The organism is Brochothrix campestris FSL F6-1037 (genome assembly GCF_000525915.1).
Classification (GTDB): domain Bacteria; phylum Bacillota; class Bacilli; order Lactobacillales; family Listeriaceae; genus Brochothrix; species Brochothrix campestris.
Genome location: NZ_AODH01000049.1, coordinates 1 through 45,476, shown reverse-complemented (window position 1 = coordinate 45,476; position 45,476 = coordinate 1). Strand labels below are relative to the sequence as shown.

Genomic DNA, 45,476 nt, shown 5'->3' with positions numbered 1-45,476 from the left:
CACCACGAACACTGTACTCACCTTGTAACGAAACTTTATCAACCATCGTATAACCGGTTTCAATCATCTTTTGATGAAAGACGCTAACTCCATTTCGCCACCAACTTCAAATGTTTGCTGACTGGAGCGCCACTGTTGTACCGGTGTCATCCGTTTCCGTATCGCCGAAATCGGCACGACCACAATTCCAGGTTGATCCGTCTGCATAAAAGCCAACGTCTCAAGGCGTTGGGCTTTTAACTCTGGGCTAGCAATACTCATATCCGTTGCGACAAAATCATCGGCGGGATACAATTTCACCTGTTGCTCAGGTAAAAAGGCGCGCAGCGATTCATGCACTTGTTGTGCTTGAAAGAGATTATGAGCGACATAAATGATTTGACGTTCAAGCGTTTCTGCTAACACACTAGCAAACAACGAACGGACAGAACCCGTTAGACCTGTCACTAATTGTGCCCGTTGATCGGTTAACAGCATTGACATGACTTGTTCCATTTCGGGCTGCTGTTTGAATTGTTGTTTAAGTTGCTTCAACATAATGTGAGATGCTCCTTTAAATTGAGGTTTGATTGTATTGATTCATCGCTTTAATAAAGTCAGTCGCTAACCAACTTTGCGAGGCATCGGCAGCTGTCTTAATCGCTACATCTACCTCTGTTTGCTCAGCCTTACTAAAACGTCCCAAGACCCAATTAACAATGTTGCCGTCGATTGGACGTGTAATCCCGACTTTAATGCGTTTGAAATTTTGGGTGCCAAGATGTTGAATCGTTGACTTAATCCCGTTATGACCACCTGCACTACCTTTTTGTCGTAGGCGCAGTTGTCCGATTGGCAAATCTAAATCATCATAAATGACCACGATGTCTTCAAGCGCAATTTCGTAATAATCAGCCAGTTGACGAATACAAAGACCCGATTCATTCATAAAAGTGGTCGGTTTAACGAGCATTACTTTCACACCCTTAAACAGCACCGTACTAACAGATCCATTATACTTAGTTAATTTAAAGGTACCTCCTAACCGTTGATTGAGTTCATCAACGACCATGAAACCAATATTATGTCGTGTACCCTCATATTTTTTTCCAACATTACCTAAGCCTACAATCATTTTCATTAGTGTTTCCTCCATTTGTTTCTTTACAGTTTAAGAACACCGAAACAATACCAAGCTTCTTCAGCCTGGTTTCTGTTTAATATTTAATGTGCTTACTATCCTGTCATTATAACATAGCTCTGATTACCACCCTACTTAAAACGCCCTTTTTCGTTTCACGTGAAACAGCCGGCATTGCCCTAATGCAACAATACTTGCCCGAGCTTATAGTCTATCTATCCGCAAACATCATTGCTATAGACCCACACTAACAGTCGATGTTATGATACACTCATGTCTTAACTTAAATATTGGAGGCCACCCATGAAATCTCATACAAACATCACATTGTTATCAATTATTAGCAATCTAACAATGTTTATTCTCAAACTAATCGTTGGTTTTTTAACCGGATCGGTCGCAATTATATCCGAAGCAATCCATACATCGATGGATTTATTCGCTTCCATTTTGACCTTTTTTTTCGATTCAAATCGCCCGTCAACCTGCTGATAAAAAACACCCGTACGGACACGGTAAAGCAGAAAACCTCTCGGGGACTGTTGAGACGTTACTGATTTATGTCGCCGGCATTTGGATTATCGTTGAATGTATCGACAAACTACGACACCCCGCTGAAATCACCCTCCCTTTTTTAGGGATTGGCGTAATGCTCCTCGGGGCGGTTGTTAACGGCATCGTCGGAATGATTGTTAAACGCGCTGCCGAAAAGGCCGGTTCTGTTGCGATGAAGTCCAATGCGTTGCACTTAACAACTGACGTTTTGACTTCACTGGGCGTGGCACTCAGTTTACTGCTTGTACATTACACCGGTCTATTATGGTTGGATCCAGTGATTGGGATGTTAACTGCTCTTTACATTATGTACGAGGCAACCTTACTACTAAAAGAATCGTTTCCGCCGTTGATGGATTCACGCTTATCACCAAAAGAAGAACGTTTAATCGAAGATACGATTAATAGTTACCACGCTCATTTTATCGATTACCATGACTTTCGCACACGTAAGGCAGGTACAGAAGTGTATGTCGATTTCCATCTGGTCGTCCCACACGATATGACGGTTGGTAATGCACATCGTTTATGCGATCACATCGAAAACTCCATCAAAAAACATTTCGCTTTGGCTGAAGTACTCATTCACATCGAACCCGAAACAGAGCTATTAATATCAAATTTCAGTCATTAAACCGAAAAAAAGCGTCAAATCCAGTCAACACTGGGTTTGACGCTTTTTTCGATTTAGACTTTTTCTTCATCCGTACCATGGATTGCTTCTGGTTCAGGTACATCCACCGTACCAGCAGTTGGTTCTTCAAGCTCTTGAGGTGCTTGTAAATTAACAACGGCATCTTCACCATCTGCTAAGATCGTATATTCTTTACCTGCTGTTAAATCAGCAACTGTTAAAGTGTCTCCTATTTCCAATTTCGAAACATCTAATTCTAATGTTTCTGGTACATTGGCCGGTGTAGCTGAAATAATGACCTCATAGAGAACTTGTTCTAATACACCAGCTTTCGCCTTCGGTTCGCCAACGAGTCGAATCGATACAGCTGTTTCAAGTTCTTCTTTCATATTAACGGCTAATAAATCAATATGAACTAAATTACCGTACAATGGATGCTTTTGATAGTCATGAAAAACAACATTTGTTTTTTTATTATCTAACGTAATTGTCAGAACCGCATTACGTCCATTTTCTCTCAACGTCTTGATCAATTCGACCTCATCCACATTGACATTGGTATTTTTAATACCGTAACCGTAAACAACTGCTGGAATATTTCCTGCCTCACGGTCACGTCTTACGTCTGAATGTTTCTCTAAAGATCTTGGCTTAGTCTTCAATTCAATGGTCATAATAGTTTCCTCCTATAATTAATTAGACTTCTCTCTTACTATACCCTTTGTCTGTTATTCTAATCAATTTTCACAACAGCTCTAGCAATCAAGACACTTGAACAATTGTGTTTAATTGCAATTTATAATTAACTGCCCGTATACTATTAGATGTAACACTACTTTAAGGGAGGTAATGATGGATGGTAGTTTCTAACAAACAAAAAGTTATTTTGATTGGGGATGGAGCCGTTGGTTCCGCCTACGCTTTCGCTCTTGTTAACCAAGGAATCGGTCATGAATTAGGTATCATTGATGTCGATACCGCTCGAACAGAAGGAGATGCATTAGATTTAAGACACGCCCTTCCCTTTCTGCCACCGAAAAAAATCTATTCTGCAAGCTACACTGACTGTGCAGATGCTGATCTTATTTGCATCACCGCTGGTACTGCTCAAAAGCCCGGTGAAACACGACTCGATTTAGTGTCACGTAACCTTTCCATTTTAAAAACGATTGTCGATGCAGTGATGGCAACTGGCTTCAAAGGTATCTTTTTAATTGCATCCAATCCTGTTGATATCCTTACATACGCTACGCTTAAATGGAGCGGATTGCCCTCCGAACAAGTGATTGGCTCTGGCACATCACTCGATACAGCCCGTCTTCGTCAAACTTTAGCCGAAAAAATAAATGTGGAAGCTGGTAGCGTTCACGGCTATGTCCTCGGTGAACATGGCGACACTGGCTTTATCGCTTGGTCAAACATCCGTATCGGTAATCTCCCGATTGAAAAATGGCTTCCTGATTTTACCGATGAAGCGAAAGAAGAATTTCGCATCGCCGTTCGTGATGCAGCATACTCGATTATCGCGAAAAAAGGCTCTACCTCATATGGTGTCGCTAGTGCCTTAGCACGAATTACGCGTGCCGTCTTCAACAATGAAAATGCGGTCTTACCTGTCAGCGCATATATGGATGGTAGCCATTATGGCATCTCTGATATTTACCTCGGCACCCCTGCCGTAATTGGACGTAGCGGTATTTCTCTCGTAGCAGAAGTTCCTTTAAATAGAAAAGAACAAGAAGAGATGGAACATTCCGCAGCAACCTTAAAAGCAATTTTAAAAGATTCAATCGTTTAAAAAAAAGCCCTTACCGCTAAAAAATCGGTAAGGGCTTTTAAACACAATTTATTCGAACAATCCACTAACTGAACGGTTTTCATGCACACGTAAAATCGCTTCGCCTAACAGTCCACCAACTGAAATTTGTGTGATTTTATCGCATTGTTTCTCTTCAGGTAACACGATTGTATTTGTAACAACCATTGTTTTGATACTTGAGTTACTGATACGTTCAATTGCTGGACCCGATAAAACAGGGTGTGTACAACAAGCGTAAACTTCTTTCGCACCACTGTCTAATAAAGCTTGGGCAGCTAACGTAATTGTACCCGCTGTATCGATAATGTCATCAACTAAAATACAAGTTGCACCTTCAACATTACCAACAATGTTCATTACTTCAGCAACGTTCGGACGCGGACGACGTTTATCAATAATGGCAATTGGTGCTTTTAATTTATCAGCCATTTTACGCGCACGTGTGACACCACCGTGATCAGGTGAAACAACGACCACATTGCTCGTATCAACTGTGTTTTTTAAAATGTTCTGCTAATAATGGCACACCTGTCAGATGATCGATTGGCATATCGAAAAATCCTTGGATTTGAGGTGCATGTAAATCAATCATAATCGCACGAGTTGCACCGGCTTTTTCAATTAAATCCGCTACTAGCTTAGCAGTGATTGGTTCACGTGATCGTGCTTTACGATCTTGACGTGCGTAACCGTAATAAGGCATTACAATATTGATTGTTGCAGCTGATGCACGTTTAAGCGCATCAATCATAATTAGTAATTCCATTAAATTAGAGTTAACAGGGCCACTTGTTGACTGAACAACGTACACGTGACAACCACGAATACTTTCTTCAATACTAATTTGAATTTCACCATCGCTAAAGTGTGTCACTGATGATTTACCGAGTGGAACACCGACCTTGTTGGCAATTTCTTCTGCTAGTTTAGGGTTTGAACTTAATGAGAAAATCTTGAGCTTTGAATCTTCGTACAATTTAGACATGAGAACCTCCGCGTATTATTTTTTAGAAAAGCCGAATTTTTCAGCGTATCCTTCTTTATTTGTTTGACGTGCACGTGCAACTGCAAGCGCATGTTCAGGAACATTTTTTGTAATGGTCGATCCGGCCGCAATAAATGTATTGCTCGCAATCGTAACAGGTGCTACAAGGTTACTATTACAGCCAACAAACACGTTGTTACCAATTGCAGTGTGGTGTTTGTTCGTACCATCATAGTTGACAGTAATACTCCCACAACCAATGTTCACATCGTGACCCACTGTGGCGTCACCAACATAGCTTAAGTGCGGAATTTTAGACCCTTCATCAATTGTTGCATTTTTAACCTCGACAAAGTTACCGATTTTAACCTGTGAGGCGATGTTAGAATTCGGACGAATATGAGCATATGGACCAACTTGTACACCGTCTGAAATGTTGCTTTCTTCAATCGCCGATGAACGTACCGTCACTTTATTCCCAATTGTTGAATCAACAATTTCGGTATCCCCTGAAATAATACAATCAGAGCCGATTATTGTGTTACCTTTTAAACGTACACCCGGTTCAATCACCGTATCAGCTGCAATAATAACATCGCTTTCGATATATGTATTCAAAGGATCGACAATCGTAACACCTTGACGCATATGCGTTTCATTAATACGTTGTTTCATCAACTGCTGTGCTTGTGCTAAGGCTACACGATCGTTAACTCCAAGTGATTCTGAAAAATCATGCATCCGGTAAGCTGCTACAACATCATTTTGTTCGCGTAAAATACCGATAACATCGGTTAAATAAAATTCTGCTTGCGCATTTTCGTTTGTTACTTTATTTAACGCCGCAAACAACGCCTTGTTATCAAAACAAAATGTGCCTGTGTTTATTTCAGTAATCGTTTGAATTTTTTCAGAGGCATCTTTCTGTTCAACAATTTTTTCGACAATTCCTAAATCATTACGTACAATCCGACCGTATCCCATCGGATTTTGTGCTTCTGCCGTTAAAATTGTTGCCATCGCTTTTTTATCTTTATGATACGTAACGAGTTCTGCCAACGTTTCACTTGTTAAGAGCGGCGTATCGCCACATAAAACAAGCGTAATCCCTTCTTTACCTTCTAAGAGAGGGGCAGCTTGCATAACAGCATGCGCTGTTCCTAATTGTTCTTCTTGTTTCACAAATAGACTCTTACCATTGAGATGAGATTCAACCGTTTCGGCACCATGGCCAACCACTGTAACTATTTCACCAAAATCAAGTGCCTTTACTTGTTCAACGACATGTTCAACCATCGGCTTACCACAAACAGGGTGCAATACTTTGTATAATTTTGATTTCATACGTGTGCCCTGACCTGCCGCAAGTACAATCGCATAGTGATTTTCCATGCTTTGACTCCTCCTCACGCTTACTTTAAAAAAAGGTCATATACATCAATATGATAGCGTAAATCAACACTTTTTTCAAGGAAATAGTCATAATCAATTAATTATAAAAAAACAGATTAAAGTCTAACGTTCATCTAACTCAACGTCCCACTTCAATCTGCCCTTCTATTTCGCAGATATTTAACTTTCTGCATCCGTATCAACACTATCCTCTACTGGCTTTTCTGCCTTCACATCCGTCTCGTCGGTTGCATGATAAGCCGCCAGAACCGCCGCTTGAATTTTAGCACGTGTATCGGAGTTAATTGGGTGAGCAATATCTCTAAATTCGCCATCAGCGCCACGCTTACTCGGCATTGCAACGAACAGATCATCATTCCCGTCGATAATACGGATATCGTGCACCACAAATTCACCATCAAAGGTTATTGATGCAATTGCTTTCATCCGACCATCAGTTTCTACCTTACGTAACCTCACATCTGTCACTTGCATATTCAACACGTCCTTTATTCATGATGGATGAACCACTCTGGTGTGTGAAAAATCAGAGGTTTCATTATTTATACTTACCCATCATCCTATCAGTTCAAACGTGTTTGTATAAGAACCATTATTAGATTCCTCAGTCGTTAAAAACATTTCCCTTTTCGACTTCAATTGATTGCTGACGAATATCTACATTTTGGACACGTACTATCGAAACATAGTCATCGACTAATTTCTCACCGACATTCTCATCTTCTACCAAAACACCGATACCCGCTAACTTAGCATCAAATTCCTCTAACAAACTCTTCATGCCGTTAACCGTTCCGCCGGCTTTCATAAAATCATCGACGACAAGAACATTTGAACCAACAGGTAAACTACGCTTAGACAACGCCATTTTCTCAATCCGTGACGATGACCCTGAGACGTAATTTATACTTACTGTCGAGCCTTCAGTCACTTTATTATCACGACGCACAATCACAAACGGCACATTCAATTCACTCGCCACAGCTTGTGCAATCGGAATTCCTTTCGTCGCCACAGTCATAATAATATCGATTTTAGTATTCACAAATTTCGAAGCAAAGATTTTACCAATGGTATGTAACGTTTCCGGTTCCCCTAAAATATCAGACAAAAACAAATACCCTCCTGGTAATAGGCGTTCTTTGTCCGCAATCCGTGTACATAATTCCCCCACGAAAGCATCTGCGTTTTCTCGGCTCATTTTAGATAAATATCGTACACCGCCAGCTGCTCCAGGCAATGTTTCTAACGTTCCAATCCCTCTATTCTCAAACGTTTTTTTGATAATCATTAAATCTTCACTAATTGAAGATTTAGCTGATTCATAACGATTAGCAAAAAAACTGAGTGAAATGAGTGTTCTTGGATGAGCTAAAAGATGTTGCGTCATATCAATTAATCGTTCACTTCTTCTTACTTTCACTGTTTTACCCCCCACTTTTCTATTAAACACAAACAATCATGTCGTGTTTTCTTTTTTTATTCGGTTATCTCTTATTATAGTAGAAAAAACGAGCGTGCGCTTGTTTTTTTAATGATGAATAAATTGAACGAGATATACCTTTTTATAAAAGCCTTTGACACTATTATAGAGCCGTTGTGCTTTCTTTTTTATTTTTTAACAATCCTCGTCAGCACTGTCATCGTTTAAGCTTTGTTTTTTATAGTACCACTTAATCGATAACGCTATCAAGTTCTTTCGCGATTAAACGTTCTGTGAGCGTTTTTTTATAATTGGACATAAAAAAAGGCAAACTAAGTGTTCGCCACATGAAAAATAACTCATTTTTGTTAATTATAAATTAAGCCTCGATTGCTTTTTCTACATCAAACACAATTTCCACAGCATCTGTTAATACATCTGCATAACTGTATGATACACGTTCGAAATTGTTTTCGTCTTGATCTAATTCAACCACAAAAACTGACGGATACGTTTCGGATAAAATACCACTACGCTCTACAATTTTTTTTTCGACCACCATTTGCCTTTAACATTAAACGATCACCTAAATGACTATCAAGTTTATTTTTGATAGTTGCCAGTGTTTTTGACATGCGCATCCACCTCACTATACTTAATGATACCATAACCAAACAAAAAAAGCAAGTAACTAACCATTTTATCAGTGATGACACGCCAAGTCAATTATTTTTCGGGATAAAAATCAGTTTTTTTTTTATTTCAGCTAATTACTGACTAAATTGTGAAGAACCGCCTTATAAAAGGCGGTTCTAGCTTGTAGACAAAGACGAATCATGCTTCTTCTTCTTTCGAAAAATAGTAATGCGGCCTTGGTTACGAGATGATCAGTTTGATTAGGAATGTCGTTTGCTTCTATTTCTAACCAGTTGATTTCACTTTCATTCGAGGTGACATTCTCTTTATTTATGGGTCACATATTTCAATAATACATTTGCTAAGTTAGCAAAGTCAACAATCGATAATGTTTCCCCACGTTGTGTTAACGAAATATCATACGCCGACAATTCATCTGCAAACGCCTCTTTTTGCGGTTTTAATTCTGCGAAGCTCGCTGTTAAATTATTCCATAACGTTTTACGACGTTGTTGGAACGAGGCACGTGTCACAACGAAGAAAAAGGCTTCATCTTCAACATGCGCCACTGGCTGTTCATGACGGCGTAAATGAATAACAGCGGACTCAACGTTAGGTTGAGGCATAAAGACCGTCTTAGGTACAATCAAAGCCACCTCAGCTTGCATATAGTACTGAACAGCAATTGATAAACTACCGTAAGCCTTCGTGCCAGGTTTTGCCGAAATACGATCCGCCACTTCTTTTTGCATCATGATTGTGAACGATTCAATCCGCGGCACTTTTAACAATCCTAGAATAATCGGTGTCGTAACATAGTATGGTAAATTAGCCACCACATGAACACCACCTTCAGCAGGCAGGTATTGATCCAGTAAGGCTGGCACATCCGCTTTCAACACGTCCTCATGATGAACGTGAATATTATCATAATCAGACAAGGTATCTTCTAAAATAGGCAAAAGACGTTGATCAATTTCAAACGCCAATACTTGTTTACTATATTTCGCCAACTGTTCGGTTAGAGCACCAATACCTGGCCCTACCTCCATAACATTTGACTCTTCATCGATGCGTGCCGCCTCGACAATATTCAATAAAATATTCGTATCGATAATAAAGTTTTGACCTAAGCTCTTTTTAAACATAAAATCATATTTTTGGAGGATCTCTTTTGTTTTAGATGGTGTTGAAATTGCATTTTGACGTGTCATTTTTTACTTCCCTTCTCGATTGCTGCTTGAGCAGCTTCAAACTGTTCTCTCGTTATCTGGAACATCCGTAGCCGATTCAACAACTGTTTTCCATTCGTATAACCTATTTTTAACGCATCTCCCAATAAGGCACGTTTTTGTTTCGATCCTGTGCCTCCTAAGTAGCCCAGCGCCATTAACTCAGCCTGTGTTATTTCCGATTTAAATGCGTCTGGATCAGACGTATACACATGCTCTAACGCTTCTTTAATCACAGCCACCGACGCATGCTCAACACCTAAGCTAGCTCCCACCCGTTTAGAACGGGCATCGTTACGCTCGATAAACGCATGTTTACACCCTGGTACATAGGCTTCGATTGTCTGTCTAATTTTATTACCCGGAAAATCAGGGTCGGTAAAAACGATTACCCCCCGAACTGCTTGCGCTTTTTTTATTCGTTCTAACGTGCCTGGTGCAATTTCAGACCCGTTCGTCTCGATTGTATCCGCCTCAACAGCCCGATGAATCGCTCGTGTGTCATCCTTGCCCTCAACCACTATCACTTCTTTAATTTTCATATAAACCGTCCTTCGTTTCATTTAATACTCTTACCTATATTACCACAACAAAAAAAAAACTGCCTACCTTCACTCGTTCAGACGAGGAAGATAGACAGTTGAAATAACTTACTTGATAATATGAATGGTTAATGCCCGACGTCCGAATGAAATAGCTTCGCTTTGTGTCGCTACATAAAGATCGACAATGTTACCGTGAATCGCACCACCAGTATCGCCTGCAATGTATTCACCATAGCCATCAATCATTACGCGGCTGCCTAAAGGTATAACAGAAGGATCAACCGCAATTACCTTAGAGTTATCATTTAAATGAATCCCTGTCGCAGTAATACCTCCGCCAGTATAAGCTGTCGCTTCAACTTGTAATGTAGTACCAGTAGTTGTAGTGGCTGGTTCTACCGTTGTTTCGTTAGTTATTGTATCTGTTTCGCCAGTTTCTTCGACAATTGCTTGAGTTATCGAAGTGGATTTTTCAGCTGTAACCTTTTTAGCGATTACTTTTTCTTTTGTACCGACTAAAACAATTTTGGTTACTGGTTTTTTAGTTACTTTAGTTGTAACTGTGTTGCTAGCTACAATTTTTTCATTAATAACTGTTTGCTCAATCGTAACCTTTTTTTCACCTTGATGCCCTTGTTGCTTAACTGTCTTCTTACCTTTAGCTAAGGTATCGTCTTCTTTTTCAATTGTTGCAAATCCGATTTTTTTTTGTTTCAACCTTTTCTTGGTAGGCTTTCAACATAACCGTCATATCTGCTGTTACGATTGTATCCAAGCTGACAGTTAAATCTTCAGACAGCGGTAATTGGAAGTTTGCATTTTTAAATGCTTGTGCCAATGTGATGCCTTTAATGGCTGACAAACTTGTGACACTACCTTTTGAATCAATGATATCCACTTTAACAATTTCATTAACAATGGCTGATTTGCCTACTTTAGGAGCTTCCATCATACCTTGATGTGTTGTACCCTCAGTTGCAGCTTGTACAGTGATTGCTGATATGTTAGTTGTGGCAATTATACTCGAACTCGCGATCATTAGGGCAACTAGTGCAACACTAATTGACCAGTGGGGCAAAATTTTATTGAATAACTTCATTTTTTTTGCTCCCCCTTTCTACTCAAACTAGTATATGAGAAAGCAATGGGGAATTGCAAATAACATTCACAACTACTAGGGCATATCGAAAGAAAGACCGACAAACCAACGTTTACAACGATTCACTTCTCAATAAACACTCCGAATTCTCGATTATATTGCAAATCATTGCAAATATATCAAATAGAGCGAAAACCTTATAACAATAGCATTAAAGACTGTTTTCAACCTTTAAAATAAGCGGTTATGTGTTATTAACGTTACAAATAGATTACTTTTTTCACAATCTATGATGAAAAACAAAAAGAACCCTTTTAATTAAAGATTAATATTAAAATATCTTTGTGAAAAAACATCATTTCTCATTTATTTTGAACAAAGACAAGGCGTTTTCTGTCGTTTTTTTAGCAATTTCCGTGTATTCCATTTCTCTTAACTTGGCAATTTCTTTGGCAACGAGTTGCACATAGGCAGGTTCATTCCGTTTGCCACGGTATGGTGTTGGTGCTAAATACGGACAATCTGTTTCGATTAACAAACGATTAAGTGGCACCGTTTTGGCAGCTTCTTTTGGTAGCAACGTATTTTTGAAGGTGACTGTTCCACCAATGCCAATGTGGAAATCCAACGCTAATACTTGTTGCATAACCGCTTGTGTTTCACCGAAGCAATGCATAATGCCACCGACTGTTTGGGCTTGTTCTTCTTGTAAAATTTGTAATGTATCCGCCGTCGCCTCACGATTGTGAATAACAATCGGCAGCTTCATTTCATGAGCCAGGCGAATTTGTTGGCGAAAAACGTCTTTTTGAACATCTTTTGGCGCGATATCCCAATGATAATCCAGTCCCATTTCACCGAGCGCTACCATCTTTGGATGGGCGCATAACGTTCGTAACCACGCTAAATGTTCTGCTGTAAAATCATTAGCGTCGCATGGATGCCAGCCGAGCACAAGGTATACGAACTCATATTTGTCGGCCAATTCAAGAGCACGCTTAATCGTTACTTCATTAAAACCAACCACCGCCATAAACTGCACATCGTGCGCCTTGGCATTTTCTAGCACTTGTTCAAGATCTTCATTATATGCCTCATCATTAATGTGGACATGTGTATCAAATAACATTTACATGCTTCCTTTCGTTAAGAAAAAAGGCAGGAACAGTTGTCCCTACCTCCATCTACTTATTTAATAACCGCTCCATTTGGTAACGATGCATCAGCTTCTATCAAGCATAATTTTCCATCTTGTTCAGCTGATAAAATCATCCCTTCTGATAGTTTCCCTCGTAATTTAACCGGTTTTAAATTCGTAACAACTGTTACTTTTTTACCAATCAACGTAGCCGGTTCATAAAATTCCGCAATCCCTGAAATAACTTGACGATGACGTTCATCGCCAGCATCCAATTGGAAGCAGAGCAATTTGTCTGCTCCCTTCACTTTTTCAACAGCGATAACCTCAGCGACACGTAATTCAATTTTACGAAAATCATCAATCGTAATCTCCGGTAATTGTTCAACCGTTTCAACGATTGCTGTTTTTTCAACTTGTTTCGCAGGTTGACTACCACCCATTTGGGCTGCGATAAACGCGACTTCTTCGTCAGTATCAAGACGAGGGAACATTGGCACAGCCTTTGCGATTACGTGTGTACCTGCTGGAATTGCCGCAAATGTTGCAACACTCGACCATTCAGCTAACCCATCTTTCGCTAAACCTAATTGTTCAAACATCTTAATCGGCGCTTCGGTCAAGAACGGTTGTAACATCACTGCTGTAATACGCAATGCTTCCGCTAAATGAGACATCACACTCGCAAGCTCATCACGTTTCGATTCATCGCGTGCTAACGCCCACGGTGCTGTTTCATCAATATACTTATTAGTACGGCTCACAAAGCCCCAGAGCTCGCTGAGAGCGACTGAGAACTGGAAGTTGTCCATCGCTTGGTCAAACTTGAGGACCATCGCCTCTTTGTACTGTACTAATGACTCGTCAAAAGCCGTAACATTCGCTTTATAAACTGGGATTTCACCATCGAAGTATTTGTTGATCATTGAAATTGAACGATTCAATAAGTTGCCTAAGTCATTCGATAAATCAAAGTTCGAACGCGCGATAAAGTCTTCTGGTGTAAAAATCCCATCAGAGCCAAATGGCACTTCACGCAATAAGTAATAACGTAACGCATCAAGACCGTAACGATCAATTAATACTTCTGGATCAACGACGTTCCCTTTTGATTTAGACATTTTGCCGTCTTTCATCAACAACCATCCGTGAGCAAATACTTGCTTCGGTAATGGTAAATCAAGTGCCATTAAAATAATCGGCCAATAAATCGTATGAAAACGAACGATTTCTTTCCCAACAATTTGGACATTAGCTGGCCAAAATTTGTTGAATTTTTCTGGGTTGTCAGTATCGTAACCGAGCGCCGTAATATAGTTGACCAACGCATCAATCCAAACATAAACGACATGTTTTGGATTACTTGGCACTTTAATCCCCCAGTCAAACGTCGTCCGTGAAACAGCTAAATCTTCTAACCCTGGCTTAATAAAGTTATTCACCATTTCATTTTTACGTGATTCTGGTTGAATAAAGGCAGGGTTTTCATCGTAATATTGTAAGAGACGTTCCGCATACTGACTCACACGGAAGAAATACGATTCCTCTTTCACAAGTTCAACTGGATGACCACTGTCAGGACTTTTCGCTGAAATGATTTGACCGTTTTCATCGCGGACAATATCGTCTAACTGTGTTTCGGTATAGAAGGTTTCATCTGAAATACTGTACCACCCTTCGTACTGATCCAAATAAATATCGCCTTGTTTTAAGAGACGTTCAAAAATAGCAGCAACTGTCTTCGTATGACGTTCTTCGGTTGTACGAATAAAATCATCATTCGAGATATCAAGTTTCTTCCATAGTTTTTGAATGCCTTCAGCCATTGTATCAACGTAAGCCTGCGGTGTAATATTCAGCTCTGCTGCCTTTTGTTGAATCTTTTGACCATGCTCATCAACGCCTGTTAAATAAAAAACATCGTAGTTGTTTAAACGTTTATAACGGGCGATCGCATCTCCTGCGACAGTTGTGTAGGCGTGGCCGATGTGTAGGCGACCGCTTGGGTAATAAATCGGTGTTGTTAAATAAAATGGTTTCTTTTCGATTGGCAAATGAAGCCCTCCTCTTAGTAAATCGTACTATTGATAACATTATAGCATCTCACCTTATGAATGAGCGCTTAATCCTTGATTATTTTTCATCTAGTTGGTGATACTGCGCATAGACGTCACGTTTCACAGTGCCTCGTAAAACAGCGACTGCTTTAATCGCTTCTTTGGCTGATAAATTATCTGTTACCATCAATTCTTCAACATGCTCTTTTAAGGTTAAATGATCGTACGAGATGACATCCTCATCAACGATTGCATCATTCCCTGCAACAACGATGACAAACTCGCCACGGATTTCAGTTGCCTGAGCCCAGTTAATCAGTTCGCTGATGGTTCCACGGATAAATTCTTCATAACGTTTCGTCAATTCGCGACAGAGCGTGATTTGACGATCACCCATCCCTTTAAGTAAGGCGTTCAACGTCTCTTTTAACCGATGTGGCGACTCATAAAATAGCAATGTTTCTGGTTTTTTCGCCAATTGTTCAATTTCGCGTATTCGCTCTTTTTTTGATCGTGAAATAAAGCCATAAAACAAAAAGGGTTGCGGTGCAATCCCCGATGAAATGAGGCTGTTAAGGCCGCATTCGCCCCTGGTAATGGCACAACCGTAATACCGACCGCAATCGCTGCTTGAACGAGCTCATGACCTGGATCCGAAATAGACGGCATCCCTGCATCACTTACCTGCGCGATGTTCTCACCTTTTAGCAAGCGATCAATTAACTCCTCACCACGGGTATGTTTATTATGTTCGTGATAACTAATCATTGGTGTTTTTATTTCAAAGTGGTTCAGCAACTTAATTGTGTTGCGGGTATCTTCAGCCGCAATCGCATCGACTTCTTTTAAAATCTTAATCGCTCGAAATGTCATGTCTTCGAGATTACCGATTGGTGTTGGTACAAGGTACAACTTCCCCTTGTCGGATGCTTGAAAACTCTGTTGTGAGTGCATGTTATTCCTCCTTTAATGACTGTTCGCTTAGGTAACGCTCTTTAGCCGCGCGTGATTGGTGCTTGAAGCGTACTCTGCCTTCATTGCCAACGAACGGGTCTCAAACACCTCGTAATGAATCAACGTCACTGGACGACGGGTAAAGGTATATTTACAACCGATGCCGTCATTATGCTCGCTTTCACGCCGTTCAATGTCGACCGTATAGCCGCCATAAAAGGTGTTATCGGCACAGCGTAACACATAAAAATAATGGTTAGTCTTCGCCATATAACCACCCGCGAATTTGAGCCGTATAGCCACCATCCTCATGAACAAAAATCGGCGGTTCATAAACGACACCTGGTTTGCCATCTTTAATCGCTTCAATCAAAATCGTATTGGCTGGCTTCATTTGTGTTGGATGTACCCATTGGATTCGTTTTGGTTCTAAACGATAACGTCTCATCAAGTCAATAATTTCAAGCAAACGTTCCGGACGATGAACCATTCCGACTTTACCGTTTTGCTTCGTTAATTCACTCGCGGTTTTCACGACATCCTCTAACGTACAGAGCACTTCATGACGCGCAATCGTATAATGCTCGTTTTTATTTTTTTCACCTGCTGGCGGTGTCGAAAAATAGGGGGGATTAACCGTTACGTAAGCATACGTTTCCTTTTCGAATCGACCCGAAGCCTCCTTTAAATCGCCTTCGTACATCGTAATTTGCTGTGCTAAGTCGTTGTAGGCGATTGAACGCGTCGCCATCTCCGCCAAACGCGGTTGGATTTCTAACGCATCAATCAGTGACTCCGTTTTGGAACTGAGCAGTAATGGAATCACACCATTACCACTACAAAGGTCCATAATTTTACCTTTGCGATACGGGATTCGACAAAAGTTAGCGAGTAGGACTGCATCTAATGAAAAAGAAAAGACACTCGGACTTTGAACAATCCGTAACTGTTGCGCTAACAAATGGTCGAGCCGTTCGTCGGCTTTTAATTCAATCTTCACAATGGCTCCTTTCCGGTTCGTTTAACGATCCGTGCAAAAAAAAGAGTCTCCATTTAGAGGCGACTCATTTTATTTATTATTTTGTTGATTTAAAAAACCAAGACAGAACAAACAATCTTCACCATTAATACGCGGACTACCAAAATGCACATTGCAAATATGGAAACCTTCTTTGTACAGCTGCATCAAGTTATCATGGCCAGCCGACTGGTCGACCTCAGGATGATTACCTTGTGGCGATACCAACGCCTGTTCTGCTTTAGCTGCTTGTTGTTCAGCCATCGCTTCACGTAAATGCGTATTTTCAATTGCGAGACGATTATTTTCTTCTAACACAAGTTGCAAATTATCTTTCAAACTCGTTAACTGACCATAGAGGTCACTAATTTGTTCTTCCATATGTGTAACAGAATCAAAAAACGCTTTTTTATCCATACTACATCCGCCCTTTGCTAACCTTTTATGCTGTTCATTTCAAGCAATTCATCCAAAGTATACTCAACTACTCCAGCGTTGTCTTCCAGTTTCACCTGAACGACTCGCGCTAACATATTCAGACCAATGACGCGTCCATTACCAGCGGTCGTAACAAGCTTACGTCCCACATCTGGCATCGCTTTTTTCGCTTCTTCATATGTATCATTCTCGTATTTCAAGCAACACATCAGTCGCCCACATAAACCCGATATTTTAGTCGGGTTCAACGAGAGGTTTTGATCCTTCGCCATCTTAATCGATACCGGTTCAAAATCACCTAAGAATGTTGAACAACAGAGCATGCGACCACAGGGACCAATTCCACCTAAGAGCTTGGCTTCATCACGTACACCGATTTGTCGCAACTCAATCCGCGTACGAAAAACAGCTGCGAGATCTTTGACTAACTGACGAAAATCAATCCGCCCTTCTGCCGTAAAATAAAAAATCATCCGGTGACGATCAAACGCAATTTCGACATCAACCAATTGCATGTCTAGTTTCCGTTTTTTTATGCGTTCTTTTGCTACCGTTACAGCTTCTATTTCTCGTTTTTCATTTTCAATTACCTTTGTCATGTCTGTTGCGGTCGCTTTACGTATAATTTTTTGAAGTGGTAACACGACATCTTCTTCATCAATTACACGATTAGCATACACAACTTTTCCAAATTCCAAGCCATGTCCATTTTCGACAATTACAGCATCACCTTGTTGCAATGGTTTGCGTAATGGTGCAAAATAATGAATTTTACCAACTGGTTTAAAGCGAATCCCTACAACTTCTATCATCTAGTTACCTCCTTGGTCCGATTGAGCGATAAAGGTGAGCACCAGTTCTTCCATCGTTAATTGTGCTCCAACATTCGCCTCTAATCGTTTTTTTGCAGTTAATATATGGGTGATTTCATTCGTTGTGTTTGTTACTTTACCCTGTAAGGCATCTTGTTGAATCATTTTCGCTTGTTGCATACAAATAAGTGGCTGTTCACTCATTAATTGTACGTGTAATTTATCTTCATACAGAGCTAATAATAAATCGAGCCCTGTTTGCACCTGTTGTTTTTCTTTAAAATGCGACATCCAATCGGTTTGGATAAAAATAAAGGCCATTGGATCTGCCATGCGTAAATAACCATACAATTGAACGACGTGTTTACGTGCCTCTGCAAACCATTCGTCCGTGGCCATCGCTACGGCCTCGGTAACGCTTTGTGTTAAATGCGCCACCACACGGCCACGAGCTTCAGACACACCGTTTGCTTCCAGCTCTTTTACTAATACGCTCGTCGCCAATGGTTGAAACTTCAACAACTGGCAACGTGATTGAATCGTCGGCAATAACCGTTGTACAGCTGTCGTCAAAAATAAAATCAAGACGTCAGCGTCTGGCTCTTCAATAAACTTCAAGAGACTATTCGCGGATTTCGCTGTCATTTTCTCAGCTTCATCGATGATAATGATTTTTTTATCGGACTCCATCCCTCGTTTAACAAAGGTCTGTTTAAGTTCTTTAATTTGATGTGTTTTGATTGATGCTCCCTCAGGTGCGACAAAATGTACATCTGGATGATTGCGCTCAGCAATACGTCGACAATTCATACAGGCATCACATACCGCTTGATCGGACGTTGCTTGTAAACAAAATTGAGCCTTCGTTAACCAAAGTGCAACGTCACGTTTACCGATTCCGCGTGGTCCTTCAAAAATATAAGCATGTCCAAGGCGATTTTCTGCCATACTTTGACTCAGAATCCGCATTACAACCGGTTGTTTTGTTACATATTCAGTTTGAATGTTCACTCGCAACTTCTCCTTTTATTGAAAACCGTCTCCTTTTATTATACATCTTAAAAGACTGTTTCGCACTCTTTAGATTGCAGACCGCTTGATTTATCGATGGGAGGTTGAACAAATCCTAAAAAAAGACACAGTCGTCCTTAGCCTCGCTAAGATCGCTGTGTCTTTTAAACAAGTATTTATTTAATACCCTTCATTAATTTAAGTAATTTTGGAGTGATGATGAATAAGATAATCCCAATCACTACTGCAATTGTACCTAAAATACCAAAGTATTGAATTTCAATATCCGCGCTGAACACTTGACCAATTTGCGCGTTAATCCCTTGTGCCATTGAGTTTGATAAGAACCAAACACCCATTGTTTGAGCGGCAAAGGCCCGTGGTGCAAGCTGTGTTGTAACACCTAAACCAACAGGAGATAAGCAAAGCTCACCGATTGTAACAAGCAAGAAGCTTAATACTAACCAAATCGGACTGGCAGAATGCATTTCTGTTCCGCCTAAAATACCTGGTAACATCATAATTAAGAATGAGAGACCGGCAAAGAATAACCCAAGCGCAAATTTACGCGGGGTCGACGGTTGACGATCGCCTAATTTAGTCCAAATCATCGCAAATACTGGTGATAAGAAAATAACGAATAACGGGTTAAATGATTGGTAGAAAGCTGGTGAAATCGTCCATCCAAAAAACGAACCGGTGACACGATCACTCGCAAATACTGCCAAGACACTAGAACCCTGTTCTTGAATCATCCAAAACATTACGGCGGTAATGAATAATGGAATGTAAGCTAATAAGCGTGATTTTTCATCGCTATCTGTTTTCTTGCTGCGTAACATAACGATAAAGTAAACGATGGGTAAAATAATGGCAACGCAACTAATAAAGTTGATGACATATTTAATCGTTAATACATCGAACGCATACGCTACACAAGCAATAATAAGTAGACCAACTGCAATTGAGCTGAATAAGATCGCAACACGACCTCGTTCTTCTTTCGCAATTGGGTTTGTGACCGTTTTACCTGCATCACCTAAAAATTTATTTTGAGTGATTAAGAAAAACGCTAAACCAAGCGCCATTCCGACCGCTGCCACAAGGAAACCTAAATGGAAGTTATCCATAAATGAACCTGTTACATAAGGGGCTAAGAAACCACCAAGGTTTATTCCCATGTAGAAAATACTGAATCCACCAGCACGACGAACATCTTTAGGATCGTATAAATCGCCAATCATCGATGAAACGTTCGGTTTCAGTAAACCAGTACCAACTGCTAATAATACCATCGCTGAGAATAAACCGGTAATGCCTGAGTTTGGTAGTGATAAAACAATGTGTCCAACCATGATGAGAACCCCACCAAGGAAAACTGCTTTACGGGTACCAAAGACCCGGTCAGCTAACCAACCACCAAGGACACCTGTCATATAAATAAGTGAACCATAAATTGACATAAGAGCAATCGAAGTCGATTTATCTAAATCCAAACCGCCATTTGCCACTGAATAGTACATGTAGAAAATTAAAATAGCACGCATACCGTAGTATGAAAAACGCTCCCATAATTCGGTAAAGAATAATGTAGACAGTCCTTTAGGATGTCCAAAGAAACCTTTGTCTGTTGCTTTTTGACTTGCTGACATTGTGTAAAACATTCCTCTCGTAATAAACTAATTTTATAACCTTTACTAAAGTGTGTTCGTGTCTTAGAAACGATAAAAATCATCGACAGGTAGGACAAACACTGTTGCGCCTCCGACCTGTACTTCGACTGGATACGGGACATAAGTGTCGACTGTCACACTCAATGAAGCAACCGGCGATACCGCTTGTTCACGAGCCTGGCAATTATCTTTAATAATCGCTAATACATCATCGACTTTTTCATCTTCTGTCCCAATAATAAACGTTGTATTACCAGCTTTTAAAAAGCCACCTGTTGTTGCAAGTTTTGTCGTACGAAATTTAGCTTTCATTAACTTTGTTTGTAGTTTGCCGCTATCCTGATCTTGGACAATCGCTAAAATTAATTTCATTGTAAATTCCTCCTCACAAATTGCCGAATTGATTAGGAAAACGCTCACTAAGCACGTTCAGAATCGCCTCGGTTACTTCTTCTACGGGTTGGTTGGCATTAATAACAACAATTCGTTCCGGAAAACGAGAGATAACTGCTCGATAGCCTTCTACCACCGTTTGATGAAATTCTTTTTTTTTCCAAATCCAAGCGATTGACTTCACGCTCTTTATTAGCAAAGATTCGTTCGAAACCGACTTCAATCGGTACATCGAGATAAAAGGTAATTTGCGGCATTACATCTGCAATGGCAAACTGGTTCATTTCCCAAACACTATCGATTCCAATCTTTCTTCCATAACCTTGATACGCCAAAGAACTATCAACAAAGCGATCGCAAATGACAATCTTATTTGCAGCTAAAGCAGGTAGTACTTTTTCAACAAGATGTTGACGCCGTGAAGCCGTATATAACAACGCTTCGGTTTTAGCATCCATCATCGTGTGTGAAACATCCAATATGACATCACGAATTTTTTCAGAAATTTCGATACCACCCGGTTCACGCGTTAGCACAAGTTCTGTTTCCAGTCGTTCAGCTAATTTCGCCATGAGTTGTTGAGCAACAGTTGTTTTTCCAGATCCCTCTGGTCCTTCTAATGTCATAAAAAAACCTTTTGTCATAATGAGTACCCCATTTATCTTTCTGTAAATCCGCTTATCATCGCTTCTATAACACTTAAAAAAAAAAAAACTTTAAATATTATATTTAGTTATTATATCGCAAATCAGCATAGATTTCACATTTTTTTCTGATTATTTCGTATACAACGACAATTTAACGCGTTAAACTGCCATTTCACTGCCTTTTTTTTTTTAATAACGATACATGTACTTTGGATTACTCACTAATCGTTCGTTTCTAATCTCCCGCAGCACAAAATAATACGCCGCTTTCGCTCGTAGTTCATTCAAAAGCAGAAGATCATTTCCTTCATCACTTAACCGTTGTAATTGTTCTGTTTGCTTCCAGTTATCGTACGTTCGCTTAGATAACGCTAAAAGTAATTCATCACTTTCACGGTGCATTTTACGTTTTTTTTGTTTTTGTCTTTACCATGCGTGTGCTCCTTTACAGTTGTTATAGTTCACGACGACCTTCCATCGCTTTTGATAACGTTACCTCATCAGCATATTCTAAATCGCCACCCATTGGTAAGCCATGGGCAATCCGCGTTACCTTAATACCCGACGGTTTAATAAGACGCGAAATATACATCGAAGTTGCTTCACCTTCGACATTAGGGTTCATTGCTAAAATCACTTCCGTTACTGCTTCATCTTGCAAACGTTTAAGCAGCTGCGGGACATTAATATCTTCAGGTCCAATACCATCCATCGGGCTAATCGTGCCGTGTAAAACGTGATAAAGCCCACCAAAGTCCCGCATTTTTTCCATCGCAATCACATCTTGGGGTGTCTCAACAACACAAATCAAACTACGATCACGGTTTTTATCATCACAAATGTAACAGGGGTCTGTATCGGTAATATGCCCACAAATCGAACAAAAACCGAGGTCACGTTTCGCCTTAATTAAGGCTTGTGCAAAATCGAGCACATCGTCCTCTTTCATATCTAATACAAAAAATGCTAAACGAGCAGCTGTTTTTGGCCCGATTCCTGGTAATTTAGAAAAACTATCCATCAATTTGGTGATTGGTTCTGGGTAATGCATCGTTTGTCAGTCCTTTTTTTATCATTTAGTAGTAATTAAAAACACACCTTTTGCCCTACTGAACAAAAGGTGTGTACTTATTCTCGGTTGTAAAACAGTCGGCTTGATGTTTATTACATTAGGCCAGGAATATTCATACCACTTGTGTATTTGCCCATCGTTTTAGCCGTTTGTTCTTCGACTTTTTTGATGGCCTCATTTGTTGCTGTTAAAATTAAATCTTGTAACATTTCAATGTCTTCTGGATCTACAACATCTTCAGCTAACTCGACGTTTGTTACCATTTTAGCACCTGTTACAGTGACCTTAACTACGCCACCACCAGCAGTACCTTCAAATAAAGTTACTTCTAATTCTGCCTGAGCCTCTGCCATTTCTTTTTGCATTTTTTTGCATTTTTTTCATCATACCTTGCATATTTCCCATTCCACGCATCGTGAGCGCCTCCTTATTAATCTGCTTTTATTTCAACAAGTTCTTTCCCAAACAAAGCCACGGCTGCGGCAATAGCTGGATTAGTTGAACTTGGTTGTTCGACAGGTTCTCCCTGTGATGCTGTTGCTGTGTTACTTGGTTCTTCATTCACCTGACGTTTTGCAATAAAACTAGTTCGTAACGCATTCCAACCGTCTTCAGGTACCCCTATCACGTTTAACGTTTTGTTTGTTAAACGCAACACATGTGCCTTCATATCTTCAACAAAGGTGGCGTTCCCCATTGCCATTTGGCAATGAATATCATACTTAAACTTGATAACCATCGCTTGTTCTGATGCGGCCACTGGCTCTGCCTCGGCTAATAATGCCGCCTGCGATTTCATCAACATATTAAGTATATCCGACCAATTTTGTCTTATCAAGATTAATTGCTCACTAGTGGCATTATCCAATACAGTATTAATCGCATTTGTTTCAATCTTCGCTCTGCGACCAGATGAATGACTCGAACGTGCCGTTGAACGAACCGCTTTGTCAGCCGGTTTTATTTGGCCATTGCCAGCGTTTAAATCGGCAAGTTGTTGCTGCATCGCTTTAATTTGTTGTTGTAGGTCTGCCATCGCCTCGTTATCAGGCGCCTGCTGCTGGTCTTGACTTACAACAGCCGGTTTAATTGTTGCTGCTTGCGACATGTTTACAAGTGTCACTTCTAAATAAATTTGCGGATGATTTGAAAAGCGCATTTGTTGTTGTGCCTCATTTAATTGCGCAACGTAACGATAGATTAAGTTTGTATCTATCCGTGAACTCACTTCAATGAATGCATCATCCAAGGTAACGCGTTGAAACGACTCGGTGTAGCTCGGTGCTTGTTGATACAGCATCACATCACGGTAATACAACAATAAATCTTCAACAATCCGCGTTGCATCTTTGCCTTCGTTTAAAAGTTTAATCAAAGTCGCCACTGCCCCTTGGGCATCACCAGCAGTGACTAATCCAACCATCTCGGTCAACAGTTGTTGCGAAGAGGCACCGGTAATCATCAAGGCGTTTTCTACCAACACTTCTGCTGGATTATAAGCAATTGTTTGATCTAATAAACTTAAGGCATCTCGCATCCCGCCTTCAGCGGCACGGCCCACAACTTGGAGCGCCTCGGCTTCGTAGTTGATTTTTTCTGCCTCTAAAATAAATTGCATCCGACCGACAATATCCGCGGTTGTAATTCGTTTGAAATCAAACCGTTGACAGCGCGAAATAATCGTCAATGGCAATTTATGTGGCTCAGTTGTCGCTAAAATGAAAATAACATTCGCCGGCGGTTCTTCTAACGTCTTCAGTAAGGCGTTAAAAGCTCCGGTTGAGAGCATATGGACTTCATCGATAATATAAATTTTAAAGGCTGCACGTGTCGGTGCATATTTAACCTTATCACGAATGTCACGTATCTCATCGACGCCGTTGTTTGAAGCTGCATCAATTTCCAGTACGTCATCTAACGTGCCGTTTGTAATTGACTGACACACGTCACACGTGTTACATGGTTCCATCTCGTCATTCTTATGTTCACAGTTAATTGCTTTTGCAAATATTTTAGCAACACTTGTCTTACCTGTTCCTCGTGGCCCCGAAAAAAGATAGGCATGTGATGTCTTATTTTGCGAAATAGCATTTTGTAACGTCTGTGTAATGTGTTGTTGACCTACAACGTCTGCAAAGGTTTGCGAACGCCACACACGATACATGGCACGATAGCTCATAATCCAGAACTCCCTTTTGTTTACTTCATACCTTCTATTATACATCATTAGACGCATTTTTCGCCACTATCGTAACAACCAACACACCTAAAATTAACCAACGTACTCCTCAGCCTTAAAACAGCAAAAAGGACGCTATCGAATGATAGCGTCCCAGATTGGAGCCAAAGTCGAATTCTATTACAGTGACTTCGGCTATGCCTTAGAGTGTTCCTTTATGGGTGGTTCATCAACTTTAATTTAAGTCGTGCACCTCTGTTCGAACGTAATAAAAATGCGTTACACAAGCAGTTAACTCCGCCCAGGCAACCCCACGGCACATGAATTGATTCACTTAATGCTGCTTCCTTCCGGACCTGACATAGTTCATGAAGATTCATTGCGCAGGACCCAAACCTCAACATCACTTACTTCTGGCTGCCATCCCTATTATCGCCCTCCTCAGAGGAATTCAATCTCGCTAAGCGGATTGCGAGTTACAGGACGCCGCTACCATCCCATCTAGCACGATAAGTATATTTTACCTATTTTTTCCAAAAAGCGCAAGTGTTAACTATAACTAACAGCTTAGCTACTCGCTATTTGTGGCCGATCGAGCTGATAAAGACGTTGGTATCGAACATTGCTGGCTAATAACTCAACATGTGTACCAGACATTTCAACTTTTCCCTTTTCTAAAAAGAGAACTTTATCCATCTGTTCGACACCGATTAAATGATGCGTCACCCAAATAACTGTTTTATCCTGTAACGTCTCAAACATCGTTGCCAACAATTGTTGCTCTGTAATCGGATCGAGACCCACGGTTGGTTCATCTAAAACAACAACCGGTGTTTTTTGTAATAAAATACGGGCCAACGCAATGCGTTGACGTTCACCACCAGAAAAACGTTCACCTGCTTCTCGCATCTGTGTTTTAAAACCTGCAGGTAAGCGCTCAACTAAGGATGTAAGACCGACTTGTTGCACCACCGCTGTTAATTCCGCATCGGTTGCCTGTTGGTTACCCATCCGTAAATTATTGGCTAAGGTCGTATCAAATAAATAGGCTTTTTGATTCAAGACACCCATCACCTCGGCAATATTAACACCCCACTGCGAGACAGCTGTATCACCATAGCTCACCAAACCACTGGTCGGTTCTAATGCGCCTTGTAGCAGTTGTAACAAAGTGGACTTCCCCGTTCCTGATCGACCAATAATGGCCGTTTTTGTTCCGGGTCCAAAAGAGAGATTCAAGTCAGCGATAATTTGTTCCGTACTGTTGGGATACGTGAAATTGACGTTTTCAACAACGAGCGTTGCCTCACGTGGCAAGGTTAAGTTCTGCTCGACCGCTACGCCTTCTTCTTCCCATGATGGCAGTTGGTTATCTTCCAATTGATGCAGTCGTTTGAGGGATTCTACATAGGTTGCTTTTTCACTCACTGCGCCTGCAACTGGTAAAAAGACCTCACCTAATGATAATAAGGCGAGGGCAAATGCTGCGACCAATGTCGGTGAAAAGACACCCGCACCGACCTGTGCATTTGACCACCAAATAATTAACACTACACCCACTGCCAATATCAATTGACTGCAGAAATCACGGTAGGCGATGAAACGGTTCTTTTTATTTTCAATCACTAAGAGCGCTTGTTCGGATCCTTCATACTGCGTGATAAAACGCTGTGATTGCCCACTGAATAGCCAATCACCCATCCCTAAAATCGCATCGGCGAAGGTCGTATATAATTGTCCCCGACCGGCTTTCAACTGTTCATTTTTAGCACCGACATATAACAATGAGATGAGCGGCCCAACAAACATCAACAGCGCTAACACACAGCCTAGTAACAGGGCAAATGGCACAGACCACGCACCGATTAGCAAAATAATAATCGCGTACATAATTAACGAGACTACTGCAGGGAAAAATGTTTTCAAGTAGTAATCTTGCAAATGTTCAATGTCATTCGATAAGGCACCGAGCATGTCACCTGTTTTAAATCGTTTCCGGATAAATAACGCTTGCGGTTCTAACACCCGATACAGGCGACTACGCATTTCTGCTAATATTTTTAAAATTAAATTATGGCTTGTTAAACGTTCAAGGTAACGCGAAACTGAACGACCAATCCCAAATGCACGTACTGCGACAGTTGGCACATAGACCATTAAAATCGACTCTGGTTGCGTGGCTGATTTTGTAATTAAATAACCTGACACGTACATGAGCGCACCCGATAATAAAAAGGTCAAGGTCCCGATGGCGACCACACCAATAAATAAGCCGCGATATTTTCTCATATAAGGTCGAATCCACGAATCTTGTAACATGTTAGACTCCTAACTGGGCACAGACTAGCTCGTAGTAGGCCCCTTTTTTTTGCATAGAGTTTTTCAGGCTCGCCCTGCTCAACAATTTGGCCTTGTGCCAACACAATCACCCAATCCATTTGTTGCATCCAATGCAACCGATGAGTCGCTAAGACGACTAATTTTCGTTCGAATAGCGGCACCATTGTTGCTTTTAATTCCGCCTCTGTTTCGATATCCAAATGGGCGGTCGGTTCATCGAGCAACATGATTGGACGACGTGCAATATAGGCCCTCGCTAAAGCCACCCGTTGCTCTTGACCCCCACTCATTTGACGCCCGCTCTCTCCCACATATGTATCAAGACCGTCAGGTAATTGCGCAACAAAGTCCTCCAACCCTGCTTGTTTAACGGCTGAATACACCTCATCTTCAGAGGCATCAGGACGATAAAAGCGAATATTATCACGTAAACTTAAATGAAACACATAGGGATGTTGCGGAATAAATGTCACCTGCTCTTGCCAACTTGCTTGCGCTAGGCTGCTTATCGGCTGACTGTCTTGCATCATGGTTCCTTCCGCCTCCAAAAAACCACCTAACAAGTTGATAAAAGTCGATTTACCAGAGCCACTCGCGCCAATCACACCGATTTTTTGATTTCCCTTAAAGGTTAATGCATCATTGAGTTGCAACCTAACTGCATCATCCTCACCCTTAACGACGACGTTATTCATTGTCAAACTACTCGTTGATGTCCATGCTGCAACAACCGCTGTTGTTTCACGTGTAACCTCGCTATTCAGTACTGCTTGCATTGCCTTTCCAGCTTCTTGACCATCAAGCGATGCATGAAAATCGGTTCCGACTTCCCTTACCGGTAAGAAAAATTCCGGCGCTAAAATAAGGGCAAGCAAGGCTGGATAAAGCATCATCGTGCCGTTAATTAATTGCACGCCTAAAAAGACAGCAATCGTTGCGACACCTAGCATTGTGAAAAAGTCGAGAGCAAAAGAAGATAAGAAGGCTACTTTCAACGTTGACATCGTTGATTTTCGGTAATTTTCACTGACAAAAGCAATCTGTTTTTCATGTTTACGACTTATCCCTAAATAACGCAACGTTTCGATACCTCGAAGCGAGTCGACAAAGTGATTGCTCAGTTTTTCATAGGATGCCCATTTCGCATCCGCATTTTTTTGAGCTGCCCATCCGAGTAAAATCATAAAACCAATTAAAATAATAAAGGTAAGCCCCAGAACCACTGCTGACTTGAGATCGACAAACAACAGATAGACACCAATCATTAGTGGAATCACTGCCATACTGGCAAACTTTGGCAAAAACAATTCAAGATAGCGGCGAAACTTAGCCACACCTTCCATCATCAAGGTCACTGTTTGTCCTGTACCTATGTGACTCAGTTCCACCGATCCAAGTCTGAACAATTGCTCAATCACTGCCCGACGATAAGTCGTGCCTGTTTTAGCAGCAAACTGATAGGCCAAGCGATTTTTAAAAGACTGCATAAAGTAACGGACGATAATTGCGATTACGAACCCGAGTAATTGGCCTGACACTGCTTGAAAAGAGTGGCCCGCAAACAAATCACTAAGAGCTGTCGCTAAATAAATCGCCTGCATAATAATGGAAAAACCTTGAATGATCGATAAGATCACCAAGGCTACCATAACAGATTTAATTCCCTTATACGTAAAGAGACTGCGATCCATTAATAAATATGTTTATCTTCCTGAGTTACGCGTTTGCGGAAGACGTAGTAACTCCAAATTTGATACCCAAGAACAAATGGCAGTAAGCTACAAGCGACAATTGTCATCACTTTTAATGAATAAGCCCCGCTTGCCGCATTTGTAATTGTTAAGTTATAAGCAGTATCAATACTGCTGATCATTACCCGTGGGAATAATGACACGAAAATGAGTGAAATGACACCAGCGATACCGAGTCCAGAAAAAGTAAACGATAACTTCTCTGCCTTTTTCAACGTCATCAACCATGACGCAGCGTACATGACGACAATAAAACCAATCGTAATCAATACCGGCACGAGACGAACTTCAAAAATATCAGTATAAAGCACTGACAATCCTACAAAAACAACAAGTGCAACAACAACGCCTACACCTACTTTTAATGCTAACGACCGGGCGCGACCACGTAAGTCATGATCAACACGTAACGTAATGTAGAGCAACCCATGATATAAGCATAAGAGCATTAACGTTAAACCACCCCAAACAGAGTAAACATTAATATAATCGGTAAAGCCCGCATACATGTTCATGTTTGCATCAATTGGCATCCCTTTTAATAGGCTAGTAAATAGAACACCAAACAATAATGGAATTAACGTACTGGAAACAAAGATGACCCAGTCCCATGTTTTAGTCCAATTCGGATGGTCATGTTTTCGACGAAATTCAAACGAAACACCTCGTCCAATCAAGAGCATTAGCACTGCAAAAAGTGGCAAGTAATACCCACTGAACATCGTTGCATACCAGTGTGGAAAAGCTGCAAATAACGCCCCACCAGCGGTGAGTAACCACACCTCATTCGCATCCCAAAACGGTCCAATCGTTGAGACAAGCACAGTTCGTTCTTTTTCATCTTTCGCGAGCATACGCATACTCATACCGACGCCAAAATCAAAACCTTCTAAGAAGAAGAAGCCGATAAACAAGACCGCTACTAGTAGAAACCATAATTCATTAAGACTCATGTGTGTAACCTCCTTCTTCGAATGGATCGACGGTGTCGTCATCATGCCCTTTATCCGCATGATCTGGTCCTTCTTTAATGGCCTTAACCATTAAGAATACCAATACGGCTGCTAATAACGCAAAGATTGCGATAAATAATATGGTTGAGAATAAAATACTACCGGCGGACACGTTCGGTGAAACCGCATCTGCCGTCGTTTGATAACCAAACACCACCCATGGTTGACGACCAATTTCAGTCATTACCCAACCAAATGAGTTAGCTAAAAACGGCAAGGCCATTACTGGTGCGAGTAGTTTCAAGTAACGTGTACTTGTTTCAAGTTTACGACGCCAGTCGAGGAATAATCCTAAGGTTGCCATTAACAACATCGCCATCCCTGAAAAGACCATACCGCGGAAACTCCAATATGTCGTTTTAACTGGTGGAATGTAGTTCATATTTTCACCCGCCACGCTTGCATATTGTTTTTCATATTTTGCTTGTAACGATTTCATCCCCTCAACACTGCCACTAAATTTAGAATAAGATAAGAAACTTAAGGCGTAAGGGATTTCTAAATCAAACTCATTTTTTTGCTCTTTAACATTAATATTCGCAATTAGAGACCACGGTGCCGGATCGGCTGAATCTTCCCATAATCCTTCAGCTGCCGCCATTTTCATCGGCTGTGTTTTCACTAAATGCTGCCCTTGCCAGTGACCACTAAACGCTACACCTAATGATCCCACTAAGGCTACGATTAAAGCAATCCGTAACGATGTTTTATAGAAGTTAACATGACGTTTTTTCGCCATTTGAAAACCACTGACGCCTGCGATAAAGAAGGCTCCAGTACATAAGGCTCCAAAAATAACGTGAGGGAATTCAACAATGAGTTGCGGATTTGTTAACAAAGCCCCAAAGTCATTCATTTCAGCACGACCGTTAACCATTTGAAAACCAACCGGTTCTTGCATAAATGAGTTAGCCGCTAAAATCCACAGTGCCGATAACGTTGTTCCTAACGAAACAAGCCAAATACTAAGTAAATGTACTTTTGGCGACAAACGATCTCGCCCAAAAATCCATACCCCAATAAAAGTTGATTCCATAAAGAAGGCTAACAACGCTTCAATCGCAAGCGGTGCTCCGAACACATCCCCGACAAAACGAGAATAATCCGACCAGTTCATTCCAAACTGAAATTCTTGAATAATACCAGTTACAACCCCGACTGCAAAATTGAGCAGGAATAAATGTCCCCAAAAGATGGCCATTTTACGATAAACTGGTTTTTTCTTATAAACATGTAATGTTTCCATTAACGCAACCATAAATACAAGACCGATACTTAATGGTACAAATAAAAAGTGAAAGATTGTGGTTGACGCAAACTGAAAACGCGCTAAAAATAGTTGATCCATAGTTTTCTCCTCCGAACGTATTAAGTTAGTCCTTACTCAAAAGCTTCATCATACTTAAACAATAGAACATATTACATCGTTTTCATCGTGACTTTAGACCTGTATTTGTGAACATTATGCGTCTATTCGTCATCTAATTAGTGTCTTTTAGACATAGTTAGTAACATCACTCAGCAACAACTAGCAAAAACGTCGTAAATATTTTACTTTTGTGGCAATTGCTGTTCTACACATTCCCTTTTTTATAATATATGTAACATTCTGACATATACCTTTTTAATAAAAAAACCTCTTTGACAAAGTCATTAAGATGGTGTAATCTTTTAAAAGTACGAACAATTTATTAAGACGAGTTATGTTTAATTCGTATTTAGGAGTGTATTCGAATGGAAAATGTATTTGATTATGAAGATATTCAGTTAATACCTGCAAAATGTGTTGTCACAAGTCGTTCAGAGTGTGATACCTCAGTTACACTTGGTAAACATCGTTTTAAAATACCAGTCGTCCCTGCCAATATGCAAACAATTATCGATGAAACAATCGCAACTAAATTAGCCGAAAATGGTTATTTCTATATTATGCATCGTTTTGAACCACAAAAACGGGCAGCTTTTATCAAAACAATGATGGATAAAAAATTTAATTTCGTCTATTAGCGTCGGTGTCAAAGAAGAAGAATATACTTTTGTGGAGCAATTGGCTTCGTCACAACTCGTGCCTGATTATGTGACGATTGACATTGCTCACGGACACTCAAATGCTGTTATCCATATGATTCAACACCTCAAAAAACACTTGCCTGAGACGTTCGTTATTGCGGGCAATGTTGGCACACCAGAGGCAGTCCGTGAACTTGAAAATGCTGGCGCCGATGCTACAAAAGTCGGTATCGGACCTGGAAAAGTCTGTATCACTAAAATCAAAACTGGTTTTGGTACAGGTGGCTGGCAGTTAGCGGCTCTTCGCTGGTGTGCAAAAGCGGCTTCAAAACCGATTATTGCTGATGGTGGTATTCGTACAAATGGCGATATCGCTAAATCAGTTCGCTTTGGTGCCTCAATGGTAATGATTGGTTCGTTATTTGCCGCTCATAATGAGTCACCGGGCTCTACAATTGAAATCGCTGGTAAGTTTTATAAAGAATATTTTGGATCAGCTTCAGAATTCCAAAAAGGTGAGAAAAAGAATGTTGAAGGTAAAAAAATGCACGTTGAAAATAAGGGGAACTTAAAAGATACCCTCATTGAAATGCAACAAGACCTTCAATCTGCTATCTCATATTCTGGCGGAACAAAACTAGAGGCTATTCGTAATGTTGACTATGTGGTTGTTAAAAACTCCATTTTTAATGGGGATAACCACTAAAGCGAAATCAGCTCGTTCAACTTCGAAGAGATTGGAAGAGAAAAGATCAACGACTATTTACCGTCGCTGTCTTTTTTCTGAAATATCACAGAAGTTAGCTGATTGAACTTGATAACTAAAAGCGAAATCAGCTCGATAAATATATAAAAAAATGAGCTATCGTGTACTGCCCCAAAAATTTAGACTAAAAAATCTAACTTTTCGGGGTATTTTTTATGATCAAATATGATGCGGAATTTAAAATGAAAGTAGTTAGAGATTATTTGAAAGGCTATGGTGGTTATCAATATTTAGCTAATAAGCAGCAAATTAAAAGTATGTCCCGAAAAGGAAACTGTTTGGATAACTCTCTAATGGAAGATTTCTTTGGACTATTAAAGCAAGAAATGTATTATGGTAAAGTATTTCATAGTTTTGAAGAATTAAAAGGGGAACTAGAAAAAGGGATTCATTACTACAATCATAAGAGAGTAAAACTGAAATTAAACGGTTTAAGCCCAGTGGCTTATCGACTAAAATTAACTGCATAAAATAAAAAATCGGAGCAGATTTATCTACTCCAATTAAAGTCTAACTTTTTGGGTTCACTACATCGCTTTACTCGATAGCTCCTTTTTCTATTTGCTCACTTAAACGACGTATACGTTTCGCCTCTTTTTGACGCAGACGAATGGCTCTAAAAAAATCCGTTAAAATTTGACCACATTCTTCTTCTAAAACACCCGCATGAACTTCACATTGATGATTAAAACGCTCATCGGTCAACAAATTCATTAAAGTGCCAGCTGTACCGGCTTTAACATCTGCTGCACCGTAATAGACTGTCCGCATTCTGGCTAATATAAGTGCCCCACTACACATTGGACAAGGCTCTAATGTTACGTAAATATCACATTCTTCTAAACGCCAAGAACCAATTGCTCGACAAGCTGCTTGAATCGCTAACACTTCCGCATGACTCGTGGCATCTTGACTTGTTTCACGTAAATTATGCCCTCGTCCCACAATTCGATCATTATGAACAACAATTGCACCAATCGGCACTTCTCCAATCGCTTTTGCCTTCTCAGCCTCTGCTAAAGCGACCTTCATATACTCTTCAATTTTTGTCATCTTAAACTCCTTTAGTTTCGTTCTTCTTAATTTAGCATATTTTCACTTTTTATTCTTCAAATCAAACTATTGACTCTGAATTTAGTTGGTGATAATCTAGTGTTAGTACCAGGTTATAAAAAAGGGGGATTTACAATGAATTTACAGGATTTACTTGCACCCATCCACTATAATATTGTGGATGATATTGAAAAACACCGCTCAGATAAGACCGCGTTGATGATGGAAGATGAATCAGGCGTTGTCACAACACTTACTTATAAAGAATTATTAAATAAAGCCAATCAATTTGCCAATGCCCTAATTAAAAAGGGCGTGAAAAAAGGCGACGGCGTACTTGTCATTATGCATCGTTCACTTGAAACTTACATCGCCTATTTAGGTTTATGGAAGGTCGGTGCGGTCATTAGTCCAGCTTCTGAAATGCTGAAAGCTAAAGATTTACACCTCCGTTTTAAATTAGCAGATATTAAAGGCGTCGTTGCTCATGGTCATTATACAACAGAGGTCGATAAGGCCAACAACGATTATAATGCATTAACGGTTAAAATCGCTGTCGATCAACACGTGGCCTCTTGGGATAACTTTGATGACCTCTCAACAACTGAATCAAACACCTTTACTAATGTAGTCACTGCCAGTACTGACCCTGCTCTAATTGCCTTCACTTCAGGGACAACCGGCAATCCGAAAGGTGTCGTTCATATTCACGGTTGGGGCTATGCGCATTTACGTACAGCTTCAGAACGATGGTTAGATATTCGTGAAGACGACATGGTATGGGCAACAGCTGGACCCGGTTGGCAAAAATGGGTTTGGTCTCCGTTCCTCTCTGTGTTAGGACGTGGCGCGACCGGCTTTTTATTCCAAGGTCGTTTCAACCCTGAAAAACAACTGACACTCGTTGAAAAATACAACATCAACGTCTTTTGTTGCACACCAACAGAATACCGTTTACTCGCAAAAGTTGATCAATTAGAGCGATTCAACCTCGACTCATTACGTAGCACTGTATCAGCTGGTGAACCTTTAAACAGCGAGGTAATTAACATCTTCCAAGAAAAATTCGGTTTAAAAGTGCGTGATGGCTACGGTCAAACAGAAAGCACCTTATTAATTGGAACCTTAAAAGACGCGGAAATACGGCCCGGATCAATGGGTCAACCACTCTTGCCTGAATTCATCCATGTTATCGATGAAAACGGCCAACCAGTTAAAGAAGGCGAAGTCGGCGATATTGCGATTTTACGCTCATTCCCTGCCTTATTTAAAGGCTATCATAAAGAACCAGAGCGTTTAGCTAAAGCCATACGCGGGGATTACTTTGTCACTGGTGACCGTGCCACCTTTGATGCCGATAACTACTTTTGGTTCCAAGGACGTAATGACGATATCATCATCAGCTCTGGCTATACAATCGGCCCCTTCGAAGTTGAAGACGCCCTTACGAAACATCCTGCCGTCAAAGAAGTCGGTGTTGTTGCTAGTCCACATGAGTTCCGTGGGGCGATTGTTAAAGCGTTTATCGTCTTAACCGATGGTTACACAGCCTCCGATGACCTTGTTAAAGAACTGCAAAACTTCACAAAAAAAAATCACCGCTCCTTATAAGTACCCACGAAGCATCAGCTTTGTTAGCGCCCTTCCTAAAACGGATTCAGGCAAGGTTAAGCGAGTGACACTACGCAACCAGGAATACGGTATTAAGTAATCAAAAAGATGTTCCATTCGACTTTGTCTACAATAAAAAAGCCACCCTTTTTAGGGGGCGGCTTCAGACTGAAGATAAACGCTGTTCTAGGTCGTCAATGCCTCGCCTTCTCGGAGTCGAGTACCATCTGTACACTCACCTCAAAGGCTCGTGTTTCCTAGAACAAAAGAATTTAAAGCCGTTCTAAACGGAAGTGATTGGAGAAAATAACGTTTCTTTTCAGTCAAGTCATCTTGTAGGCAAAGTCACTTGAACTAACGTTAAAAGTCAAACCAGTTTAATTCGACTTTGTCTACAATCTGAAAGCCACCCTTTTTAAGGGTGGCTTTTTTTATTAATCGTTTATTAAATGATCGGTGCCATTAACAAGGCGAACACTATACGTGTTATCTTGATAGTCGACAATGCTGATGCTTGCATTCATAATGTTTTCACTGTTATCACGGTGTTCGCGCCAATCGCCGCCACCTAAGACATACATTAATTGGCGTAAAACCATCCCATGACTCACAATCAAGACATTACCTTCAACGCCTGATTCTTCAATCCGTTTCAAGGCGCGTTTAGTGCGTTCGAGCATTTGCGAATACGTTTCACCACCACTTACTTGCGCACGATACTTAGCAGGTGTATCACGCATCGTATGGAATTCTTCGTATTTTTTCGCTTCTGATGAAGCCATTCCATCCCAAATACCAAAATACATTTCACGTAAATCAGGTGAAGCAAACCGCGGTACATCAGCATGATGCTCCGCTAATATATGATCAGCGGTTTGTTTCGTACGATTACTCGTACTTGTAAAGCAAGCGTTAAATACAACGTCAGCTAAGGCTGCTCCAACTGCTTTAGCGCCATCGATGCCTTCTTGGATTAACGGTGAATCACCCCAGCCTTGCATTAAACCTTGTTCGTTCCACTCTGTTTTACCGTGACGAATAAAATAATAAGTTATTTGCTTAGACACAACGCATTCGACTCCCTTTATTTAATAATTTCTAACCCACGCATGTATGGACGCAATGCTGTTGGTACAACAATTGAACCATCTGCTTGTTGGTAGTTCTCCATAATTGCTGCCACCGTACGGCCAACTGCTAAGCCTGATCCGTTTAATGTATGAACATATTCAACCTTACCGTTCACTTCACGACGGAAGCGAATGTTGGCACGACGCGCTTGGAACGTTTCAAAGTTTGAACATGATGAAATTTCACGGTAAACATTTTGACTTGGAATCCATACTTCAATGTCGTATTTTTTCGCAGCCGTAAAGCCAAGATCAGCTGTACACATGCTCAATACTTGGTATGGCAATTCTAAACGTTGTAAAATATCTTCCGCATCATTAGTTAATTTTTCTAATTCATTGTATGAATCTTCTGGCTTAGAAAATTTAACCATTTCAACCTTATTAAACTGATGTTGGCGAATTAAACCACGTGTATCACGACCGGCTGACCCTGCTTCTGAACGGAAAGACGCACTATAAGCGACATATTTAAGCGGTAATTCATCTGCTTTTAAAATTTCATCACGATGATAGTTCGTTACAGGCACTTCAGCAGTTGGCACTAAGAAGTTATCGCTTTCTTCTAAGAGAAAGGCATCTTCCTCGAATTTAGGCAGTTGACCTGTACCTGTCATGCTTGCACGGTTAACAATATAAGGTGGTAACATTTCTTCGTAGCCATGTTCTGCCGCATGAATATCCATAAAGAAGTTAATTAACGCACGTTCTAATTGTGCACCTGCTTTTTTATAAAATACAAAACGACTACCCGTTACTTTCGCCGCACGTTCAAAGTCTAAAATATCTAAATCTGTTCCTAAGTCCCAATGTGGTTTCGGTTCAAATTCAAATGCACGTGGTGTTCCAACCGAACGAATGACAATATTATCATCTTCCGTATCGCCCACTGGTGTTGATTCATGAGGAATATTAGGGATTGATAACATCAGTTGTTTTAGTTTTTCATTCACAGCAACCAATTGGTCATCTAAACCTTTAATGTCTTCACCAACTTGTTTCATTGCAGCAATTTGCTCATCGGCATTTTCCTTCGCCCGTTTTTTCGTTGCAATTTCACCGGATACTCGATTACGTTCACTTTTTAGTTCTTCCGCTTTTAAAATCAAATCACGGCGAACCGCATCATATTCTGGGAATTTATCTAGCTCACCTAAGTTTTCACCGCGGGCAGCTAACTTTGCTTTTACATTTTCAAAATCATTACGTAACACTTTAATATCTAACATTGTACATCCTCCTATGAATTATTTTATTGTATTAAAAAACTCGTCGACTTCTTGTTGACCAAGAAGGGACGAGTCGAATTATCGCGGTGCCACCCTAATTGAAAGGCCCTTTTACCGGGTCTTTCCACTTAATTGGGATAACGGCTCAGCACCGGAACAATTTAATAGAGCGTACTCATTCCATTGTTCACTCAAAGATGGATTCATAAAGGATGACTCATCAGTTCACACCAACCACTGACTCTCTTTGCAGTCTTCACCTTACTACTATTTCTTCTCAACGTTTTAATTATACGATTACCTTCATTTTACAATACTTTATTGAAAATGAACAGTGGCTTTACTGATTAGATTTTACTCAAACCAACCTTTAGCACCCTCAACAATGTAATCTTTAGCCGTTAGCAAACCTGACTTGCTTACACGCCAAGCACTCAAGAAAAAGCCAGCTCCCGCAATGTCGTCCGCTGCAATAACGTCAACGATACGACCTTGGGCATTATCGATATACCCATAACTAAACGGATCGTTCGCTGCTACCATTGCTTGACCGACAACTTTATCCTTCGCAATTGGGGCAATGAGTTGACCATCACCCGTAGTTAATTTATCCGACAACGTTAGTTTACTAGCAACAACAACCTTATCATCTTTCGGCACAACAAATGATGGTGTAACGCTTGTTGTTAAGGTTGCACTTTCTTTATCGCCTTTAGCGATATTCACCTTCAATTGCTGACCGAGTTCTTTTTTCACCAGTTTATAATTATCAAAACCGTAATTAAGTAGTTTCGCTGTTTCTACAAACCGTGCGCCACTATGTTGATCTTTTGGATTCTTTTTATCGATAACATTCATCACGACCGAAATAAGACGCATGTCAGCTTTTTGGGCTGTAGCAGTAAAAGTCATTCCCGCATGGTCTGTTGTTCCTGTTTTCAAACCATCGACCGGTAAGTTCTTATCTTCATTCACAAGACCTGGTAACATCCAGTTCCAGTTTTCCATTTTGATTTGATCATCAGTGCCTTCTTGAAAGGTCTTTTTGGGAATTTTAGCAAACTCTAAAATTTCAGGATAGTCCATAATTAAAGCACGGCCCAATTTAGCGATACCTCGAGCAGTTAATTCATTTTCAGACTTATTTTTTTGAACACTTTTCCCCTTAACATCTTCATAGCTCAATCCGGTTGAGTTAACAAAGTTATGTGGCCCTAAATCCAATTTGTCAGCTAATTTATTCATTAAGCCAATGTACTTTGTTTCATCGCCACCAGCTAGTTTTTCAGCGATAGCAATCGTCGCACCATTAGCTGAATAAATACTCATCGCTTCAGTTAATTCACGGACTGTGTATGTTTTATCTTGACGTAAAGGAACATTTGATAAGGTATTATCTTGTGATACATTATATGCCGCTTTCGAAATCGGTAACTTATCGTCCCAGTTAAGTTTACCTTCTTTGATAGCTTCCAATAATAAATATTCGGTTACCATCTTCGTCATCGATGCGATTCCTAGACGCTCATCGCCATTTTTATTATAGATGACTTTCCCGGTAGATGCTTCAATCATAAAGGCCGCTTTGGCATTTACGTTAATCGGATTTTTAGCAGTAGTTGCAGCCTCTGTCTTTGACGGTAAAAGCAGCGTCGAAAGCGCGAGCAAAGTGATGAGCGTTAATGAAATGATTTTTTTTAAAATACATTGTAAGTAAGGGCCTCCTATTTATTATTGTTAATCTGTCCATGTACAATTACTACGCTATTTTATCACATTATAAGCATGAATAGTAGCTATATGACAAGTATTACAGACGATTTTCAAAAAGTAATATTTGGAAAAATAACCCGTGAATTCGACTCGCCACCCGTGATAATCCGTTGTGTACTTTCACGACATTCTGTTGTGTTGAAAAAAGAAGAACCTGTTCCTGGGTTCACGTCAAAACGAGGGAAATTACTTGAAGCAATATCGATTCGAATGCGATGACCCGTTAAAAAGACATTGCTTGTTGGCCAAAGTTCGATTTCAACTGTAAATTGTTCTTTTTGACTAACCTCATGAATGCGCATAATGTCATCCGTTAAATTATAAGTACGTCCATCGGGTAACACATCGCTGAGTTTCGCTGTAAAATCCACACTCAGCGCATCTGTTGTAACTGCTAGAATCACCCGTACGTTCCCGGTAACATTAAACGGTTCTGTCAGCGGTTCTGTTTCAAACGTCAAAACTGACGGATGCTCATGTGCTGGCAGCTGTTGTTTCGCACCCTCAACCGGATGCTCATGCATGAATGTAACGCCACCACGAGTCGATACAGGACGTTTTGGGTCGTGGTCGTACGAAAGTTCAGCCGCATTGTCTGATGGTTTTAACGTCAACTGAGAGCCGTTAAAATAATAGGTGACAGGAGTTGTATTTGTGAGTGGCCACTCAGAGGCCGTATGCCATTCATTAGTTCCCATCGTAAAATAGCGCACATTGTCTTCAAGGGCTAACGGCTCACCTTTTAACTGATGATTAAACCAATCCAAATGCCAGCCATAGATGTTGCCTCGTGCTTGTTCACCAAAGTAGCGTTCCCCACTTCGTGGTGAGAAATCACCATGAACCCATGGTCCGATAATTAATTTATCGCCAAGTTGTTTATCTTGGCCATTTTGAAAGTTTTCGAGCGTTCCTTTTAAGAAACAGTCATACCAACCAGCAATGTGTAATCCCGGTATTTGGACTTTTTCATACTGTGTATTAACGGATATTTTATCCCAAAACGGATCGGTTAAAGGGGTTTTGTACATTTGACGCAAATAAAAATCAGGCAAGAGATCGTAAATAGGTGGCCATTTTTCGTAAGGATATTTATCGTAATTGCTTGCACCATTCGTTATATTAGCCTGTAACAATGCATACTTACGCGCTAACTCCGACTCATCCTTGACGGTTCGTTCGAGTAGATTAGCCGCAATACTTTCCAGACTCCATACTTGCCACATTGACAGTTCGGTCGCTCCGTTATGATCTTGACTGACGTCAATGAAACTATTTTGACTCATAGTCGGTGCCATCGCCACTAAATGAGGCGGTTGAGTGAGGGCTGCTAACATTTGTGTGTAACCAAAATAAGACAACCCGAGCATACCGACTTTGCCATTGCTATACGGCAATTGAGCTGCCCATTCAACAGTATCATAGCCGTCTGCTTGTTCAGCAATATAAGGACCTTCAAACACGCCTTCTGAGTGATAGCGACCACGAACATCCTGGATAATTACAACATAACCGTGACTAGCTAATACTTGTGGCCGTAAAAAATCAAAGGCATACGTTTTATTATAAGGTAAGCGTGATAGTAAGACGGGATAGGTACCCTCATCAGCTGGACGATAAATATCCGCAGCTAATTTTATGCCATCACGCATCGTTGCCATGACATCTGTTTCAATTGTTAACTTCATTTCATTCCTCCCTCGCTCAATTAAGACTCATATTACTGCCCATTATAACGAGGATTTGTTTGAAATAAAAACAATAAGACTAAGCGAAACAAGCTGTTTACACAAACAACTAAAAAGCATAGGAGCGAATCTAAACGTGTTTATTACAAAAAAAAAGCATCGACACTGAGGTCGATGCTTCCAATTTGCTCGTTTCTACCGTTTGGTTTCACTTTTAACTTGTCCAGTTACGCCAAACAGAAACTGTCAAATTTCAGAAAAACCTACGCGATACAAATCATCGCTTTCGTTTTCCTTCCAATTTGCTCGTTTCTACCGTTTGGTTTCACTTTTAACTTTGAATGCTATAGTTTGGTGCTTCTTTCGTAATTTGAATATCGTGTGGATGTGATTCACGTAATCCAGCACCAGTCATTTTAACGAATTGCGCATTTTCAATTAAGTCAGGAATTGAACCACAGCCGGTGTATCCCATACCTGAGCGTAAACCACCAATCATTTGGAAGATAACATCTCCTAATGAACCTTTATAAGCCATGCGGCCTTCAATACCTTCAGGCACTAATTTTTTAGCGTCAGTGTTTGATTGGAAGTAACGGTCTTTTGAGCCATTTTCCATCGCTGCTAACGAGCCCATACCACGGTATGTTTTAAAGCGACGACCTTGGTAAATTTCAGTTTCGCCAGGCGATTCATCTGTTCCTGCAAGCATACTACCGAGCATTACAGCATTACCACCGGCAGCAATTGCTTTAACGATATCACCTGAGTATTTAATCCCACCATCAGCGATGATTGTTTTACCGTATTCACGAGCAACGGCAGCACAGTCATTAATCGCTGTGATTTGAGGAACACCCACACCTGCTACAACACGTGTTGTACAGATTGAACCGGGACCAATTCCTACTTTAACAACATCAACACCGAGTTCGAATAAATCACGGGCTGCAGCAGCTGTCGCTACGTTACCTGCAATAATATTTGTTTTTGGGAAAGCAGCACGCATCTCAGCGAATTTTTTCATTACCCCTTCAGAATGACCATGAGCCGTATCGATCACAAGTGCATCAACACCCGCATCGACTAATTTTGTCGCACGTTGGAAGGTGTCATTTGAAACACCGACTGCTGCTGCAACTAATAAACGACCTAATGTATCTTTAGCTGCATTCGGGAATTCGATGACTTTTTCAATATCTTTAATCGTAATTAAACCTTTTAAAACACCTGTATTGCTAACTAATGGTAATTTTTCGATACGATGTTTTTGAAGGATTTTTTCAGCTTCTTGTAAGGTAGTACCTACTTCAGCTGTGACAAGATTCTCCTTAGTCATCACATCGTTAATTAAAATTGAGTAATCTTGAATAAAGCGCATATCACGGTTTGTAATGATACCGACAAGAATGCGATCTTCGTTGTTGTTAACGATTGGCACACCTGAAATACGGTATTTGCTCATTAAATGTTCGGCATCGAACACTTGGTTGTCTGGTGTTAAATAAAAGGGGTCAATAATAACGCCACTTTCAGAACGTTTTACTTTTTCAACTTCTTCAGCTTGTTGTTCAATTGACATGTTTTTATGAATAACACCCATACCACCTTGACGTGCCATTGCAATCGCCATTTTGGCTTCTGTGACTGTGTCCATTGCAGAACTTAAAATTGGAATGTTTAATTTTAATGTTGGTGTTAGTGCAACACTTAAATCCACATCATTTGGTAATACGTTCGATTTAGCTGGTACTAACAAGACATCATCAAATGTTAGTCCTTCTTTAACAAATTTATTTTCCCACACCGTGTATACATCCCCTTTATTTTTTATATTAATTACGAGATTACCAGTAATTTTAGACGTTGTCAACAATCGCAAATTGTCAGATTATTTAAACAAAAAGCCGATAGAAACAACGATTGCACAATCGATTAAAATCATGAAACCTTTTAAGAGTGGCGCTTTTGTTTGAGTGGTTAAGCGTGGATAAAGATGCCACAGCGCCATCATGATTAATGTTGTTACTACAATTAACAGTGACATACTGACAGGTGACACCAAATGCCGGAGCCAGAGGGCTGCCAAACAAACAATAATTACTTCTAGACTTACCAATAGCAGTTTTTTGATTAACATTAATTAAGCCCCCTCATTTAATTGAGAAAAAAGCACTGACTCTCAAACCGAAAGTCAGTGCTCATCCTTACATTAAGTGGTTTGCGTGTGCCATTTCCATAACCCAGTAAGAACCAATAACGATAATAACTGCGATAACCGCAGCAAATAAGAAGTTACCGAGTTGTGTGTAATCGGGGTCTTCTTCATTCACGTGCATGAACATGAACAGTTGAATACCTGCTTGAACAAATGCCATGATAAAGATAAACACAAGAATAATATTAACACTTAAATCAGAAACAGCTGCATACGCTGCTAATAAGGTTAAAACGATTGATAAAACAAAACCGATAACGTGTTTCCAAGGGAAGCCCGCATGCGATTGATGAGATGTTTTTTCTGTCATAATGGTCTACCTCCTTTTCTATTGCATTATTCCGAACAAGTAAACGCCAGTGTAGATAAAGATCCAAATAACGTCAAGGAAATGCCAGTAAAGACTTGAGACGAAAAATTTCGACGCAAGTTTTGGTGTCATTGATCCCATTCGTTTGAATTGAATTAATAAACCAATAATCCAAATGATACCGACAGATACGTGGGCACCGTGGGTCCCAAGTAAAACGAAGAATGCTGACCAGTAAGAGCCTACGCCTAAGTTAACGCCTTCGCTTACATAGTGAACAAACTCATAAACTTCATAGTAGACAAAGCCCATACCCATTAAGAGTGTGAGGATTTGATACACCATAAACTGTGTCCACTTAGATTGACGCATTGCGTGTAAGGCAAGACCACAAGTAAAACTACTTGTTAATAACAAGAACGTCATTTTAAAGACAAGTGGTAATTCAAACATATCCGCAGGGTGGAAACCGGCATCAGAACCGCCAGCTTTCATTACGAAGTAAGTCGCAAACAAAGTAGCGAAAAGCGCTACCTCAGCTCCTAAGAAAATCCAAAAACCGATAATGTTTAAGTGACCTTGGTGGTCTTGATACTCCAACGGTTTATTTACATCGACTTGGTGTGATGACATTACGCTTCGCCCCCTTTCGCTGCAGCTTCTTGTTTCGCTTTAATCGCATTTTCAGTTGCAACAATTTCTTCAACTGATACGTAGTAACCGTCGTCTTTTGTTGTTGAGAACGAACGGTAAATCATACATACAAATACGCCGATTAAACCGGCAATCGCAATTCCATTCCAATAGAACACAAGTCCAAAGGCACCGATAAACATAAATAATGAAATCGTCATCCCAAAGTAAGTGTTTTTAGGCATGTGAATTGGTTTATAATCTTTTTCAGTGTAAACAGGTACAGTATTTGTTTCTTTTTTATGATAGAAATCATCATGGTCGTTCCATTCTGGTTCAATTGCAAAGTTGTAAAATGGTGGCATTGCTGAAGTAGTTGCCCACTCTAACGTACGACCATGTCCCCAAGCATCGCCTGATACTTCGCGTTTTGATTTGAAGAAACTGTAACCAATGTTGTAAGCAAGAATAAGGAAACCAATGGCCATTAATAACGCACCCATTGATGAGATAAAGTTAAGTGTTGTCCAACCATCTTCGGCACTGTAAGTGTAAATACGACGAGGCATACCATCTAAGCCTAAGAAGTATTGTGGGAAGAAGCAGACGTTGAAACCAATCATGAAGAACCAGAAGAACCATTTACCAATACGTTCGTTTAACTTATGTCCGAACATTAATGGGTACCAGTAGATGAAACCTGCAAAACAGGCAAATACAGTTGCCGCAATTAATACGTAGTGGAAATGTGAAACAAGGAAGTATGTGTTGTGGTATTGGTAATCGGCAGCTGCCATTGCAAGCATAACGCCGGTTACACCACCGATTACAAAGTTAGGGATAAAGGCAATTGCCCAAATCATTGGTGTTGTAAACGTGATACGTCCTTTGTACATTGTAAAGAGCCAGTTAAATATTTTAACCCCGGTTGGGATTGAAATTAACATTGTTGTTATCGAGAAAGCAGAGTTAACAGCTGTACCGTTACCCATTGTGAAGAAATGGTGAACCCATACTAAGAAACTCAAGAATGAAATGACGACGATTGAGCCGACCATTGCGTTGTAACCGAACAAGCGTTTACGCGAGAAGGTTGCA

At 40.4% G+C, this 45,476-nt stretch carries 37 protein-coding genes, 1 other RNA gene, 10 pseudogenes and 1 other annotated feature; of the genes and pseudogenes, 5 read left to right on the top strand and 43 right to left on the bottom strand.

Annotated elements, in window-relative coordinates; genetic code table 11:
- Positions 1–63 precede the first annotated feature (63 nt).
- Entirely contained in the window at positions 64–537 is a 474-nt protein-coding gene (locus BCAMP_RS10415; RefSeq protein WP_035315470.1) for a DEAD/DEAH box helicase family protein, read from the bottom strand.
- Positions 538–553: 16 nt separating this feature from the next.
- On the bottom strand, positions 554–1,120 hold the full coding sequence (gene pth, locus BCAMP_RS10410; RefSeq protein ID WP_035315468.1) for an aminoacyl-tRNA hydrolase: 567 nt from the start codon (positions 1,118–1,120) through the stop codon (positions 554–556).
- A 303-nt stretch (positions 1,121–1,423) separates the two neighbouring features.
- Between pth and BCAMP_RS10405 the strand changes: the two are divergent.
- Positions 1,424–2,309: pseudogene (locus BCAMP_RS10405) on the top strand (cation diffusion facilitator family transporter).
- Between the two features lie 53 nt (positions 2,310–2,362).
- On the opposite strand, the gene BCAMP_RS10400 reads toward BCAMP_RS10405, so the two are convergent.
- Positions 2,363–2,983: a 50S ribosomal protein L25/general stress protein Ctc gene (locus BCAMP_RS10400; RefSeq protein ID WP_035315466.1), complete on the bottom strand. Its 621-nt coding sequence runs from the start codon at positions 2,981–2,983 to the stop codon at positions 2,363–2,365.
- Between the two features lie 182 nt (positions 2,984–3,165).
- Here BCAMP_RS10400 and BCAMP_RS10395 point away from each other — a divergent pair, with 182 nt between their 5' ends.
- A complete protein-coding gene (locus tag BCAMP_RS10395) occupies positions 3,166–4,107 on the top strand; it encodes an L-lactate dehydrogenase (RefSeq protein ID WP_035315464.1) in 942 nt (313 codons plus the stop codon).
- Between the two features lie 48 nt (positions 4,108–4,155).
- On the opposite strand, the pseudogene BCAMP_RS10390 reads toward BCAMP_RS10395, so the two are convergent.
- The 30 genes and pseudogenes from BCAMP_RS10390 to BCAMP_RS10260 all read right to left on the bottom strand — a co-directional run bounded on the left by BCAMP_RS10390 (position 4,156) and on the right by BCAMP_RS10260 (position 31,305).
- Positions 4,156–5,113 (bottom strand): annotated as a pseudogene (locus tag BCAMP_RS10390) (ribose-phosphate diphosphokinase).
- Between the two features lie 15 nt (positions 5,114–5,128).
- Positions 5,129–6,505 carry a bifunctional UDP-N-acetylglucosamine diphosphorylase/glucosamine-1-phosphate N-acetyltransferase GlmU gene (gene glmU, locus BCAMP_RS10385; RefSeq protein ID WP_035315462.1) on the bottom strand — a complete coding sequence of 459 codons (1,377 nt, stop codon included), beginning with the start codon at positions 6,503–6,505 and terminating at the stop codon, positions 5,129–5,131.
- 180 nt (positions 6,506–6,685) lie between these two features.
- Positions 6,686–7,000, bottom strand: coding sequence for a septation regulator SpoVG (gene spoVG / locus BCAMP_RS10380; RefSeq protein ID WP_035315461.1), 315 nt, complete (start codon positions 6,998–7,000; stop codon positions 6,686–6,688).
- Positions 7,001–7,130: 130 nt separating this feature from the next.
- Positions 7,131–7,949, bottom strand: a complete 819-nt coding sequence (gene purR / locus BCAMP_RS10375) for a pur operon repressor (protein ID WP_035315459.1) — start codon at positions 7,947–7,949, stop codon at positions 7,131–7,133.
- Between the two features lie 379 nt (positions 7,950–8,328).
- Positions 8,329–8,584: pseudogene (veg, locus tag BCAMP_RS10370) on the bottom strand (biofilm formation stimulator Veg).
- A 327-nt stretch (positions 8,585–8,911) separates the two neighbouring features.
- Positions 8,912–9,799: a 16S rRNA (adenine(1518)-N(6)/adenine(1519)-N(6))-dimethyltransferase RsmA gene (gene rsmA, locus BCAMP_RS10365; RefSeq protein WP_035315457.1), complete on the bottom strand. Its 888-nt coding sequence runs from the start codon at positions 9,797–9,799 to the stop codon at positions 8,912–8,914.
- Entirely contained in the window at positions 9,796–10,359 is a 564-nt protein-coding gene (gene rnmV / locus BCAMP_RS10360; RefSeq protein ID WP_035315455.1) for a ribonuclease M5, read from the bottom strand. The genes rsmA and rnmV overlap by 4 nt, the downstream gene beginning before the upstream one ends.
- 108 nt (positions 10,360–10,467) lie before the next feature.
- On the bottom strand, positions 10,468–11,079 hold the full coding sequence (locus BCAMP_RS10355; protein ID WP_051457043.1) for a 3D domain-containing protein: 612 nt from the start codon (positions 11,077–11,079) through the stop codon (positions 10,468–10,470).
- Entirely contained in the window at positions 11,045–11,461 is a 417-nt protein-coding gene (locus tag BCAMP_RS12725; protein WP_051457042.1) for a hypothetical protein, read from the bottom strand. Before BCAMP_RS12725 ends, BCAMP_RS10355 begins: the two co-directional genes overlap by 35 nt.
- Positions 11,462–11,816: 355 nt before the next feature.
- Entirely contained in the window at positions 11,817–12,590 is a 774-nt protein-coding gene (locus BCAMP_RS10350) for a TatD family hydrolase (RefSeq protein ID WP_035315454.1), read from the bottom strand.
- Between the two features lie 59 nt (positions 12,591–12,649).
- The gene (gene metG / locus BCAMP_RS10345; RefSeq protein WP_035315452.1) at positions 12,650–14,653 is read right to left on the bottom strand and encodes a methionine--tRNA ligase; all 2,004 of its coding nucleotides are present in this window, start codon (positions 14,651–14,653) and stop codon (positions 12,650–12,652) included.
- Positions 14,654–14,732: 79 nt separating this feature from the next.
- Positions 14,733–15,113 (bottom strand): SAM-dependent methyltransferase, encoded by a 381-nt coding sequence (locus BCAMP_RS14810; RefSeq protein WP_269479292.1) that lies wholly within the window; start codon positions 15,111–15,113, stop codon positions 14,733–14,735.
- Positions 15,083–15,610 carry a 16S rRNA (cytidine(1402)-2'-O)-methyltransferase gene (rsmI, locus tag BCAMP_RS14805; RefSeq protein ID WP_269479291.1) on the bottom strand — a complete coding sequence of 176 codons (528 nt, stop codon included), beginning with the start codon at positions 15,608–15,610 and terminating at the stop codon, positions 15,083–15,085. Before rsmI ends, BCAMP_RS14810 begins: the two co-directional genes overlap by 31 nt.
- A 1-nt stretch (position 15,611) precedes the next feature.
- A pseudogene (locus tag BCAMP_RS10335) lies at positions 15,612–15,880 on the bottom strand (GIY-YIG nuclease family protein).
- Positions 15,867–16,613 (bottom strand): tRNA1(Val) (adenine(37)-N6)-methyltransferase, encoded by a 747-nt coding sequence (locus tag BCAMP_RS10330; RefSeq protein ID WP_035315450.1) that lies wholly within the window; start codon positions 16,611–16,613, stop codon positions 15,867–15,869. The pseudogene BCAMP_RS10335 and the gene BCAMP_RS10330 overlap by 14 nt, the downstream one beginning before the upstream one ends.
- 66 nt (positions 16,614–16,679) lie before the next feature.
- Positions 16,680–17,045 carry a DNA replication initiation control protein YabA gene (gene yabA, locus BCAMP_RS10325; protein WP_035315449.1) on the bottom strand — a complete coding sequence of 122 codons (366 nt, stop codon included), beginning with the start codon at positions 17,043–17,045 and terminating at the stop codon, positions 16,680–16,682.
- A gap of 17 nt (positions 17,046–17,062) precedes the next feature.
- A complete protein-coding gene (locus tag BCAMP_RS10320) occupies positions 17,063–17,878 on the bottom strand; it encodes a PSP1 domain-containing protein (protein ID WP_035315447.1) in 816 nt (271 codons plus the stop codon).
- Entirely contained in the window at positions 17,879–18,889 is a 1,011-nt protein-coding gene (gene holB / locus BCAMP_RS10315; protein WP_051457041.1) for a DNA polymerase III subunit delta', read from the bottom strand. It abuts the gene before it with no gap.
- A 176-nt stretch (positions 18,890–19,065) separates the two neighbouring features.
- The gene (locus BCAMP_RS10310) at positions 19,066–20,541 is read right to left on the bottom strand and encodes a peptide MFS transporter (protein ID WP_035315446.1); all 1,476 of its coding nucleotides are present in this window, start codon (positions 20,539–20,541) and stop codon (positions 19,066–19,068) included.
- 63 nt (positions 20,542–20,604) lie between these two features.
- Positions 20,605–20,934 (bottom strand): cyclic-di-AMP receptor, encoded by a 330-nt coding sequence (locus tag BCAMP_RS10305; protein WP_035315444.1) that lies wholly within the window; start codon positions 20,932–20,934, stop codon positions 20,605–20,607.
- Between the two features lie 13 nt (positions 20,935–20,947).
- A pseudogene (gene tmk / locus BCAMP_RS10300) lies at positions 20,948–21,599 on the bottom strand (dTMP kinase).
- Positions 21,600–21,791: 192 nt separating this feature from the next.
- Positions 21,792–22,010: pseudogene (locus tag BCAMP_RS10295) on the bottom strand (DUF2508 family protein); the annotation flags it as partial.
- 46 nt (positions 22,011–22,056) lie between these two features.
- Positions 22,057–22,653, bottom strand: coding sequence for a recombination mediator RecR (recR, locus tag BCAMP_RS10290; protein WP_035315440.1), 597 nt, complete (start codon positions 22,651–22,653; stop codon positions 22,057–22,059).
- A gap of 113 nt (positions 22,654–22,766) precedes the next feature.
- Positions 22,767–23,088: pseudogene (locus BCAMP_RS10285) on the bottom strand (YbaB/EbfC family nucleoid-associated protein).
- 16 nt (positions 23,089–23,104) lie between these two features.
- Entirely contained in the window at positions 23,105–24,853 is a 1,749-nt protein-coding gene (gene dnaX / locus BCAMP_RS10280) for a DNA polymerase III subunit gamma/tau (RefSeq protein ID WP_035315439.1), read from the bottom strand.
- A gap of 245 nt (positions 24,854–25,098) precedes the next feature.
- Positions 25,099–25,363, bottom strand: an RNA gene (gene ffs / locus BCAMP_RS13205) — signal recognition particle sRNA large type.
- Positions 25,364–25,420: 57 nt separating this feature from the next.
- Positions 25,421–27,172: a thiol reductant ABC exporter subunit CydC gene (gene cydC, locus BCAMP_RS10275; RefSeq protein ID WP_035315438.1), complete on the bottom strand. Its 1,752-nt coding sequence runs from the start codon at positions 27,170–27,172 to the stop codon at positions 25,421–25,423.
- Complete coding sequence (cydD, locus tag BCAMP_RS10270) at positions 27,139–28,842, bottom strand: thiol reductant ABC exporter subunit CydD (RefSeq protein WP_332248521.1); 1,704 nt, start codon at positions 28,840–28,842, stop codon at positions 27,139–27,141. Before cydD ends, cydC begins: the two co-directional genes overlap by 34 nt.
- A gap of 41 nt (positions 28,843–28,883) precedes the next feature.
- Positions 28,884–29,897 carry a cytochrome d ubiquinol oxidase subunit II gene (gene cydB / locus BCAMP_RS10265; protein WP_035315436.1) on the bottom strand — a complete coding sequence of 338 codons (1,014 nt, stop codon included), beginning with the start codon at positions 29,895–29,897 and terminating at the stop codon, positions 28,884–28,886.
- Positions 29,887–31,305 (bottom strand): cytochrome ubiquinol oxidase subunit I, encoded by a 1,419-nt coding sequence (locus tag BCAMP_RS10260; RefSeq protein WP_035315434.1) that lies wholly within the window; start codon positions 31,303–31,305, stop codon positions 29,887–29,889. The genes cydB and BCAMP_RS10260 overlap by 11 nt, the downstream gene beginning before the upstream one ends.
- Positions 31,306–31,691: 386 nt before the next feature.
- On the opposite strand from BCAMP_RS10260, the pseudogene guaC reads away from it, so the two are divergent.
- Together guaC and BCAMP_RS10250 are read left to right on the top strand one after the other, a co-directional pair.
- Positions 31,692–32,673, top strand: a pseudogene (gene guaC / locus BCAMP_RS10255) (GMP reductase).
- A 284-nt stretch (positions 32,674–32,957) separates the two neighbouring features.
- Positions 32,958–33,203, top strand: a pseudogene (locus BCAMP_RS10250) (IS3 family transposase); the annotation flags it as partial.
- 67 nt (positions 33,204–33,270) lie between these two features.
- On the opposite strand, the gene tadA reads toward BCAMP_RS10250, so the two are convergent.
- Complete coding sequence (gene tadA / locus BCAMP_RS10245) at positions 33,271–33,786, bottom strand: tRNA adenosine(34) deaminase TadA (protein ID WP_035315433.1); 516 nt, start codon at positions 33,784–33,786, stop codon at positions 33,271–33,273.
- A 135-nt stretch (positions 33,787–33,921) separates the two neighbouring features.
- Between tadA and BCAMP_RS10240 the strand changes: the two are divergent.
- Positions 33,922–35,497: pseudogene (locus tag BCAMP_RS10240) on the top strand (acyl-CoA synthetase).
- Between the two features lie 334 nt (positions 35,498–35,831).
- On the opposite strand, the gene BCAMP_RS10235 reads toward BCAMP_RS10240, so the two are convergent.
- The 9 genes from BCAMP_RS10235 to BCAMP_RS10195 all read right to left on the bottom strand — a co-directional run.
- Entirely contained in the window at positions 35,832–36,464 is a 633-nt protein-coding gene (locus BCAMP_RS10235) for a histidine phosphatase family protein (RefSeq protein WP_035315431.1), read from the bottom strand.
- Positions 36,465–36,481: 17 nt separating this feature from the next.
- The gene (gene serS / locus BCAMP_RS10230; protein ID WP_035315430.1) at positions 36,482–37,756 is read right to left on the bottom strand and encodes a serine--tRNA ligase; all 1,275 of its coding nucleotides are present in this window, start codon (positions 37,754–37,756) and stop codon (positions 36,482–36,484) included.
- A 61-nt stretch (positions 37,757–37,817) separates the two neighbouring features.
- Positions 37,818–38,046 (bottom strand) — a binding site (T-box leader).
- Positions 38,047–38,110: 64 nt separating this feature from the next.
- A complete protein-coding gene (locus BCAMP_RS10225) occupies positions 38,111–39,424 on the bottom strand; it encodes a D-alanyl-D-alanine carboxypeptidase family protein (RefSeq protein ID WP_051457040.1) in 1,314 nt (437 codons plus the stop codon).
- A gap of 155 nt (positions 39,425–39,579) precedes the next feature.
- The gene (locus BCAMP_RS10220) at positions 39,580–41,217 is read right to left on the bottom strand and encodes a CocE/NonD family hydrolase (RefSeq protein ID WP_035315427.1); all 1,638 of its coding nucleotides are present in this window, start codon (positions 41,215–41,217) and stop codon (positions 39,580–39,582) included.
- Between the two features lie 331 nt (positions 41,218–41,548).
- Positions 41,549–43,024: an IMP dehydrogenase gene (gene guaB / locus BCAMP_RS10215; RefSeq protein ID WP_035315425.1), complete on the bottom strand. Its 1,476-nt coding sequence runs from the start codon at positions 43,022–43,024 to the stop codon at positions 41,549–41,551.
- 84 nt (positions 43,025–43,108) lie between these two features.
- Positions 43,109–43,357, bottom strand: coding sequence for a hypothetical protein (locus BCAMP_RS10210; protein ID WP_035315424.1), 249 nt, complete (start codon positions 43,355–43,357; stop codon positions 43,109–43,111).
- A 67-nt stretch (positions 43,358–43,424) separates the two neighbouring features.
- Positions 43,425–43,745, bottom strand: coding sequence for a cytochrome aa3 quinol oxidase subunit IV (qoxD, locus tag BCAMP_RS10205; RefSeq protein WP_035315422.1), 321 nt, complete (start codon positions 43,743–43,745; stop codon positions 43,425–43,427).
- An 18-nt stretch (positions 43,746–43,763) separates the two neighbouring features.
- The gene (qoxC, locus tag BCAMP_RS10200) at positions 43,764–44,378 is read right to left on the bottom strand and encodes a cytochrome aa3 quinol oxidase subunit III (RefSeq protein WP_035315421.1); all 615 of its coding nucleotides are present in this window, start codon (positions 44,376–44,378) and stop codon (positions 43,764–43,766) included.
- The coding region (locus BCAMP_RS10195) for a cbb3-type cytochrome c oxidase subunit I (RefSeq protein WP_035315419.1) at positions 44,378–45,476 on the bottom strand (1,099 nt) is incomplete at its 5' end. The genes qoxC and BCAMP_RS10195, both read right to left, overlap by 1 nt.

Excerpts from the sequence above, each read along its gene's own strand:
- BCAMP_RS10210 (WP_035315424.1), bottom strand. The coding sequence starts at position 43,357 with ATGTTAATCAAAAAACTGCTATTGGTAAGTCTAGAAGTAATTATTGTT.
- cydC (WP_035315438.1), bottom strand. The coding sequence starts at position 27,172 with ATGTTACAAGATTCGTGGATTCGACCTTATATGAGAAAATATCGCGGC.
- rnmV (WP_035315455.1), bottom strand. The coding sequence starts at position 10,359 with ATGAAAATTAAAGAAGTGATAGTGGTTGAGGGCAAGGATGACACACGA.
- dnaX (WP_035315439.1), bottom strand. The coding sequence starts at position 24,853 with ATGAGCTATCGTGCCATGTATCGTGTGTGGCGTTCGCAAACCTTTGCA.
- qoxC (WP_035315421.1), bottom strand. The coding sequence starts at position 44,378 with ATGTCATCACACCAAGTCGATGTAAATAAACCGTTGGAGTATCAAGAC.
- BCAMP_RS10400 (WP_035315466.1), bottom strand. The coding sequence starts at position 2,983 with ATGACCATTGAATTGAAGACTAAGCCAAGATCTTTAGAGAAACATTCA.
- glmU (WP_035315462.1), bottom strand. The coding sequence starts at position 6,505 with ATGGAAAATCACTATGCGATTGTACTTGCGGCAGGTCAGGGCACACGT.
- tadA (WP_035315433.1), bottom strand. The coding sequence starts at position 33,786 with ATGACAAAAATTGAAGAGTATATGAAGGTCGCTTTAGCAGAGGCTGAG.
- BCAMP_RS10395 (WP_035315464.1), top strand. The coding sequence starts at position 3,166 with ATGGTAGTTTCTAACAAACAAAAAGTTATTTTGATTGGGGATGGAGCC.
- BCAMP_RS10320 (WP_035315447.1), bottom strand. The coding sequence starts at position 17,878 with ATGATAGAAGTTGTAGGGATTCGCTTTAAACCAGTTGGTAAAATTCAT.
- rsmA (WP_035315457.1), bottom strand. The coding sequence starts at position 9,799 with ATGACACGTCAAAATGCAATTTCAACACCATCTAAAACAAAAGAGATC.
- BCAMP_RS12725 (WP_051457042.1), bottom strand. The coding sequence starts at position 11,461 with ATGAAGTTATTCAATAAAATTTTGCCCCACTGGTCAATTAGTGTTGCA.
- cydB (WP_035315436.1), bottom strand. The coding sequence starts at position 29,897 with ATGAGTCTTAATGAATTATGGTTTCTACTAGTAGCGGTCTTGTTTATC.
- pth (WP_035315468.1), bottom strand. The coding sequence starts at position 1,120 with ATGAAAATGATTGTAGGCTTAGGTAATGTTGGAAAAAAATATGAGGGT.
- serS (WP_035315430.1), bottom strand. The coding sequence starts at position 37,756 with ATGTTAGATATTAAAGTGTTACGTAATGATTTTGAAAATGTAAAAGCA.
- BCAMP_RS10305 (WP_035315444.1), bottom strand. The coding sequence starts at position 20,934 with ATGAAATTAATTTTAGCGATTGTCCAAGATCAGGATAGCGGCAAACTA.
- recR (WP_035315440.1), bottom strand. The coding sequence starts at position 22,653 with ATGCATTACCCAGAACCAATCACCAAATTGATGGATAGTTTTTCTAAA.
- BCAMP_RS10260 (WP_035315434.1), bottom strand. The coding sequence starts at position 31,305 with ATGGATCAACTATTTTTAGCGCGTTTTCAGTTTGCGTCAACCACAATC.
- BCAMP_RS10220 (WP_035315427.1), bottom strand. The coding sequence starts at position 41,217 with ATGAAGTTAACAATTGAAACAGATGTCATGGCAACGATGCGTGATGGC.
- spoVG (WP_035315461.1), bottom strand. The coding sequence starts at position 7,000 with ATGCAAGTGACAGATGTGAGGTTACGTAAGGTAGAAACTGATGGTCGG.
- BCAMP_RS10310 (WP_035315446.1), bottom strand. The coding sequence starts at position 20,541 with ATGTCAGCAAGTCAAAAAGCAACAGACAAAGGTTTCTTTGGACATCCT.
- BCAMP_RS10350 (WP_035315454.1), bottom strand. The coding sequence starts at position 12,590 with ATGTTATTTGATACACATGTCCACATTAATGATGAGGCATATAATGAA.
- BCAMP_RS10415 (WP_035315470.1), bottom strand. The coding sequence starts at position 537 with ATGTTGAAGCAACTTAAACAACAATTCAAACAGCAGCCCGAAATGGAA.
- cydD (WP_332248521.1), bottom strand. The coding sequence starts at position 28,842 with ATGGTAGCCTTGGTGATCTTATCGATCATTCAAGGTTTTTCCATTATT.
- yabA (WP_035315449.1), bottom strand. The coding sequence starts at position 17,045 with ATGGATAAAAAAGCGTTTTTTGATTCTGTTACACATATGGAAGAACAA.
- qoxD (WP_035315422.1), bottom strand. The coding sequence starts at position 43,745 with ATGACAGAAAAAACATCTCATCAATCGCATGCGGGCTTCCCTTGGAAA.
- rsmI (WP_269479291.1), bottom strand. The coding sequence starts at position 15,610 with ATGCACTCACAACAGAGTTTTCAAGCATCCGACAAGGGGAAGTTGTAC.